Below are 57671 nucleotides of genomic sequence, written 5' to 3' on the forward strand. Positions count from 1 at the left end.
CAGTGATAATCACCTTACCGATAATTATGACATCACCTTCGTTGATTTTCAAGGTAATATCAACCACGCCATCTGCCTCATTGAAAAACGGTGTCGGTACAACTTCTGAGAGCAAGTAGCCTTTGTCGAGATATGCCTGCTGTAATTTGGAGATAGATTCATCGAAATTACCGCGGTTGAACACCTCGCCTTCAGCGGGGTCAAGCATCCCTCGTATCTTTTTTTCAGAAAAGAGGTTTTTAGCACCGGCTTGTACTTCAAGCGTATAGGTTCCGATGATAAATTCGGGACCTTCGTCAACAGTGATGTCAAGCATCATACCGGTTTTGTCTTCTGTGAAACGTTTTTCGTAGCCGAGTACTTTCACCTGTGCAAAGCCTCGGTCCTGATAGTAGTTGCGGAGGTTTAAGGACAGATCTTCTTCCTCAAACAAAATCTGGTCAAAAGGTTTCCCTGTGCGTGTTTTGATTTTCTTTCGTAGTGTATTCGCGGAAACGAGATGATTTCCGATAAAATTGATCTCCTCAATTCGGACTCTCGGTCCTTCATTTATCTCAAAGGTGACTTGAACAGTATTCGCCTCCGCCTCATCGTCATTACTGCTCTGATCAAGATGCGTCTGGATACCGACGAGATAATATCCTTTTTCATGGTACAGTTTTTGGAGTGCTCGCTCGCTCTCCCATCGGCGCCGGTCGCTGTAAATCTCATCAGAACGGAGGGTTATCTCGTTCTTTAACTTACCGGTGTCCAAATTCTCGTTTCCGATAAAGTTGATGCCAGAAATTTTAGGACTCTCAACGACCTTATATATGATTTCAAGCCCGCCCCCTTCAAAAGGTCGTGTATCTATTTGAACATCGGCAAAGAACCCTGTGTCTTTAAAAAGGCTTTTCAGGTCCTGCGTGAGAAACTCTGGTGAGACCTCATCTTCGACCTGTGTTTGAATGAGCGTACGCAGCATATCTTCAGAGACAGTCTCTACACCTTGAAAAGAAATTTTCCTGACAAGAAACATCGGGTCAACAACGGGTTTAGTGGTATCTGAGGTGTTTTCATCGTCAACCTCGGTAGTTGAGGCTGCCTCGGAATCATCACTGGTATCTATCTGTTTTTCTGCGGTTGGCACTTCAGGTCCAAACACTACGTCCGTCTGTTCTTCTGCGACAGCAGCGGTTACCGTAAGCCCGACGATTAGACTGATCAGAATCAGGATGTTTTTTATTGCATTCATAGTGAAATGTCCTCCTGTGTATCGCGGGTTTTCCCGCATCCTATAGGTGCGGTATCTACTCTGTGGTATAGATCGGAGTGCCGGAGCTATTCGCATACTGCCGGAATGCAGAGATCAGTCTCTGTGTTATCTTTCCGGGTTGTCCGTCCCCAACAGCGCGCTGGTCTATTTTCACAACGGGAATAACCTCGGCAGCGGTGCCGGTCAAAAAGCATTCATCAGCAATATAGAGGTCGTGTCGTGTGAAGACGCGCTCTTCGAGGCGTATCCCGGCTTCACGTGCGATGTCTATGACACTGTTGCGGGTAACGCCCTCCAAAATGCCCATATGTACTGGGGGCGTGACAAGCGTTCCGTTCTTTATCCAGAAGATGTTGTCCCCGCTGCATTCAACGACATAGCCTTCTGCGTTGAGCATCAAAACCTCTTCCGCTCCTGCCTGTTTTCCTTCAATCTTTGCTAAAATGTTATTTAGATAGTTCAAGGATTTAATGCGCGGATTAATGGCTTCCGCATAATTGCGTCGGACAGAGGCGGTTACGATCTCCAATCCATCTTCGTAGAATTTTTGTGGATATAAGGCGATTTTATCTGCAATAATTATTATACTTGGCTTCGGACATTTAGCTGGGTCCAGTCCGAGATCCCCGACACCGCGAGTTATAACCAATCGAATATAGGCTTCTCTGAGGTGATTTCGGCGGAGTGTCTCCAGAACGGTTTCCTTCATCGTTTCAATGGAGATCGGAATCTCTAACATAATGGACTTTGCAGAATCGTAAAGCCGTTCGAGGTGTTCGTCGAGTTTAAAGACCCGACCGTTATAGGAACGGATGCCTTCAAACACTCCATCTCCATAAAGCAAACCGTGGTCAAATACTGAGACTTTTGCCTCCGCTTTTGGTAAAAATTCTCCATCGATATAAATCAACATTTTTTAATTATGGCCTCCTGGTCTTAAGAAACACCCAAGCAATACGCAGAAATCCCCAAGCAAAAACACCCCTCCATTACATTTCGGGCAGGTTTCCGGTCATCCTCGGCTGATATTATAGCGTCAAGCAGTTTTAATAAGAAAGAAAAAACCGTTTAGATTCTTAATACGGTTGGGATTCACGGAAAATCAGCGCGAAGTGTAATGGCGCGGTATCCAGGATCCCTATAGTTAAGCAACCTTCCCGTCAACAAGTTGAACCACCCTATCCACTTTCTGAGCAAGTTCTTGATTGTGGGTTACGATAACAAAGGTTTGTCCAGATTTCGAGTTCAAATCCCATAGGAGTTCAAGTACGGCTTCGCTACTTCGCCGGTCAAGGTTCCCAGTTGGCTCATCAGCGAGCACCACTTTGGGTTTATTAATTAAGGCACGTGCGATAGCGACCCGCTGCCGCTCGCCCCCGGACAACTGGCTTGGGTAGTGCGAGAGCCTTTCTGAGAGTCCAACGTAGTCAAGCAGAGATGCTGCTTGCTCATAAACTGCTTTATCGTTTGGTGTTGTGATTAAAGCCCCCATTGCGACATTTTCAAGTGCTGTAAATTCCGGTAGCAGGTGATGAAATTGAAACACAAACCCGATTTCCTTGTTCCGAAACCGTGCGAGTTCGGTATCGTGCCAGGTAAAAATGTCCTGTTCATCGTATAAGACGCGCCCTGCAGTCGGGCGGTCGAGTGTTCCGATAATATGAAGCAGTGTGCTTTTCCCAACACCTGATGCCCCGACGACTGCAAGCAACTCTGACATATTTACTTCAAAATCAATACCTTGAAGTACTGGAAGTTCCACCTCGCCATCATAATAAGATTTGTGTAAATCTACAATACGGATGAGTGCTTCTGCAGTATTCGGCACAGACTTCCTCTTTTTGATTATTCATGTTGCAAAGCTTCAACCGGCTTCAGATTCGCCGCTTGCCACGCCGGATAGAGCGTTGCAAACCAGCAAATAATGAATGACAACACATTGATGAAAATAACAAATAGCCAATTTACCTTTATCGGCAGTTGATGCATCTGGTAGATTTGGCTAAGTCCAAGATCCACGAGCGAAATTGGTGTGACTGTACAATAGAGTGCGAAACCTATTCCGATCAACCATAAGACCCCGACTGCAAACTTCCATGCCCCCTTGTTTCGCAACACACGCTGTGAGGCTATGAAAACTTGTAAAAGAATTGGCACAGCAAGCACAAAGGCATACCAGTAAGCCGGTCTCGCGGTATTGGAACTGAGAAGCCAACAGAGCGAAAGTCCTAAAGCGGTGCCAAGCATTGTTCCGAGTATCCCAATAACGCTCCCCTGAATCATGAAGATTCGCATAATGTTGCCGCGTGAGGAGCCGAGTGTCCTGAGTGTTCCGACATCTTTTGTTTTTTCCATCACCGTCATGATGAGTGTGCTTGCGATATTAAAGGAGGCGACGATGATAATAAGAGCTTCAATGATGATAGTTGCTATTTTTTCTAATCGCAGTGCCGAGAAGAGCGGTGCTTGCCTCTCCATCCATGTGATTGCGTTGGGCATCCCCTCTAAGACAGTAAATCCAGCAACATCTTCGATGCGCGTCGCCATCCGGGGTGCCAATTCAGCATCGGCCAATCGGACGAAAATGGTATTCGCTCGGTTCTCTGCATCATACAATTTTTGGGCAGAATTGATGTGAATAAGCCCAAGATTGTTATCGTAAAACTCCATTTCGGATTCATAAAACCCGATGACAACAAAGTTCGCCAAGTCGGGGACAAGCATTGCCTCATTTACTGGATGCCGTTGCAGCGTAACGAGTAACCGCAGGACATCGCCTTTGATAATGCCGAGCCGGGCTGCCAAACGCCCCCCAAGAATGATGCCGCCGGTAATCGTTTCGCCTCTGATAAACCGAGCTTTTTCAATACGCTCCGAGTTTAGGAAGTCCGTTGAGCCATCAACATACGTTGAGAAACCAGTGACCTTGTCTTCCTGCGCTGGGTCAATGCCTTTGATGATAATTACATCTTGAATAGTATCCGTACGTTCTCGGAAAACGCCTGTTTGTGTCCAAATAGCAGGGGAGGCGGCGACCACATCATCAAGTCCCTCAATCCTTTCAATGCGTTTTTGATAGTCTGTGAAAAAACTCTGATCAATTAGACTCAAGACGACGTGTGCCTCGTTTGATAGAAACCTGTCCTTGAGTCCATGCTCAACACCATCTAATACAGCAATGACGAGGATTACTGTTGCGACACCAAGTGCGACCCCACCGATTGAAATAATACTAATAATAGAGATAAACGACTGTTTTCGCCGAGAACGCAAATAGCGTGAGGCGACAAACCATTCAAATTTCATGTTTTTAACTATGGGTCCCTGGGCATCGTTCCACGATGGTTTCTGATTAATTCCGACCTGGTTCGGGATACGTACGGCTTTATAGTAAAATTTGAAAATAAATGAACACTTGCAAGAAGATAACCCCCTAAATCCCCCTTATCAGGGGGACTTTAAGGCGGAATGCGTAAGTCCTATTGATTCTCTTTTCTTGTCAGACGAGATAGGTGTTAGTGAATCATAGTCCGTTTTTAGCATCCCGTATCCCCTTGAATCCTCAAAGTTATTCCATTTCTTTGTATGTTGTCGGCGGCACCCTTCATAGCGCATTCCGACTTTTTCCAGCACCCGTCCAGAGGCAGGATTTCGCGTGAAGTAATAAGCATAGATCCGATTCAACTTCAATACTTCAAAACTGTAAGCAACAACAGCGCGTGCTGCTTCAGTCGCATACCCATGACTCCAGTAAGGTTTCCCTATCCAATAACCGAGCTCAGCTCTCTCGTTTTCTTGCTCGAGTTCAAGTCCTATAGTCCCGATTAAGTGTCTGTCTGTTCTCAGCGTAATTGCGAAATTTATTGCTTCGTCTCTTTTGTACGCGTCAGCACAGGCGCGAATCCATTCTTCCGCCATACCCTCTTCATAAGGGTGTGGAATGCGGTAGACCATTAAAGCGATATCACGTTCACCTGCGAGGTGTTGTACATCTTGCGCGTCCTCAAGTGTGAATGAGCGAAGTAATAATCTTTCCGTAAGAAGGGGCGGCGCGGTTCTCATTTTTCTGTGAACTCATCTTTTAGAATTTCGTACCGGATTGTGTCCTCAAAATAGTGTCTTTTCGGATCTTTCGGAATATACTCAACATAATGCATTCCGATCTTTTGCATCACTCGTCCAGAAGCGGGATTTCGTTTAAAGTAGTTAGCGTAAATATATTCAATGTCGTGTTCGCGAAACCCATAAGCGAGGACTGCTTTTGCTGCCTCAGTGCAGTACCCACAGTTCCAATAGGATTTCCCTATCCAATAGCCAAGTTCTGCATCCTTGTAAGGTAAGTGAATCCGAAAGTTTAAACTAATTTTGCCAATCAAAGTGCCATCTGTCTTAAGTGTGACAGCAAAATTAGTGCGTCCGCCGTCTTCAAAGCATTCGTGGCACCACTGGACCCACTCCTCCGCCATACCTTCTTCATACGGATGTTCTATCTCATCAGTGGTCGATGCCATATCTGGGTCATCAATAAGGCGTTGTACATCGGCGGCATCTTCAAGCGTAAATGAACGGAGTATCAACCGTTCTGTGTGAAGTGTCGGCGCGGTTTTCATCTTAATTTTCCGGGCGCATCTGTGGAAACAGGATTACGTCCCGGATGGAGTACTGGTTCGTTAGCAGCATCGTCAAGCGGTCAATACCGATACCGAGTCCACCTGTTGGCGGCATCCCGTATTCCAAGGCGCGTAGATAATCTTCGTCTACCATGAATGCTTCATCATCGCCAGCCTCTAAACTGCTTGCCTGCTCCAGAAAACGTTGGCGTTGGTCAATCGGATCATTGAGTTCACTAAAAGCGTTTCCGACCTCCATGCCACAGATAAAGAATTCAAAACGTTCAACGAACTCTGGGTTGTCAGGCTTCTTCTTGGCGAAGGGTGAAACCTCAATCGGATGATCCGTTATAAATGTCGGCTGAATAAGTTTTGATTCCGCAAATTTATCAAAGAGTTCAGCGATAATTTGCCCCTTCGTCTCATCACCTGCTAAGTCAACGCCAGCGTCAACCGCTGCCTTGTACAACTGATCCGCTGACAATGGCAGCGGATCTATACCGCTGTGTTCTCTAACGGCATTGACCATGCTCATCCGCCGCCAAGGAGGCGTGAGATCGAGTTCATACTCCTGATAAGGGATTATCGTTGTCCCATGAATAGTTTTTGCGGTATCAGCGATGAGGGTTTCCGTGAGTTCCATTATCTGGATATAGTCAGCATAGGCCTGATAGAGTTCAAGCATTGTAAATTCAGGGTTATGGTCTCTATCCATGCCTTCGTTTCGGAAGTCGCGTGAGAATTCATAAACCCGTTCAAATCCACCGACGATCAGGCGTTTGAGGTAGAGTTCATTTGCGATTCGCAGATAAAGCGACTGTTCCAAAGTGTTGTGATATGTTGTGAACGGTCGAGCGTTTGCGCCGCCATAAATTGGTTGAAGGACGGGTGTCTCAACTTCAATAAAATCTTGAGCGTTGAGCATATCGCGAATCGCTTGAACAATTTGTGTTCTTTTAAGAAAAACGTCCTTGACCTCAGGATTCATGATGAGGTCGGCGTATCGTTGTCTATAGCGTGTCTGTTTATCTTGTAACCCGTGCCATTTTTCCGGGAGCGGTCGAATAGATTTGGAGAGGAGTTCTATGGAATCAACGAGAACAGTCAATTCACCGGTTCGTGTTCGGAAAACTGTTCCTGCAGCCCCGACAATATCACCGCTATCAAAGCGTCGATAGATTTTATAGGGTTCGGCACCGACTTTGTCGCGCCGGACGTAAATCTGAATTTTACCTTCGCCATCTTGTAGATGCGCGAAGCTGCTTTTGCCGTGATCGCGTTTGGTCATGATTCTACCTGCGACGCGAACGGTATGCGTTTGGTCGGGCGCCTCTTGGATTTCGGCAAAATCTCGGTGAATTGCGGATGTCGTATGTGTAGGTTCGTATTTGTGCGGATACGGTTCTACACCAAATCGGCGTATTTCGTCCAACTTGTCACGACGTTGCTGAATTAAATCCTTTGTCTCTTCCACGAATTGCTCCTCCTTTTCAAGGTCCTATTTTATTTTTTAATAATTATACTTTAGTTTTCTTCATAAAGCAACCCAAAATCAGGGGAATAGTTATCAGTTGTCAGTTATCAGTTGCCAGAGTATGAGTGATAGGTTTCCGTCAGCCGTCAGTAATTGGTTGGTTTTATTTTTCTTGTGCCTTCATCTTAAGATAACTCTCAATGAACACGTCCAACGCGCCATCCAACACAGCACTAACGTTCCCAGTTTCAACATTCGTCCGTACATCCTTGACGCGTTGGTAAGGGTGCATCACATACGACCGGATTTGACTACCGAAATCGATGTCCAAACGTTCACTCCGCTGTCTCGATAGTTCTGCTTCCCGTTCAGCCCGATATTTTTCATGAAGGCGTGAGCGGAGGAGTTTCATCGCGATTTCTCGGTTCTTGTGCTGCGAACGCTCGTTCTGACACTGAACAATAATCCCTGTCGGTTTATGTGTAATACGAATTGCTGAGTCTGTGACATTGACATGTTGTCCACCAGCCCCGCTGGCTCGATAGGTATCTATGCGTAGGTCTTCTGCTTGAATGTCTACTTCCACAGTATCGTCGATTTCAGGGGTAACGTCAACGGCGGCAAAAGAGGTATGCCGTCGCTTGTTAAAATCGTAAGGAGACAGACGGACGAGCCTATGCACCCCCGTTTCAGCTTGGAGGTACCCGTAAGCGGAAGGTCCTGTAACAAGAATCGTCGTTCCTTTGATACCGGCTTCATCTCCGACAGTGATGTCAACAATCTGCGTTTGATAGCCGCGTGTGTCGCACCAACGGAGGTACATGCGCATCAACATCCCTGCCCAATCTTGTGCGTCAACGCCCCCTGCGCCAGAATGGATACTGAGAATAGCGTTATTCTCATCAAATTCACCATTCAACATTAACTGGAGTTCCATCTGTTCAAGACGACTGGCGACACTCTCCAACCCATCTCCAACTTCCGTCTGTAAACTTTCATCGTTCTCTTCAATTGCGAGTTCAATGAGCGTCTGGATGTCTTGAATCTTGAGATTCAGTTCCTCGTATTTACTAATTTCATCTCGGAGGACTGCGATACGTTGATTGATTTTTTGAACGCGTTGTGTATTGCTCCAAAAGTCTGGAGCGATAGTTATCTCCTCAAGTTCTGCTAATTCTTTTCGTTTTGCAGATAGGTCAAAGATAACCTCTGAGTTCTAAGAGACGCGTCTGCATTTCTTCAGCCTGGTTTTTTAAATCTATAAGCATATATTACCTCATGAGTAGTTAAGAATGTTTACGCCATCGGCGTATTACGGGGCGACTGCCGAACCAGCCGACACAGATGAGTGTGCAAAGGATCGGAAACCAATCGCCGTAGCGGGTATAAAGTGTCTGCTCACGTTCCGTAGATGAAAGCAGCGGTACGGGTGCGATAAGGACTTCTTGCGTGGCGTTCGGTGCAACCAGAGGCATCCTGATCCTACCGAACTTGTCCACAATGCCCGAGAATCCGCCATTTGCGCAACGGAAGACCGCTATCCGGTTCTCAATCGCGCGGAAAGGTGCCATCGACAGATGCAGTTCGGGGAAAGCGGTACCCTTGAACCAAGCATCGTTGGTGAAGATTCCCATCACTCTGGCACCTTTTTGGACAGGTCTACGAAATTCGTCTGGAAACACCGATTCAAAGCAGATTGAAGCGCCGATCTCTATTTTCTCGGTGTCTGCCTTATCTTTAACGACAAACACTTTTGCGTCCCGAAACAGACCGTCTGTCCGTTTGACTGTTTCCGTTCTATCTTTAACGATAAACACGGGTAAAAGGTTTACTGTTTTTCCATGAGCAAAGGGTTCAAACTGAATAAAATCGGGGATAAAATCGGGGAGAAGGTTTTTCAGTGGTACGTACTCGCCAAACGGCACGAGGTGCATCTTCGCATAGTCTCCCTGTATTTTTCCATCTGAGGCTATCGAAAGGACGCGGTTATATATCGGTTCACTTCTTTTGTCAATGTCTTTGGAAAATTTGCCGATTGCTGCGTCTGTTTTTCCTCTGTTCGCTGTACCAACGATTATAGGCATAGATATTTCACGGAGCATTCGGGAAAACCTGCCGTAGGATCTCGGCCATTCACCAGTCAACGCTCGGCTTCGAATTGATGTTTCGGGCCATACAATTAAGTCGGGTGCAGCCCTGCTCGCTTTATATGTCAAGTTGATGTAACTCTGCAAAATCGCTGGGAATTGATTCACATCCCACTTCCGTAACTGCGAGATATTACCGGGGATGAGTGCGACGTTTAAGGTTTCGGTGTCTGCCGATACTGTGCTATTTGTCTCACGGTCTAAAGGTTCAGCGTCTTGAAGTTGGAAGGCCCCATAACCAAAGCAGAGAAACATCAGAACCACCGGTAGGACTACGGCACGAATTTCTTGTCGCCACTGCTGGCGGTTGCAAAGAAGGGTAGCGATGCCAGCATTAAAAAACACTATAACAAAACTAATGCCGTGTACACCGACAATAGAGGCAGCCTGTATGCTGAACAGGTTGTTCCATTGTGAGTAGCCAATACTCCCCCACGGGAATCCTGTTATCAGCCAACTTCGGACCCATTCCAATGCTGTCCAGATGCACGCAGCGGCAAGAGGGAATAGTATACCTGAACGCACCGGTACAAACTTCATGAGGGCAGCGAAAACAGCAAAATAGAGGCCCGTATAGCCGACGAGGAGCAGATAACCAGCGATCGTAGCGAAGATGTTTGCGTATGGATAGAGCAGGGCAATAGCAAGGAGCAAACCTGCGAAGAACAGGAAGCCCGTTAAGTAGCCGACCCAGAAAGCGGATTTCCAGTTGGTTGTCTGCGCGAGTGCAATGAAAAACGGCACCATCGCGATCCAAGCGAACGGATAGAGGTTTACATTCGGGAAACTAAGAAACAGCAGGAGTGCTGAAAGTATCGCAAGTAGCCAATGTTGATGGCGTTTCAAAAGGTTTTCCGTGGGAATATCCTCCATTTCTTTATATCAAGTCACTTTAATTTTACACCACGGCATTGGCATCTGTCAAGGAACTGATGACTGACAACTAAAAAAGATCGGTTTTCAATAGGTGGGCGATTTTGATAAATACTATCCGCTCGGTGTCTCCTTCTACATCTCGGTTGTCGTTATAGACAATAAAGAAATTGCTTTCGGGACGATACTCATACGCGAAAAGAGCGAAGACTCTACGTTCTCTCTCTAACGTGAATTCTGCACTCGCCCGGGCATACATCCGCTGCGCAAATTGATAGTTCACAATGAAACGGCGGGTCCATTCCGAAAGATGCCACTGCGTCGCCTCTGGCTCTCTTTCGTGGAGTCTTTGTAGAATAAACTCAAAACTAAGTTTGGCGGTCGGACGAATCGTGATTTCTGGGCGGATAAAGAAAGTGTCTTTATTATCGCGGATGCCAAAGCTACCAGTATTTCGGATCTGGACATATTTGGGTGGAAACCATCCGGCGAAGAATCGAACTGTTCTGTCTGTGAAGGGTTGATTGTCATCGTTAACGTGATAGTACCACTCTGGTCCAAGGAGAACGAAAAAATTACTCACACCGAGGAGTCCACTAAAACGTGCCCTGTGGTTTGTGAGTTCACCTGCATGGTTCGCAAGCCGTTCGTATTCAGCCTCACCACGGAGCCTTTCGAGTGCACCTTTGTATTGCTTGTTATAGCGACTCCTAATAACAAGACCGCGTCTGTCTACGCGCGGCACGAAACCCGTTTCGGGATTAAAGTGTTCCCCAATGTCTGCATAAACCGCATCTAACGAGAATACATTTGTCCGACGCGCGAGTTGGAGAAAAATTAGATCGTCCACAGTACGCTCTGCCATTTTGAGACCGCCTGCTTTCCATTCCGTTGCGTATTCGAGATTGAGATTCAGGTCTGCTGGCAGTTGGACGCGCGCATCTACGCCACCGGCGCGGTCATAAGTGCTGCCGCGTTGTTTATTCACGCCTAAAAATCCAACAGATGACGTTTTCCCGATCTCTCGTTGCAATCGCAAAACAGAGTAGTTGTAGTTAGCAAGCGGTAACTCGCCTTCTTTTATCTCTTTATCTGGGTTCTCTGGGCCCGCGACGGCACCCATAAAGGCGAGGTTGTACTTACTGAACTTTCCGATGATCTTCCCGCCACCGATTAAATCTTCAACCCGTCGGCTATAGAACAGATCCATCGGCATTTGAAAAAGTTCGTTTCCTTCAAGGAAAAACGGACGCTTCTCAGGAAAACGGAGCGGGATGTCGCTGAGATTCACAAGGTCGGGGTCCGCCTCGATTTGTGCGAAATCTGGGTTTAACGTCAGATCGATTGTGAAATCTTTGATCGGATACCGGAGATCAAGTCCCGCGTCGGGTTTCAGAGCGGTTGTCGTTTCGCCATCTCTTGATTGCAGTATTTGTGGCTTTAGTGTGCCATACGGTTTGAATTTCACCGGTCGTTTGGTAACCAAGTCTGCGATTTGAAGGTTCGTTAGATGCCCGAATTTTGAGACAGCGTACTGTCGCTCTCCCAAATCCGCCCATGTCTGTTCCTCGGCAGGCGCTTCATCATTTCGCCAAAAGTTAATGCCCCAAGTTGCAGTTTCGCTGGCTTTTGAGAATCGGAGTTCCGCAAATGGAATAGCGAATTCGGCTGTCCATCTGTCTGTCCCTTTTGCTGCCTGACCTTGCCAATCGCAATCCCATGAGATGGCGGTGCCAATCATCGACGAACCGGTCCGCCTATTCGCGCCTTCGTTAATCAAGCGTCGATCAGTTTGTGTGCCAAGCGCGTTTAAAGCGAACGCATAGCAATTCCTACCGTCAAGAAAAGTATCGATTAAAACTTCAACATGGTCATCAGAGAAGAAGAAGGAATCTCGGCGCGTCTGATTTGCTGCGAGGTTGTGCATATCGGTCTTGAAACATTCAAACGCCACATAGAGTTTATTCGCGTCGTAAGCGAGGTAGATAGTCGTTGGCTGAGTCGCTGGCTCGCCGCGCTGTGGTTCAAATTGAATGAGTCCACCGGTTTTCGCGCTATTTTGCCAGCATGCGTCATCTAATTTTCCATCAATTTTCGGTGGGGTTTCCGTGCGGATCGCTTTAATCTCTCGGTGTGTAGAAGTTTCAGCGGGTTCGTGATCTGTGTCTGCAGGAAAAACTTTACCCGCCAACACATAGATCGTGAAATAAGTGAGCAACGTAAAAAGATATAAGTTTCCAAGCCGTGCTTTAATTGTTCGCATCGGTTTATGTATGCAGAGCCTCCTATTGCCTTTTGTAGAGTCTGCTTGCGATTTTAGCGTAGATTTGTTTTTCTGTCAATAGAAAAGGAAGGGCAACGGAAGTATTTAGTTGTTAGTTGCCAGTAGTTAGCAATCAGTTATTAAGTCGGTAGGTGCGGTTTGCTACTAATAATTGAATATCTTTGGCATAGAATATTGACAGTCTCCGCGATATGTGATAAACTTCGGCTTATGTGAACGACTATCACAGTAATTTTTACAGCGAAGGAGACTATCAATGGCTAAAATCAAGGTGCTGATTGCGAGTGGGATCAGCCAAGAAGTTGCGGATATGCTGCAAGATGCCCCACCGGAGATGGAAATAAATTTTTTGCCGGAAGGTGAATCTCTCAGCGATCACCTTTCAGATGTCGAAATTCTTTACGGAACGGTGCCAGAGGCGGCACTTCCTTCTGCGAAATCCCTTCAGTGGGTGATGCAACCTTTCGTAGGTGTGGAAGGCTCAATGTATCCTGCCTTTAAGGAAAGTCCTATCACTTTGGTGAACAGTAGAAGATTGTACGGACCGCAACTTGCTGAACACGCGTTCGCGCTGCTGCTTGCACTGACACGAGGCATCAACACGCAACTCGATTTGATGCGAGAGAAGGAATGGAAGTGGCTGCCGTGCGTCGAAGTATCAGGAATGACGATGGGGGTGCTCGGACTCGGCGGTATCGGTAGGGCAGTCGCCCAACGCGCTAAAGCGTTTGATTTCAACGTGATTGCCGTTGATCCAGAACCGATGGAAAAGCCGGAGACCGTAGATGAATTGGGACAGTTGGACTGGCTGCCGGAGTTTTTGTCCCGCTGCGATGTCTTAACGGTCTGCTGCCCAATCACACCAGAGACTCACAAGTTGTTATCCCATCCAGAATTCGATGCCTTGCCAGAGGGATGTTACTTCATCAATGTCAGTCGCGGTAAGGTGGTTGACGAAGAGGCATTGATTGCCGCGCTGGAAAGCGGAAGAGTAGCGGGTGCGGGATTGGATGTTACTTACACGGAGCCGTGTCCACCCGATAATCCGCTATGGACGCTCCCGAATGTGATCTTAACGTCCCATACTGCGGGTGCCTCACAGAATATCGCGAAACGCGCCATGGAGATGTTTATTGAGAATATGCACAAATATGTGAACGGTGAACCTTTGACCAACGTCGTAGACAAGGAAAAAGGGTATTAATAGTTATCAGTTGTCGGTTTTCAGTTGTCAGTAGGCGCGGTTTCCTAACCTCGCCAGTGGAGTAGGAAAAGGTAATGCGATCGTAGGTCCCCCGGCGCGGTTACAAACCGAACCTGATTACCGAATATCAAGTGTCTATTTCAAGAGCCTCCAACGCTTCAGTATCAATGGTAACGCCGATGCCGGGGGTATCGTCAAGGATGAATGCCCCGTCTTGGACTGCCGGTTTTCGCGTGGTGATCTGCCCCTTCATCTCATACGCGCCGGGGGAATGCTCCATGATGAGGAAGTTAGGTATTGTTGCGGAAAATTGGATTGTTGCGGCAATTGATAAGATACCACCGCCACCGATGTGGGGTGTTACAGGAATGTTATAGGTATCGGCAAGGCTAGCAATGCGTTTGCCTTCTGTAAGTCCTGTGCGTGCAATATCGGGCATGGTGATGTCGCAGGCGCGGCGTTCAAATACTTCCCGCAATTCAAAACGGGTGCGCGTCCACTCCCCGATAGCGACTGACATATCCAATGCTTGTGCCAATGCTGCTTGTCCGGGGATATCCTCCGGTACTGTGGGCGACTCTAACCACATCACGTCCAGTTTTTCAAGTCCGCGTCCGAGCAGTACCGCATCTGGGATGCTGTATTGGGTATGGACATCTACCATCAACTTGATTTGTGGTCCCACCCGTTCACGCACGGCGGCGACGATCTCCAATATTTCTGCCCGGTCCTGGGTTGCGTGAATTTTCAAACCACTGTACCCTTGTGAAACATATTCCGCCGCCTGCGCTGCAGCCGATTCAGGCGCGCTTCCGCCGATCCCAGCATACAAAGGAATCCGGTCCCGATATCTGCCGCCAAGCACTTTGTGGACCGGTTTCCGTGTCGCTTGCCCGATGATGTCCCATAACGCAATATCACAGCCAGCGAGTGCATCAATAAAAAAACCTGTGTAGTGTCCACGCTCGCGCATCGCTGTGAACATGCGTTGCCAAAGATATTCCACGTCAAACGGGTCTTTCCCCATCAATATCGGACGACACAAATCTTCGACGATTGTTTTCGATGTCCGCGGCGAGACCGGACTTTGCCCTTCGCCGTAGCCGACGATGCCATCTGATGTGGTGATTTTTACGACCATTGTTTCGTGGTGACGTGCGTAGATACAACGCCACCCTTCGTCAGGCAAGTAATAATTGTCGGTCTGTTGTTCTGATGACTTCCCGGTTTGGAATCGGAGCGCGAAGGCTTCAATTTGTGTGATTTCCATGATCAAGTGTCCTTTCCGACCTCAGCATTCAGAATAGATTTTCTTGAACTTTTAGATAAATAAACGTAAAATATAAAGAGATGGTTCACTTTTCTGCGACAACACACCAAGACCTTTTATCGACTGCCCAGTCCCTCAAATCCGCATTATGTCTCTATCACATTCGCCTATGGATCCGCCAAATCATGAAAAGATTACCGTGCGTACCATCCTCATATCGTTGCTGCTCTTGCCGTTCATCTACAAGTGGCATATTGAATGTGAAGCCCTGCGATATACCTTCCCAACGTTGATGGCACCGTTCTATAGTGTTGTATTCACACTGCTGGTCATCGCGGTGTTTAATACCGGTCTAAAAAAATACGCAGCGAAGCACGCGCTGACAGGTGGTGAACTGATTAGTCTCTATGTGCTAATGTCAATCACATTGCTATTCATGTCCTACGACATGTTCCTTCCGCTCGTCTCAATTATCGTTCACGCCTTCTATTTCGGCACGCCTGAAAACGAGTGGCGCGAACTCTTCTGGAGTTATCTACCAGACTGGTTGACGATCAATGATCCGAGCGTGCTTCGGGCGTTCTATCTCGGCGACGAGCCGTTTTTTGAGACCTATTATGTGATGAAGTGGTTGATCCCGACGTTCTGGTGGTGTGCATTCACTTTTGCGCTGATTTTCGTGATGCAGTGTATCAATGTGATTATCCGAAAACAGTGGACAGAACAAGAACGCCTCGTGTACCCGATTGTCGAGCTGCCGTATCAACTTGCCTACAACACAAACCGATTTCTTCGGAGTCGGGCGATGTGGTGCGGATTCAGCATCGCGGCTATCATCAGTCTTGTGAATGGCGTTAACATCTTTTTTCCATCAATCCCGGCTTTTCCGAATAAGCACATCCCGCTCAACGCGCTATTTACGGAAAGACCGTGGACGGCTCTTCTTCGCGGTGGGGACGCGATCATTGTCTATCCTTTCGCCGTTGGACTCGGTTTCCTGATGCCGCTTGAGCTGCTCACATCGTGTCTGCTTTTCTTTTTTCTTTATAAAATACAATATTTCGTTGCGATCCTAACCGGATTGGAGAACATCCCCGGCTTTCCGTATCCGTACGAGCAAAATATCGGCGCGTACATCGGTATTTGCGCAGTTGCATTGTGGGGTACACGCCGACAAGTTTGGCGAGCATTCCGCACAGCGTTTGTGCGAAAGCAAATAGCAGACGAAAGCGAGCCGATGCGGTATCGAACCGCATTTTTGGGGATTGTTTTCGGTGGGATGTTCATCATCGGATTCGCGATGCGCGGTGGCATGGCGATGTGGGTGGCGTTGCTGTTTTTTGCTGCACATTTTGCGACGATTGCGATCCCGTTGACGCGTATCCGTGCACAAATCGGTTTTCCTATCCATTCAACGACCTTTATTGGACCCCACCATAGCCTCGTTAGCATACTTGGCACACGGCGGATCGGTGCACGCAACCTGACATGGTTTTCGCTCTTTTTCTGGTTCAACAGAGACAATCGGAGCCACCCGATGCCGCACCAACTTGAGGCGTTTAAGCTCGCCGAGCGCGGCAACCTTGATGTGAAAGGTCTGTCTCGTCTAATGCTCATACTAACAATCATCGCGATGCCGTTGTGTATCTTTATGTTGGTAGATACGTTTTTTGAGCTCGGTGTTAATTCTGGCAAGGTAGGTGGTCAGATTAATAGCTTCGGTGGACGTGCGTATCGTTTCCTTGAAGGTTGGCTCACTTCGCCACAAGATGCGAACCGAGGGCACATCGCCGCGATAGGGATCGGTTTCTCTGTTACAATCCTACTGTCAGCGGTACGGAGCCGACTTTTTTGGTGGCCGATCCATCCGCTCGGCTATGGTGTATCTTTTCATCTCCATCTCTTTTGGGCGGCGTTTATTATTAGTGCCGTTGCCAAATGGAGTGTGCTAAAATACGGAGGACTCGGTCTCTACCGGAAGACAGTGCCGCTCTTTCTCGGATTGGCACTCGGCGATTTTGTCATGGGGAGTTTCTGGAATATCTTGAGTATCATCCTTGATAGACCGACGTATACGTTTTATTATTAATAGTTTTCAGTTATCAGTTGTCAGTTGTCAGTCTTCGGAGATCCCTCCTACAGGGAACTAAATGTAGATCAATTCTTCACTATTTCCGCTGAACGTGTTATGATTTCACTCATCGTGGAAACACGCAGCCAAGAAAGATTTTAAGGTTTACCACCATACGCCTCACCAGGAGGAAAACTATGAAACGATTTGCTTGCTTCGTCCTCATTGCTCTGTTCATATTTTCACCCGCCTTCGCAGCGGACGACAAACTCGCCTCTGGTGCTACCAATCTCTATCACTTCGCCAACCTCTTGGGTCTTGAGGTACCACTTGAGCAGGTCGAAAACATCGTCGTGGAAAGAGCTCAGGGACCTTACGTCGTCAAGTTTGTCATCATTGACGCTGCAAGTAGAATCGGGATTGAATTGCAGGAACGCGACCTCAACTATGAGCAGTTACAGGCACTTGAAACACCCGTTATCGCTTGTCTCAAAACCGCATTTGATGACGAAGACCCTTCGGAAGTGGATGCTATTGCTGTAGACGATTTTGTTGTCGTTGAATCCGCAACTGAAGAATCAGTGCGTGTGTTTGACATGCCCGGTAAATCTTCACAGGCGACACCCATTGCTCGCGACCGCTTTTTGAAGTACTGGACGGGACAAGTACTAACGTTAAGACCACCCCTCTCCGCAGAATCGACACAACTGCTTGAAGATATCATAAGTGGAACAACTGCCTATAACGCACAATTTAAAAGCGGCGAGGTCGAATTCTCAATTACGCTGGATGAACGGATTCGACAAGAAAAGAAGAATTTCTTTGAACGTTTTTTCGGATCAGAAGAGAAGGAGGCGGTCGAGTATGAAGAGCAGGGGTATTGGTACATCACCTACCGATTTGATGGCGATCGCCACTTTTACGATGTCAAGATACGCAAAAAGATGGAATTGAATGGAAAATCCCTGGAGAACTGGCACGGAATGCACTTTCAATATCGGATAGACGGTAGAACGCAGTATTTCAGGGAGAAGCCCGATACTGAATGGCAACAACAATTCCCGCATAAGGCGGGACCGCCTTGGGGGGAAGACATACCATCAGACGCTTTCGAGGCAGCGTTTAACCCTCGCTGGTGGAGCTGGCCACCGTGGGGATTTAAACTCACAGACTTAATTCGCGTCTTTAAACCTATCAGTGTTCAACAAGTTAACGTTGAAGGGACACCACATTACTTCCTGACGCTGCAACGCACGGATTTCGACTCAATGCGTACCGATGAAATTTGGCTGGATCCACAAAAAGCGTACCGACCGACCCGAATTTTAGCACACCGTAAATCCCTTACCTCCGTGTTCATAGAGGGGCGTGATGGCAAAGTCAGACCCCTACCGCGTGAAAAAGTGCATGCCCTTACCTCTTATACACACCAGTTCGCACAATTTAAACCCGATATCTGGTTTCCGAAAACTGTCACTATGGAACAATCGTCTGTCGTAGGTGATGAAGATAAACAACCTCCACGGGTATACCGCAAGACAACCATGCAAGTGCATCGCGCTGTTTTTAACATCCCAATTTCAGAAAAAGACCTGGGCATAACCTCAGACAGATAGCACTACAAAACGAATCGCTGGATAAATGTATTTGAAACATATTTGACTTTACCAAGGGTATATGTTAATCTATTCTTTGGAAACCAATATTCTATATTTTAGCGAAAGGTGAAGTTAATGGAACAATGGATTGAACATCTTATTATTGGGTTACCCAGTCTGGCACTTTTTTTGATAATTGCGGTGACGCTTTACACGCTCGGTAAAGGCGCGGATTGGCTTGTTGATGAAGCCGTAGCCTTGTCAACACGGTGGGGCTTAGGCAAAGCGGTCATCGGTGCGACAATTGTGAGCGTCGGCACAACGACACCAGAGGCAGCTGTCTCTGTCCTCTCGGCACTACAAGGCAAACCGGGGCTTGCACTCGGTAACGCCGTCGGCTCAATTATTTGTGATACGGGACTTATCATCGGCTTGGCATCTCTAATAGCACCGTTACCGCTTAACCGTCAGTTGGCATCACGATTGTCAAATGTGCAAGTAGGTGCTGGCATCCTTCTTGTGGCGGCCTGCTTTCCGTGGGCATCTCCGGCGAAAGTCTTTACGCAAGGTGGCGTTTTGGCACAATTCGTAGGTGTCGTCTTTGTTGTACTGCTGGCATTGTATATTTGGCAGTCCATCCGATGGGCAGGTTCAACACCATCAGATGCTGAAAGCACAGAAGAAGGAAATGGAGAAGCAGGAGGTGCATTCGGAACACTGATTAAACTTATCGGGTCAATCGCTATCATTGTGGTCTCGGCACAAATCCTGATTCCAGCCGTGAGTATCATGGCGGAACGGATTGGCGTGCCGAAACATATTATTTCGGCGACGCTCGTTGCATTTGGCACATCGCTCCCGGAACTGGTGACAGCGATAACAGCAGTCAGACGTGGACACGGTGAGTTGGCAGTCGGAAATATTATCGGTGCAGATATCCTGAATGTGCTCTTTGTTGCCGGTGTCTCGGCTGCTGCGACGCAAGGTGGACTACAGGCAGATGGGCAGTTCTTCCAGTTCTTATTCCCAGCGATGCTGTTTATTCTGATCGTCTTCCGGTGCGGTATCTTCGTGTCGGGTGACCAGTTGAAACGCCCGTTTGGCATCGTGTTAGTCGCTACATGGCTGTTGGTGACGATCCTGAGCTACGTCCTTTCAATTGAGATGCATTAATTAAATAGTTATCGGTTGTCAGTTGTCAGTTATCAGTTACAAGAGGGTTGGGATAATCATAGGGTCTCCTCTTTCTGAAAACTGAAAGGTTTTTCGTATGAAGAATAAGAATTTAATCGGGTAATTTTTCCCGATGCCCGGTGCGGTTAGGAGGGAAACACCCAAGCAAAAACACCGCACCTACCGGGCCTGGGAAAACGCAGAATTACCCAAATATTTTATTAAACTTCATTAGAAAAACCGAACCGATAACTGATAACTAAAGTATGTGATAGTATAATTCCAAGTTTTGAAAAGTATTCAATAAGTTCCTTCAAAGGAGGTACGATAATGAGTAACGATCAATCACCTGAGAAAGAAGTCTATCGCGCCCCGGCGTTTGCGGATTTCAAACAGGAACTTTCGGCACCCGGAGCTACACCTGAAAGATTGGAACACTTGAGAGAACACGGCTTCGTCATCATCAACGATTTTGTTGACAATCCGTGGATTCCGATCCTCCGAGAGGCGGGCCGTCGCGTTACGCAAGCGTGCGCGCCAGAAAACGGCTACGATGTCATCGACTGCTCAAAGGGATACGTTCACCGCGCAGGTGAGAATGAACCTTGGGCAATCCGAGGCATCCTCCATCCTGCTTTTAAAGAACCCGATTTCGCTCAATTTTACGGATCACCCGATTTCACCGGCTTCGTCAACGCATGGTGCGGCGTGGAGCCTGAAGACCTTGTGATGACGAATATACTTCTCTGGTGCAACCCCCGTAAAAAAGAGAATAGGCTCGGATGGCACCGAGACGTGACATGGTGGGGTACTGGAAAAAGTTACTTCTCACAAGAAGATGACCGAGGAGACGGAACTGAGGCTTATTCCGAAGAGGTTGAGCGGATCCGCTGGAAAGAGATTCAAGAAGACAACGAGAAACGCATCACCGAACGGAACGGCGTCGGTATGTTTTTGGCACTTGCAGATGATGAATGCCATGAACTCGTTGTCGGGAGCCACAGCCGCTGGCGAACTCCGCTTGAGCATGACGTGCTGCTCCCAAAATCCATGAAGGATCAAGGTGTACCCTACACACCGAGTTGGAACGGCACGGATTCACTCCCCGGACAGGTCGCGATTCGGCTTAAGGCAGGCCAAGCCCTCATCCGTAACGGCGCGACGATCCATACGGGGCATACCGTGCCTGAGCGTGAACGCAACACGCTGTCAATTGGTTGGTCGAAGTGGGGCGGTCCCTCTGAGGAGGAGCCAAAGGTTGTCGATGCACGATTCGCGTGGCAGCTCGACCCCGCTGTTCGTGAGGCACTTCCGCATGAATGGATGAAGACCGCCTGGGATCGCTGGGCAGCAAACCACAAGCTCGGCGATAGACTTGAAGATCGCTATGCTGGCTTTGACATCCAACGTATCAAGGCGGGTGAAGTCGTCGGGTGGCGAACGGAATTGGAACGTCAAGCTGCCGCTGCAGGCGACGAGTGGGAACGCTATCAAACTGTGTCGGAATCGTAGAGGCACAAAATGTGAAGGCGGATCTTCGGATCCGCCTTTTTTGTTTTTTGAGCCAACCACCGCCCCCCTCCGTAGAAGCGATGCTCACCGACTGCTAACCGCCGATGACTGATAGCCATTAAGCCGGTGGTGCGATGAGACGGACAAATGAACGGGAAACCTCATCCAGTTCATCCCGTACCGCTGCATCGAGTTCCCAACCGACACCGCCGAGTGTATCGTCGAGTTGTTCAATCGTATCGCTGCCACTGATTGCGACTGTGACTTCCGGATGCGACAACACCCACGCGACAGCGAGTTGGGCAGGCGTTTTGCCCAACTCCGCTGCGAGCCGCTTAAGCGTCAATATCACCTGACCAGTTGCGCCGCTCATTCGTTGCAAAAATTCATCACGGAGGCGTGTTCCCCATAAAGTGCCTTCGGGAGGCGGTTCATCTGGAGAATAGACCCCGCTTAACAGACCAACGGCTAATGGACTATAAGCCATAACCCCTAACCCTTCCTCACGCACCAAGCCGAACAATTCGGTTTCCATATCCCGATTTAAGAGGTTATACATGTTCTGAATACACATATAGGGCGTTGCGTTAATCCTATCAGCAATCCAGAGTGCCTTACACGCCTGCCATGCTTGATGATTACAGCAACCGATATAGCGTACCTTACCCGAACGTACCAGATCGTCCATTGCGCGAACGGTTTCTTCTTGCGGTGTCGTTTCATCGGGCGCGTGGATAAGATAGACATCAATATGATCGGTGTTCAGACGCGTTAGGGAACGTTCTACCTCCCGCATGATATGGTAGCGCGACAAACCGGCATCATTTGGACCTGGACCGATCTGACTGAAGACCTTTGAGGTAATCACAACGTCATCTCGTTTACCCTGAATTGCTTTACCGAGAACCTCCTCGGAGCGACCGATATTGGCGCGATCGTCCATAAGTCCATAGATATTGGCGCAATCAATAAGGTTGATACCAGAATCGATGGCGTGTTCAATGAGTCTTTGGGCATCATCTGCATCACCTTGTCCTCTGAGTCCTAAGCCTAACGCCAACGGACTCACTTTAACCCCTGCTTTTCCAAAATTAACATATTCCATAGACAGAGTTCCTTAATCTCCTGTTAGTTGACTATACTATTCAAACGTGTTTACAAATTACCGAATTGTTCATTTTCATTCAATATGATTTCAGACAGATGCCGCCCCTACGGGGCTTGAAAATTTAGGGAAACCGCTGATTCTACACAGATGCCGCCCCTACGGGGCTGCTGAACTTTTTCCGAATCTCTATTCAACTCAACCGATACGTTAAGTTGAAACCATATTAATTTGATACATCCGTAAGGCATTTACGACCCGCTGCATATCTTTTGGCATCGGTGCTGAAAAAGTCAAGTTTTCGCTTGTAGCCGGATGTTCAAAGCCGAGCAGTCGGGCATGTAATGCCTGACGCTTGAGCTGCGCAAGTGTCTGTTTCAACGCCGCTGTATCGGCATCGTTTCGCGCGCGTTGTTCACCGCCATAAACAGCGTCTCCAGCGACTGGGTGTCCGATGTGTTGAAGATGGACGCGAATCTGATGGAGTCGTCCGGTTTCGAGCGTAAGTTGAACAAGTGCGAACTTGGGATACCTTTCCAAAACTTCATAGTGCGTAACGGCATGCCGTCCACCGGTTTCAACGACTGTCATTCGCCGTCGATCTCGCCGACTTCTTGCAATTCGGGCATCAATCGTCCCAGTGGTTTTCGCCGGTATGCCACACACGACAGCAACATATTGCTTTGTAATGCTATGTTGCTCAAATTGTACGGATAGACCTCGATGCACAACATCTGTTTTCGCAACAACGAGGATCCCAGACGTGTCCTTGTCCAATCTGTGAACAATCCCCGGTCGTTCTATACCACCGATGCCGGATAGATCGGTGCAGTGCGCCAGCAGTGCATTGACAAGCGTCCCGACGTTCACGCCGTTCGCGGGATGAACGAGCATTCCAGCAGGTTTGTTTAGAACGATTAAGTGGCTATCCTCGTGAAGAATGTCAAGCGGAATGCTCTCAGGTGCTACGGTGTCTAAAGGGCGAGGTGGTGGTAGTGTTAAACATACGCGGTCGCCATCTCGGAGCAAATAACTCGGTTGTTTCGCTACTTTATCATTGACGGTAACATCGCCATCGCGAATCAGCCGCTGCAGATAGGTTCGAGACATCGCTTCAGTTGCGTGGAGCAAAAACCGATCCAAACGGGTGCCGCTATGCTCCTTTTTGATGTGGTAGACCGTCGTTTCATACTTCATCCAAGTTATTATATATCTTAGTCTTGCATTTGTCAATTGCTTGATTAGTTTTCAGTTGTCAGTACTCAGTTATCAGTTAAGACGCAGTTGTAAATCTCATTAGCAAGGCGGAAAGCTGATAACCAGTCCTCTGACAACTGAAAGGCGATGCAGTCGCCATACTGATAACTGAAAACTGAATTGATTTGACACTTAATATGGAATGTGATACGCTTTATGTATGAGGCTTTCAGATGCCGACGACAGGGTGATACAATGCGAAATATCAAACTCGTGCTTGAATATGACGGCACGAACTACAACGGTTGGCAGACACAGCCAAATGTACCAACAGTCCAAGCCACAATCGAAAACGCCTTGACGAAACTAACGAAAACTCCGATCCAGATCACAGGAGCCGGGAGGACAGATAGCGGTGTCCACGCGGAAGGACAGGTAGCGAATTTTCGGACGGCTGCGCAGATGCCACTCATCGCTTTTCAGAAAGGACTCAACGCCACACTACCACGGGATATTATTGTCTGCTCTGCATCAGAGGTGCCCGCCGATTTTCATGCACGTTTCAGTGCGACAAGTCGGCGATATCGGTATACGATTTTGAATAGAGAATACCCGAGTGCGCTTTCACGACAGACAAGTTATTTTTTCCCCGAAGAAATCAACGTGTCAAAAATAAGTGACCTTTGCCAAACTCTGATTGGAAAATCGGACTTCTCCTCTTTTCAAAAGACAGGAAGTGATCGTATCAATCCTGTCTGTGAGATTTACGAGACACACTGGTGGCAGAAAGAACCATACATCCATTTTGAAATCGAAGCCGATTCGTTTCTGCGTGGTATGGTCCGCGCGATCGTCGGCACCGTGCTAACTTTTAATCGCAAATTTTTGCTTGCAAGCGGCGCGAAAAATATGAAATATGAGGATGCTAAAACCGAGCTTTTCCGCATTTTAGGAGCCAAAGATAGGTCTGCAGCAGGGATGTCAGTCCCAGCACACGGATTGTCGCTCATTAGTGTCAAATATAAGCCTCACCACTTTTAAGGTGAATAGGTATCGTCTATCGACAATCAGTCAAAAGGAACTTTAGCAAATCAGGAGTATTGAGTACCCCCCAATGGGCATTATTGGTTACAAAACCCCTCTTAACTCTCACTGCAAGGCAAACTGAAGACCGACAACTACTCAAAAGGAGTTTTTATGAACTATAGCCAAGTCTTGAATGAATTGGAAACTTTAGTCAACGAAACCTTCACGCTTTGGGAACACAACCGTGTTGGTTTTCAATGGCGACACTATACATGGAACCACACGATGCGTGTGCGTGCGACGAGTATGGAACTCGGTAGACGGGAAGGCGGCGACGTGAAACTGCTTGAAGTTGCTGGCACGCTGCACGACATCACTAAACGATATGACGGTGATTTTAAGACCGACGATGAAGGAAAACGTGTCTTCACCCCTGATGGTTTTTGGTTAAACGAGCCGCTTACGCCTGCCGGTCAGAACATCGTTACGGAACTTTACAACAAGCATAACCTCCACGGTAAGGTCCATCACGAATCCGGGGCAGTTATTACTGAGAATATCTTAGCGATGTACGACTTTGAACCGGCTTTCGTGGAAGCTGCGACAGCTGTTGTTTTCGCACATCTCAAGCCTACGAACCTCACAGAGGAGAATTTTAAACTGCTCTACAACAGGATTGAAAACCAGATCCTCTATGATGCAGACACTATGGATCCGAACGTCGGCTATACCGGTTTTTTCCGAAACATTCACATTCACGCCTATTTCGCACTCCAACGCGGAAACTTCGATTTAGAGGATTATGTGCGGAACCTGCCGCGCTGGATTAACTCGAAGCAGGAATTCGTTGACAAACTTCTAACCGAATCCTCTCGTGAACTTGCCCAAGGGCGACAGGACAGGAATCAGCGGCTTTTCTTGCAAATGGTAGATGAATTAGAGGATATGGAGATCAATCGGAAATACGGGCTGCTCGGTATCATCGAATATTTCGTGAGTGAGAATGAGGACCCGCACTTCTTGAACCAACTTGACCACCTGACAAGCGAGTGGCTCCCACAAAGGAAACAGTGGTTGGCAGAAGAGGAAAAAGACGCATCAGCACGTGACCGCGCTCAATCGGCTATTGATCGCGTTGACGATTTTCTGACGTTAATGATCCGTGAAAGCAAAGGAGAAATTTAAGGCGTGGCTTGCCAGAAGGAGTTGCTATGAACAATCCAGCGACAAGTGAACGGACAGACATCATCCAGATTCCGTATCCATCCGATCTTTACCGTTTTGACACCGCTGCCGAAGGGATTTCTGGTGGATTTTCAGCCGTAACCGAGACAGATATTGAATACTTTCATCAATACGGTTATCTCGTCATCAACGATGCCTTCAGTCCTACGGAAGTTAAGGATGCCCTGGCGGGCATGGTTCATCTCATGGATGGAAACGATCCCGACTTCCGGGCAATTCAATTTGAACCGAAACTCGCCAAAGAGAAAGACGAGATGGAAGACCAAGAGCGCCGTGATGCTATCAGAAAAATCTTCCGTTTTGTGGACCACGAACCGCGCCTGAACGCGCTGGCAGCGCATTCAGGATTGCTTGGTGTCCTCGAACAGATTATGGGAGATACGCCCGAACTGTTTCAAGATATGGCACTCGTTAAACCGCCGCGCCACGGGTCGGAAAAGCCGTGGCATCAGGATTGTGCGTATTTTAACTTGCCGGAGGGAACAACGGTCGTCGGTGTATGGATCGCGTTAGATGAAGCAACACCGGAAAATGGATGCTTGCACATTATTCCGGGTTCAAATAACGAGGGGCCAATGATCCATTTCAAACGCCGCGATTGGCAGATCTGCGATACCGATGTCCCTGTTGGGCGTGATACGATGGTGCCGCTGAAGCCGGGTGGTTGTCTCTTCTGGCATGGATTGACGCATCACGGCAGCCCTGTTAATCAGTCTGAGCAGCGGCGGCGTGCGCTACAGTTCCATTACAAACCGGCAAGTGCTGGCGAAGTTACAACACAGGAACGTTTAGCGGTTTATGGCAGTGATGGGAAAGATGTAGATTGCTGAGTATTAGTTATCAGTTATCAGTTGTCAGTTAAAGAGCGATTCTGTAACAATTTACTGTTTCCTATGAGTAGTCCAAGTTTGGGTAGATTGTTACAGAGACACCTCTTAACTGACAACTGATGGCTATTGCGGCAGTTGCGAATTCTGCAAACGCTACATAGTGTTCTTATCCAAAAACCGATAGCCGAAGCGCAACACCTATTAGGCTACTTCTTTTCTTCTGGGAACGGGGCACGGATGTCATAACGTCCTTCAACAAACACAGGCAGCTTACCGCCTTCAACCAATAGGTCAAGCGGGTTCGGGCGCGTTGTTAAGGGGAAAGTTACGACGTCCTGAATGCGCAAAGATTCGTAAATCGCCATCAGGATTTCTATCGTGCAAAGCCCGTGTCTGCCAGCGTTGCGGTGTTCATCAACATCGCCTTCAATCCATGCTAACATTTCGTTAAATTGATTCGGTTCACTTTGTCGGGGTTCGATGGTCTGCCACCCAGCGGCTTTGCTGTTCAAGAGTTCAATTGTGCCATCGCCACCACGGCGCAGCTGTCCATCATCCCCATAAACTGCATCGCCTCGCAGTCCCGGTTCTGGCAAATCGCTTTCGTAGATACCGCGGATCCCGCCTTCAAAGCAGATTTCTGCCATACAGAGGTCTTCGGTCCTGACCCGGCGTTCCCAACGGTCGGTTTTCCGTGCTGCCTGACCAATGAGCCATAACGGATCTGGATCTCCAAGAATAAAACGCATTTCGTCAACTTCGTGCGTTCCACGGTTCAGCAATCCGTGTCCGTCGCGACGGAGCATGGCTTGTGGTTGGCCGATTGCGCCTTCTTGGATGAGTCGGCGTGCCTCGCAATTTTGTGGACTGAACCGGCGTTGGTGCCCGACAACCAATTTCACGTTGTGCTTCTCACAAGCATCCATCATGTCCTGGGCATCGCCGACGGAAGCCGCCATCGGTTTCTCGGTAATAACACCTAAGACTCCGCTTTCAGCAGCGGCGATTGTTGGTTCGGCGCGAACGCTCTGCCACGTGGTGATACTGACGATGTCCAAATTTTCTTTCTCGCACATTTCACCGAAATCGGTATAGTGGGTTGGAAGTCCGAATTCTTCAGCGAATTTCGCGGCGGATGCTTCGCTGATATCCGAAGCGGTGACCACCTCGGCACGACCGGTATTGGTCCAATTATTTGCATGGGAACGTCCCATACCACCACATCCAATAATTCCGACACGATATGTTTTGTCTGCCATCTGTTTTACCTTTTTATAGTTTTCAGTTATCGGTTATCAGTTTTCAGTTAAGAGGGAGCTTTGTTACAATTCACCGCTTCCTGGAGCCCACAAGTTTCGGCAGCTTGTTACATAAGCATTTCTTAACCGACGACTTCTGTCTTACAAGAATCATATACTATCAAAGATTGCCTGTCAATACAAGCAAATTCTGCGAAAGATAGATAACATGTGTCTATTTTGACACAATTTTTTAAACCAAAAAACCTTGTAACGTCTAAGTTTGTAACAGGTACCCAATTGGCATCGTTTATGCTATAGAGAAAATAAAAATCCACCTATCCCGCGATGAAGATCTCTGAAGGAGACGGAAAATGGAAAAATTAATAATCAAAGGCGGTACCAGACTCGAAGGGACAATCCCGGTCAGTGGTTGCAAAAACGCTGTGCTGCCGATTGCAGTTGCTGCTGCGATTCTCGGTGACGGTGTTAGTGTACTCCATAACGTGCCGAACTTAACAGATGTGGCAACCCTCCGCGCAGTATTGGAAGGGTTGGGTGCTACAATAAAATTTAAAAATTCATCACTCTATATTGAACCAATAAACCACTTGGAGTACGAAGCACCTTACGAACTCGTGCGAAAAATGCGGGCATCCATCTATGTGTTGGGTCCGCTTGTTGCCAAGCTTGGCAAAGCCAAAGTATCGTTTCCGGGCGGATGCGCAATCGGTCCGCGCCCGATTGACTTACACATTCGTGGCTTGGAGCATCTGGGTGCGGAAGTGAGGGTAGAAAAGGGGTATATATACGCGCAAGCAAAACGCTTAACCGGCACAGAGATGTATCTTACAGGTCAACACGGACCGAGTGTCGGTGCGACAGCCAACGTTCTGATGGCCGCGACGTTAGCACAAGGGAGGACTGTCATCCGTGGCGCAGCATGTGAACCCCATATCTCCGATCTCGCCTGTTTCCTCAAGGCAATGGGGGCAGATATTGAAGGTATCGGTACATCTGTTCTAACGATTCGTGGGGTCAAACAGCTCCGTGGGACTGAACACACCGTCATCTCTGACGACATTGAGGCGGGCACTTTTATTGTCGCAGGTGCGATTACGAGAGGCGATGTTTATGTTGAGGGGATTACTCAGCAGCAAATTCCGGCTATTTCAGAGACAATCGTTGAGGCAGGCGTTGAATTAGATTGGGATACTAACGGCGTGCGCGTCACAACCCCTCGCGAGATAAGGGGCATTGATGTTTCTACGGCTCCATTTCCGGGTTTTCCGACGGATATGCAAGCGCAAATCATGGGCATGCTCTGCCTGGCATCAGGCACCAGTATTATCAACGAAAATGTCCACACAGACCGGTTTATCCATGCAGCGGAGCTCAATCGGATGGGTGCGGATATCATGCTTGATGGTGGCAAAGCGATAATCAATGGTGTTCCGAACTTCAGTGGTGCGCCTGTCATGGCTTCCGATTTACGTGCTGGTGCGGTATTGGTTGCGGCAGGGATGGCAGCCTCAGGTGAAACCGTCGTCTCGCGGGTGTATCATATTGACCGTGGGTATGAGTCTATAGAGAAAAAACTGAATAACGTCGGTGCGAATATTAAGCGGGTTGACGCGTAAGATCGCGCGTATAAGCCCCGGCGTAAATAGAAAGGAACAGGTTATTTAGGGATGTTGCGAATCGTTCAGGTGCGTACGGCAGAGGCAGCCGATCTGCTCTCTAAGCTGAAGGCGCGGGGTAAACTCACAGACGAAAGTATCTTAAAAGTCGTCCGTCGGACTTTGAGTGATGTCCAAGCGGAAGGCGATAAGGCGGTTGTTAGATATGTCCGCAAACTTGATGCTCCCCGTATCTCAGTAAAAGAATTAAGTGTGTCGCGAGAAGAGATCGGGGAAGCCTATTTAGAGGTTCCGACTGAATTTATAGATGCGATTACACAAGCGAGAACAAATATTGAAAAGTTCCACGAGAAGCAGTTACGGACTTCATGGATGTCAACGGAAGCCAATGGTGTGCTGCTCGGGCATTTGATTCGTCCGTTAAGGCGTGTCGGTGTGTGCGTGCCAGCGATTAGCCAGCTTCTCGTCTCTTCGTTGCTGATGAATGTCATCCCTGCTACCGTTGCGGGTGTCGAAGAAATTGCTGTCTGTATTCCGCCGATGCGAAATCGGGACATCAACCCCTATATGCTGGTTACCGCCTCGGAATGTGGTATCCAAGAAATCTACAAATGTGGTGGTGCCCCAGCCGTCGCAGCGATGGCTTATGGTACCGATACCATTCCATCTGTTGATAAAATTGTCGGCCCTGGGAATCTCTATGTCCAATTTGCGAAGAAAGAGGTTTATGGACATGTGGATATAGATAAATTGGCAGGACCGAGCGAGATTCTTGTCATTGGTGATGGTACGGCTGATCCAGATTACGTCGCTGCAGACTTAATTTCCCAAGCAGAACATAGAGGCGATAGTGCCGCGATTCTCGTTACGCCATCCGTTGGGTTCGCCGAACAGGTCAAAGCAGCGATTGAGGTTCAAGGGGAATTGCTACCTCGGCGCGAGGAGCTGACCGAGGCTTTTGAAAACTACGGTGCAGCGTTTATTGTTGATGATATAGCAGAGGCGGTCGCTTTAGCAAATGAAATCGCGCCAGAACACCTTGAACTCCACGTCGAAAACCCGTTTGAATGGGTCGGAGACGTTGAAAATGCGGGGGCTATCCTGATAGGTCCCTATTCGCCAGAAGCCGTTGGTGATTATATTGCGGGCCCGAACCATGTCTTGCCAACAGGTACCGCTGCACGCTATGCCTCCCCGTTAAGCGTTGATGATTTCCTGAAGAAGACGAGTCTTATCTCATACACAAAATCGGCTTTAAAAGCAGTCACACCGGCGGTTGTTAAATTGGCGGAGGTAGAAGGACTTGAAGGACACGCTGCCGCCATGAAAATCCGATTCGAGGAAGATTAGGAATATAGGAAACATAGAAGATGCTTTTAATACCACTGAGTCTTTTGTTCCACCTTTCCGAACCCGATCTATCTAACGAAAAACCTGTTCTGTCTCCTGTTGCGACGTTTTCAATTGTCGGATATGATGCGGAAACGGGTGATCTTGGGATCGCCGTACAATCCAAATTTTTCGCTGTTGGCTCGGTTGTACCGTGGGCTGAAGCCGGTGTTGGCGCGATTGCGACCCAATCTTGGGCAAATACGACTTATGGACCTAACGGTTTGAAACTGCTCAAAAGTGGTCTTTCGGCGGAACAGAGTTTGGAACGTCTCATCGCAGATGACCCTGGACGTGCAACGCGGCAGGTAGGTATCGTTGATGCAGAAGGAAACGTTGCTAACTATACAGGCGATGAATGTAACGCATGGGCAGGTGCTGTTTCAAGTAAACATTACACAGCTCAAGGCAACATCCTCGCGGGTGAAGATGTTGTTAAGGCGATGGGTAAAGCCTTTGAGGAAACGGAAGGTGAACTCGCAGATAAATTAATGGCTGCACTCTTTGCTGGACAAGAAAAAGGTGGGGATACACGCGGTCAGCAGTCCGCGGCTATACTCGTCGTTCGAAAACAGAGCGGTTACGGCGGTTTCAATGACCGGTATATCGACCTACGCGTGGATGATTCCGAGAGACCGATTGAAGCACTTCAGCGGTTATTGGAGATTCACAAAAAATTGATGCCTCGATAAATGCTATTGCTCGCGACCGATTATACGGCATCAGGTTGTGCTGTTCGGCAAGTCAGATTATTCCGTTGTTGGTTCATCTAATACGAGCATCGGACGATTGAAACGGGAACGGATATGGTTCAGTGCTGATAGGACGGCAGGTGAACCTATGATTCGACGTTCTAATTTACGTTTGCCCGGAATATCGCTGATGACAAGACCGATCAATACCGTCAAAATGCCTTGCCCGGGTAAAGGTATCAGGATAAGCCCGACAATAATAAGAATAACAGCAAGTACATTTTTTAGGAAAATCAGAATAGGTTGTCTGATACGATTCGCCCGTCTTTTGGACATGAAATAGTCAAAGGGTAGGTAGGCGATGACCAGTGCACAAAGGAAGATACTCCCCACTAAACTTGCCCCCGAAATAATACCGACTACCAATCCATGCGCTTTAAGCCATCCAAAGACAGCCAGACAGAAAGCTTTGAAAATATCAACAAACGACAAGAAGATCCCCCCTCCTCTAAGAACTCATCGGCGCGAAACAGCTCCACCGTCAATCGTCATAATATCACCACTAATATAGGCGGCTTCATCGGAGGCGAGAAATAATACCGCTCCGATATAGTCCCATACTGTTGCCCCTCGTTCGAGAGGTGGTGCGTCCACAGCGGCAGATGGTAACTCAGGTAGTGTATCGTCTTCAGGAATATTTTGTGACGCGTTCATACCGGTCGGTGCTCCGCCACCCGGTGCTACAGCGTTTACCGTAATCCCGTATGGACGTAGTTCCAATGCAAGGCTCCGTGTAAGTCTATTCAGAGCGGCTTTGCTGACACAATAACTGAGCGTCCCAACGTGTGATTCCTCGGCATAGATAGAGGAATTGTTAATGATACGTCCGCGTATCTCCTGCTCTACCATTACTTTAGCGACCGCTTGTGCGCATAGCAGACACCCTTTCACATTAACCGCCATGACTCTGTCAAATTGCTCCGGCGTAAGTTCAAACAACTTCTGAGGACCGAGGATACCTGCATTATTGAATAGAATATCAATCCGTTTAAATGTATCCACAGCCATATCTACAGCCGATTGAACTTGCTCAGGCACCGTAACATCCAAATGAACAGCAATCGCTTTTCCGCCTTTGGCACGTACTTCTTCAGCAACAGCATCTGCGCTCCTACCACCGGCGACAACAACAGACGCTCCCTCACGAGCGAATGCCAAACACGCGGCTCTTCCGATACCTAACGGTCCACCGCCACCTGTTACAAATGCAACTCGGTTTTCAAAACGCATTCTGTCCTCTCTATCACGCGATTTTCTCTGTTCCTCTATATGTCACTATTTTATCATAACGCCCAATATTTTTCAAGGTTTCACATGATTTTTTTTAAAGGCTGTTGGCTGTCAGCGATCAGCCACCAGTAAACCATGAACCACACACAGCACTGATTTCCATACCTCGCTTATAGGGTTTATAGTAGATTCTGTAATTATTTATACACTCAGCACCGGTGGGGTTAGGAAACCGTGAAAAAACACCCAAGCAAAAACCCTACCGGTGATTGTAAAATGTGTATTTATTTTTAGAATTTACTATAAAACCTGATTGCTAACAACTGATGGCGAAACCCTTCTATGATTTATTAGATACATTTAGACGTGAAAATCTTCACTGAAACCTCCGATAAGTTTAGATGTAATTCAGATATCACCGTTATGGGATTCAAGAGTTAAAGCAACGTTTTCTACACAGAAACTTCATCAAACCATGCCTATTAGGTCTGAAGATTAGCGATTATACATTTTTAACTTGACAAACTCTTGTTAAAAACCTTACTATAGTTAATGAAGTAGCATAAAATGCTAAAATTTATGCTTTATTTTACATATAATAAAAAAAGGAATTTTCATAGTGGCGCAGACGCAAAAACCGATTCGCTGGTGGCCTCTCTTTGTTATCCTCTGTCTTGCCATTTTAGGCATCATAGCCATCTGGATAGTAGAAGCAGGTCATCGCCAAGACAAGGTCTTTTGGATAATCATGGTTATTATCCTTACAACCTTCTTGGGAGTCTTGTGGCTACTATGTTTTTCCCGCTTGCGTTGGCGGATTAAGTTAATTACCCTTGCCATAGTTGCCTTGTGTGTCTTTCTCAGCACCAGCCTATTCCAATTCAAAGGATTCAGCGGCGATCTTATCCCTATATTTGAATGGCGATGGCAGGAGAACCCCACAGTTTTTCGTCAGGATCCAGGCAGCACGCCCAATACCGAAAAGTCCGCGATGGACTACCCACAATACCTCGGGCAGCATCGGAACGGTGTCGTGTCGGGTATCCAGTTAAATCTTGATTGGGGTACGCATCCACCAAAACTTGTTTGGCGACACCCCGTTGGTGCAGGCTGGTCAGGCTTTGCAGTCGTTGGTGATTCAGCAATCACACAAGAACAGGAAGACGACTGGGAAAAAGTGGTCTGCTATGAATTATACACCGGCAGAATAAAATGGAGTCATCAAGACCGGGCGCGCTACAATACTCCGCCTGCAGGACTCGGACCACGAGCGACACCAACGATCTCAGAAAATCGAGTTTATACTGTCGGTTCAACAGGAATCCTTAACTGTCTGGACTTTGAAACAGGTGCCCAGCTCTGGACAACAAATATCTTTGAAGAGAACCAAGCGAAACCACCACCTTGGGGTGTCAGCATTTCGCCGCTCGTTTTCAATGAGCTTGTTATCGTGAGTGCCGGTGGTGCGGTCGCATACCACAAAGAGACAGGCGAAATCGCATGGACGGGTTACCGAACACAAAGCGGTTATAGTTCACCCTTCGTGACAAGGCTATTAGACACGGAACAGGTTGTGCTTTTCAACCAAGGTTTAATTACCGCCCATGAACCACTCACTGGCGAACTTTTGTGGAAACAGCCGTGGGTAGAAGCCTATGCAGAATGTGTTGCGCAGCCAGTCCCGATTTCTGATGACACACTTCTCGCCTCAACCGGTTATGGTGGCGGTGCTAAGCTTTATCAGCTCTCGCGTAACCCGACCGGTGAATTTGACGTTTCCATTATATGGGAAACGATAAATCTTAAAGCAAAATTCACCAATATCATCTACTACGATGGCTATCTGTACGGACTTGATGACGGTATCTTCGCTTGTATAAACCCAACCGACGGCACACGTCAATGGAAACGTGGTAGGTACGGGCACGGTCAGACATTGCTAATTTCGGATGTCCTGCTGGTAACAACCGAATCGGGTGACGTGGTCCTCATTGAACCTAACCCAGAACGCCATATTGAACACGCACGTTTTGCAGCATTAACAGGTAAGACATGGAACACGCCTGCACTTGCGGGTCGCTACCTTCTTGTACGGAATGACGGCGAGGCAGCATGCTACGAATTACCAATCATAAACACGAAATAATTTGCAACCCTGACATATTCTCGCATTCATAATATATTATCTCGATCCATTAAGGATGAAAAAGAGAAAGGAACAGGTCAGCAGCATGTTTAGACACATACGGAAGTTAGTAATACTTTTGATCTGTTGGAGCATCGCGCTATTGCTCCCGATATTTACCGAGGCATCGGGTACATACCGGAACATCCCGAGTAAATACCGAAGTACGATTGATTCGCCTTTGGAGGCTGACTTTGAACGTTATATCAAAAGCCGCCGTAGCCGAAAAATCTTGGCATCAACCGACCGGACTAGCTTCGTGGTCTACGATATATCAAAAAACAGAAAATTAGTGTCGATCAACGAAGATCGGCAGATGATGGCAGCCTCACTCATTAAGAATTTTGTGATGCTCGCCTATTTCCACGAAGTCAAATACGGGCGGAAAAAACATACGACTGTAAACAAACGTAATCTGACGAATATGATCCAGTGGAGTTCAAATTCGTCAACTAACTACTTCATTCGATTGCTCGGTGGGCCGGCGCGAGTAAATAAAATACTGCGCAGCAATTATCCGTACTTTAAGCAGACTCAGATTGTGGAATATATCCCGTATGGCGGACGGACTTATAGAAACATGACATCCGCCCGCGACCTAAGCACATTTTTCTTGCGGCTGTGGCAAGGGAAACTCCCCTTTCCTGAAAAAATGAAGTGGTACTTCAAGCTCAAAAATGGGGATTATATCTATAAACAGACCTATATCCCTACTTCAGTGGAAGTTTATAACAAAACTGGAACCGTCTACGGATTGGTAGGTGACGGTGGCGTATTGGTTCTTCGGGACCCGCAAGGTAGGGCAAGACCTTACATCTTCATCGGATTGATGGAGGACCGGACGAAGACAAACCGCAGAAATCGGTGGCAATCCTTTTATGATTGGAAGAACCGTCGCGCTTATATCTTACGTAGACTCTCTGAACAGGCTTATAAGTACATCTATGAAAAGCACTACGGCGGCCGATTAGTGCGCCGCTAACGGGGCAAAGGGACACTTATGCGACGCGTTGTTGATATCGGCAGACGTATTGAACTCATACCCATTGATCCACATTTCCACGACATCACTATAGGTCTCTATCGCCAGCAGACAGTTGACGCAACGACAGGTAAAGATTTCCCTGTTTTCTTAGTGCATACCTACAGTCAGATTTCAGGTGCTGCCGAGAGAATCGAAAGCGTGATAAAGGCGATGCAAACACTCGGTGGAATGCTGAGAACTCCTGACGGTTTGCTCTATTTCGCCTGTAATAGTGCCCACGAAGCCGCGTGTCGCCGCGTCTTTTTGGAAGCCTGTAAACTCACATCAGCCACCTTTGTTGAACCACGTCCACTCAACATACTCGATAAGAAATCGAAACTCACTATTATAGTGGATTCAAGCGGAAAAGGCATCTACCGGGTTACAGCAGAAAGCGAAGGGAGAGGTGCGGCTCGACGGGTCTCAGCGATTGCGGGTGGGTTGATGAAATTGGGTGAAATGGAAAGCATTGAAACGGATAATAAAGACACTGTCGCTTTTGCTTGTGCGCAGTCGCACGATGCCCTCATCGGACTCCTGCTGATGCGTGCCCCAAATGTTAGAGTCGTCTTGCGTGAAGAAGAAATGGAAGCTGGACGCGGTGTACTCGCCGCACCGAGCCAACAGACATAAAGGAAACCGAAGATGCAAAAGGCAATGACCGGTCGCGAACGTGTACTCGCCGCGCTTCGCAACGAACCGACCGACCGAACCCCTGTCTGTAATCCGACCTCCGTCGCAACCGTCGAACTTATGGATCTCGTGAGGGCCCCCTTCCCCGAAGCAAATCGAGAGCCGGAACTGATGGCACGTCTCGCCGCTACCGGATACACGGAACTCGGCTTTGACACTATCATGCCCGTCTTCACGATTATCCAAGAATCCAGTGCCCTCGGGTGTAAGATTCAGTGGGAACAGAAAGATAACTGGCCCACCGTTAGAATGCGGGAGCCGATTTGGGAAGATGTCGATGACATCGTTATTCCAGACGATTTTTTAACACATCCAGACACCCGATGTGTGCTGGAGGCGATTAAAATCTTAAAGAAAGAATACGGGGATGAAGTTGCCGTTATCGGAAAAACGATGGGCCCGTGGTCGCTCGGTTATCACTGTTTCGGCGTTGAACCTTTCCTATTGTTGTCGCTTGATGATCCAGGGAAAACGAAACTCGCACTTGATCGGATGAAGGAAGCCACGGTGCAATTCGGTGTTGCACAAATTGAGGCGGGTGCCGATGCGCTCACGCTTCCAGACCACGCCACAGGGGACCTGGTCAGCGGCGAATACTACCAACGCTATCTCCGTGATCTTCACATCGAATTCGTTGAGCGTATTCCAATCCCTCTAATATTGCACATCTGCGGACGCACGGTTGACAGAATGGAGTACATCGCACAAACCGGTATGGCAGCTTTCCATTATGATTCCAAAAACGAACCCCAAGAATCCATGGACATCGTGAAAGAACGGATTGCGCTTATCGGGAACATTAACAATCCTGAAACACTGTTTGCTAAAGAACCGGAAGACGTTAAAGCAGAAGTGATAAAAAACCTTGATGCTGGTGTCCCACTTATTGGACCGGAGTGTGCGATTCCACTTCAGACTACTATTGAAAACCTTCAGGCGATCCCGGAAGCGGTACAGGAATGGCATCGTTCATAAACAGGAATCCCTTCGGAAAAAACAAACCATGAAAAAAATTGCTGTTTTGCTACTAACAGTAAGTTTGACACTGATCGGTTTGACCAACGGTTATACAGAAGATGAGGATTTCGATGCTCGGAGTGCCTCTGATGTCAACGCCGATGGCTTCGTGAACATCCTTGATTTGACGTTCATTGCCTCACACTTGGGTAAGATGCCCACTGCGGATCAGGTTCCTAATCCGGACATCAATCGCGATGGCACGGTGAACATCCTTGATTTGGTACTTGCTGCAAGTTTCCTCGGCAAAACATCCGGTATCCCATTTGAAGTTACCGATGCGACTTTTGACGACATTATCCTGGGTTCCGAACTCCCTATCGTTGTAGAATTCAAATCTGAGTTCTGAATATACTGTATACTGATGAAGCCTGTGGTCCCAGCGGTAGCATTAGAATATCGAGATACCTTCACGTTCGCCAAGTTGGACGTGAATACCCAAGAAGAAAAAACAGTCGAATATCGAATTCGCGGAACACCTACCTATATCGTATTCAGAGATGGAGAGATTGTAGGTAGATTTATTGGCGCGATGCCGAGTGCTAAACTGGTGCAGCAAATTCTCAGCATCTTAGAGATTGAAGAAACTGAATAGGAATTTTAAGGATAAGGAAGGAAATCCATGAAAAAATTGATTTGTTCATTGCTAACACTGAGTTTAGCACTGTTCGTTTTAACAGCAAGTTACGCCGAAGAAGATACCGATATTGAGATTTTGAGGGCAGCTGATGTCAATGCTGATGGAATGATAGACATCCTCGATCTGGTGCTGGTCGCTTCGGACTTCGGCGAGACATCCACTGCAGATCAGCCTCTGAACTCAGATGTCAACGGTGATGATAATGTCAATATCCTTGATTTGGTCCTTGTCGCGAACCATCTTGGCAAAACTGTCAGACCTCCTGTGGCGTTCGTGAGTGTGGACCCCGCGATTGACTCCGAGATTACTGTGGACGACACCATCACCCTGACTTTTGACAATCCACCAGAGGCAGTTACTGTTAGTGAAGGTACGGCTACAGTCACTGATAATACCGTCACAATCGCGGGACCTTTCACACCCGGCACCCTGGCGTTGACGATCACTTGGGCAGATGGTTCTGAAACGCTCAACTATACCGTCCGTCAGCCAGCGGAGTTTGTCAGTGCTGATCCAGAAAGCGAAACAGAAATCACCACAAACGATACCATCACACTGATTTTTGATCATTCACCAAAGAACTTTACTGTCAGTGAAGGCATCTCTATTATCACTGGTAATACTGTCACAATCATAGGTCCCTTTACACCGGGTGTTCTTGAGTTGACGATTATTTGGGCAGATGGTTCCGAAACGCTCAACTATACCGTCCGTCAGCCAGCGGAGTTTGTCAGTGCTGATCCAGAAAGCGAAACAGAAATTACCACAAACGATACCATCACACTGATTTTTGATCATTCACCGAAGGACGTTACCGTCAGTGAAGGTGTCGCTACAACTGATGGAAATACTGTGACTATCACGGGACCTTTCACACCCGGTACCCTTGAGTTAACTATCACTTGGGCAGATGGTTCCAAAACTTTCAACTATACCATACGTCAGTCTTCGGACTTTGTGAGTGCAGACCCAGAAAGCGGGACAGAAATTACTACGAACGAAACCATCACACTGACCTTTGACAATCCACCAGAGGACGTTACTGTCAGTGATGGCGTTGCTACAATCACTGATAATACTGTCACAATCACGGGGCCTTTCACACCCGGTACACTGGCGTTGACGATCACTTGGGCAGATGGTTCCAAAACTCTTGACTATACCATACATCAGCCTGTGGCGTTCGTGAGTATAGATCCTACAATCGAGTCGCAGCTGACCGTGGACAGTACCATCACCCTGACTTTTGACAATCCACCAGAGGACGTTACCGTCAGTGAAGGCACCGCTACAACCGCCGATAATACTGTCACAATCAGGGGGCCTTTCACACCCGGTACACTGGTGTTGACGATCACATGGGCAGATGGAAGTTTAGAGTTTACTTACACAGTCGCCGAACCGGATACCGAGGTACCTTCAATCACTGGTGGAACTATCAACGATGGCGATACAGACGTTGATGCCGAAGCGATTAACAGTAGCGCATTGATTGAAGTCGAGTTCAGCGAAGCGGTAAGTGGTACCATCGCACTGCAAACCGAAAACGACGATGATGTCGGTTGGCTTGGTAAAGTCGAAGGTAATAAAGCGACTCTTGAACTCGTCAAAGGCAAAGAGCTTGACCCGGAAACTACATACGTTATTGCGGGGAAAGTTGAAGACGCTGCTGGCAACGAAACGGATATCAATATTACTTTTACGACCGCCAGTGCATACGATGGCATCCCCTTTGAAGTCACCGATGAAACATTTGACACTCTTGTACTTGAATCTACGCTTCCTGTTGTGGTTGAGTCCTATAAAGATGGATGACCGTTCTGTCAAAGAATGGCGCCAGTTGTCGCCGAAATTGCCTTAGAATACAAGGACACATTTGTCGTCGCGAAATTGAATTCAGGCAACAATCCGAAAACAATTCAAAAATACCGGTTTATAGGACATCCTACTTATCTTGTCTTCCAAGATGGAAAGAACGTTGGACGTTTCGGAGGCGTGATACCGAAAGCCGAGTTTATCCAGGAGGTATTTGATCTGATAGATGTTGAAGAAAATTAATCGTAGCGCAAGTCCTACCTGTTTCTTCAGTGCTATAGGGTATTTCGGTGGTAGAACCACCACTCCAGTAGGAGGAGCAGGAACGCCATAAGCGCGAACCAACGCCACACTTCCTGCGTCAGGGGCTGCAATCCGCCTTCCATCATGGGGACTGTTCCATTTGTATCCTGTTCTATAACAGGATGCGAAAGTGCCGACACGCTCGCGTCCAGCAGATTAATCGTAAACCGTTCAAGGTGCCTGTCATCAGCATAGAGGGTATAGACCCCAACCTGATCTGTATCGGTAAATATGGAATCGCGCACTGGAACCATCCGTTTATCAGGTTTCTGCACCTGAAGGGTAGTGTCCTCCGCGATAGAGGCAATGCGCACGTGTTCTCCTGTCCGGAAGGCATGTCGGGTCTGTCCCTCTTGAAATACCACGGGTTGGAGCGTGGTACTTCTCGCCTCTAACCATGCTAAACAGTGATAGAAAAATAACGGACCATCCGGGATAGTCAGAGCGAGGGTATGGCTTTCCGGTCTTGATACATCAAAGTTGAATGCATCAAACTCAAAAACAACAAAGTGACTGCCTGATTTCTCACCGATCCATATCAATGATCCCTTTTCTGTATCTACAAGCGAATGTCCTAAGAGCGGCAACGCCCGGTGGGTAGATTTAATCACCTGTAACTCTTGCAGTGACACATCTACCATGAGCGGATGGGTTTCATCTGTTTTGATAACGCGCACAGGTGCCGTAACCTCCTCAACACCACGAGCATCCTCTGGTACAAATGGTAGATTGCTGCCGGGATTGACAAAGATCAAGTGTGTTCCAGAGGCAACTTCAGTAGGACCACTAAAAGCTTCGCGTCCAGCAGGTGTGCCACCATCAAAGATTGCGATATGTGCGTTCCCGGTGCCGTGATAATCCGCAGGGATAACCTGAAGGACTTCTACGTGTTTTCCGTAGGTCGTTAATAATGCAGGCAACAAAGACTTTTGATTGTCACTAACAAGCAGGATCCGCAATGGCGAAACACCGGATAGGAGTGCAGAGGCACTATTATCAACTACAAAGTCGTCCTCTAACTGAAGGTGTGCACTCATAACCCGCCCCTCTAAACCGATCGGATCGCCCGAAAACAGGATAGATTTAGTTTTGTCCGGAGGGATAGACACTGTTTTCTCATCAAAGGGTTCGCCTTCTACCGCCAATTGAACGTCCAATTCTCTGGGAGCATCCGTAAAATTTCGGACACCGATCAGGACCTTGTACTTGTCCGCTACGACTTCAACGTTGAAATGAACAATCCCGACATTCTCCGCTGCACCGCCGACTCCGATTTTATGAACTGGCAGCGATATATCTGGCAAGTTTTGAAAATTATCACTAATAAAGAAGACTTCGTCTTGTGGTGACTCTGCATAGTGCATTGCAGCATCAAAGACGGGTCGGAGATTGCGTGGTGCCTCGCTTTGCGGGATATTTTCTATTGCGCGCTGGAGTTTGGCTGTATCCGTTGTGAAGGCTTCTTGGATAGCTGCGGCATTTGTCAGCATAAGCATCATTCCGCCCTCTGCTGAGACCTGTTCTATATGGTCCAGTGCCGCCTGTTTTGCCAAGGCGAGACGGGTTTGTCCGCCCTCTGTTGCCAACATACTCGCGGAGTTGTCAATGATGAGAATTGCCCGTCCCGGCATAAGACCGGGTCTACGCAATGCTGGACGCGCTACGCTGAAGGTGACAAGCAACAAAAACAGGACTTGCAGAAGAGGAAGCAGCAGGTTCCGGAGTCGTTGGAAAGGGATATTCGCTCTCCGGTCTTCATCAGTGGAGAGCCAAAGCATAATGCTCGGGACACGGTGGGTGTAGCGGCGCAATTTTAGGAAGTGAAGCACCACGACAATCGGGACGAATCCCAATAGATAAAACGCGGCAGGGTTCAGGAACTGCATTTTTATAGTTTTCAGTCGTCAGTTACAAGAGGTTATCGGTTAATCAAACCTACTTTTAACTGATAACTGATGGCTTTTCCAAAATTTGCTTTAAGAAGTGCTTTTGCCTTCCTCCTTTCTTGTTTTTTTCCAAAGTGCGTAGCCTGAAACGTAGTGGAAGGGTTTTTGCAATGTAATACAAGGAACGGATTTAGTCTAACCCCAGACTAAATCCAGTCTATTTCCAGACTAAATCCGGTGTTTCTTCAGGTCTACGTAAAGGAATGTGAAGTCTCCAGCCTCCCTTACCGAACCGCAAGGAATATTAAGAATCCTCTTTTTCTTTGAGGCTTTGCATAACCTCTTCGGCATCCAGTTTGCCGACTTCACCATAGTCTTGTAAGCGTTCACACGCCGCCCGAACTTTATCGTGTTCGTCAAGCTCCAAATAGAGGCTTGCGAGATTCTTATGCATCTCCCGAAATACGCCTGGCCAGTTCCGCTCACCTTCTTTATCAACGATACGGGTTGCATTCTCAAGCGCAGTGTTGACAATAGCGTCTAAATCGGCCTTCTCTTCATTTGAAATACGAAAATCTGGCTGTTTGCGCTTTTCGTTGTAGGCTTTCAGTTGTCCAATTGCCTTATCACATTCGTTGTATGTTTTTTCGATGCTCAACGCGCCTTCAAAAATTTTTGATAAAAATCCAAGTTTCATAGCGTCTCCGAATCAGTATAGGTGTGGGTGAGACGAATGTGTCTCACCCAAAAAATAATAGTGTTAGAAATCGGTTTTCAGTTCTCCCCATGTCACTGCCAACTTGTCATGTACCTCAACTGCAAGCACACCGGGTACGCTCATTTCCATTGATGCTTGAATTTCCTCTTCGGTCAACGCCGCGGCGTATATGACGACTTCATCAATAATAGCGTCCTCGACTTTGTGGAGGTTCGGGTTTTCGCCTGCACCAATGTAAATCGCTGCCTCTTTATGCTCAGGCAAATCAAAATTCTCTGGCTGCTCACCGATAAACTCGCCGTTGATATAGATTTTACCATCTTTACCATCGGCAACCATCACGTAATGGTACCACTCATCTAATTCAAATTGGAAGTTTCCGAGACTTTTGTCAGCATGATGACCGGCATCCCAGAACGGGTTGAAATTGGGGTTGACCATAATTCGGTATTCGCAACATCCAGCTGCTGCGGCTTCAATCGAGATAATCCCATCGTATGCGTTGTGTGCATTAAGGTAAAACCACGCTTCCATCGTGATGACTCCCTTTTCGCCGATCGGAACGATAAAATCATTCGCAGCCATCTGAACGACACCACCATTGAGACGTATCCCTTTCTTGAATGCCCCATCAACGAGCGAGCCTTTGCCAACGAGTTCAGCTTCGTTCAAGTTGCCGGAATCGTCAGTAACCTTGTTGCCATTCAGTTTGTCAAAAGAGTAATAGACAAGGATGTCCTCTTCCTCAACAGCATAAGAGAGCGTAACAGCAAATACACAGATTGCTGAGAGCCCTAATACGATCATACTTCTAAGCATCTCCATACCCTCCTTCAGTGTTTTAACTAAAGTAATTCTAACATAAGTGGGTAACAGTGTCAACGCATATTTGGTTTTTAGCTGCTGGTCATCAGTTGTCAGTGGTTGGCTTTTAGCGGAGTTCGTAGATATGTTTTGTAACCACCGAATCCTTCTGTTATGAGCAGAATAAGGGAATTTCGACTTGCGGGTTAGCGCGTAAAGTGCTACAATAACGGCATGACACTTCTTGAAGCGATTCTTCTCGGTATTTTACAAGGCTTAACCGAATTCCTACCCATTAGCAGCTCAGGACACCTCGTTTTGGCACAACAGTTCCTCGGATTGAAGGAACCACTCGTCTTTTTCGATGTGATGCTCCATGTCGGGACGTTAGCGGCTGTGCTTGTCGTCTATCGTGAAGCGATAGGCAAGTTAGCGATAGGCGGCGTTTCTACACTCGTGGACACTGAATTTTGGCGAAAGCCGAGTTCAAGGTTCAATACATCCCCTGAACTCAAGTTTATATGGCTGATACTGCTCGGCTCTATTCCGACCGGTGTCATCGCAGTGCTGTTCAAGAGTGAATTGGAGTCTTTTTTCGATGAAGTTCGACTTGTGAGCATCATGTTAATTCTCACGGGTGTTATTTTGCAATTGCCTCGACTTCGCAGACAGGGCGTAGATAGTTCTGATACTTCAACTCAGAAATTGAAGACGTGGCACGCACCGCTCATCGGGATCGCACAAGGATTCGCAATTACCCCCGGTATCTCTCGCTCCGGCACGACCATCTCGCTGGCTCTGTTTTTGGGAATTCCAGCCAAAGCGGCTGCGGAATACTCCTTTCTTCTCTCAATTCCGGCGATACTCGGTGCCGTCGTGCTGAAAATCCGAGATGTCGGAGACACTACTATACCCCTATACATTATGGGAGCGGGGATGCTCGCCTCGTTTATAGTCGGTTATATCGCGTTGCGGTTTCTATTGGTCGTGCTAAACCGAGGAAAATTTTCTCTGTTTTCCTACTACTGCGTGGCTTTAGGGTTGGTATCGCTTTTAATTGCCTTAATCCAATAAGTTGCGACACATCCAAGAATTTTTTGATTGTAGTGGCGCATCTCTGGTACGACACCGATACTGTCCAAGAGGGCACAAATTTTCTGATCGTTCTGGAGTGTGTTTCGTATCCATTTTTTTCCAGTCCATCTATAAATGAGACTGGCGAGATACATCTGCAACGGTTTTAGCCTGAAGCGTTTGAGGTAACGGAGTGGAAACCCTAAGCCGTGTCCGGAAATAGCGAGCGTGCCGCCCGGTTTCAGGACGCGTGTAAGTTCAGTCAAAGCAACACGATCATCAGGGACGTGTGGCATGACGAGGAGACAGGTTACGAGATCAAAAGTTTGGTCTGCGAACGGCAAAGTTGGAAGCGAGGCACGGAGCAAGGTCGGAACAACAGAAGATGGATCTATTGAATTTTGGATTTGAGAACGTCCAAACACCAAGAAGGTCTCGTCTACATCAACCCCAATGAGGAGTTCCGGTGCATCGGAGGAAAGTGCGACAAGGAGATTCCCCGGTCCGCATCCGACATCCAAGACTCTCTTACCGGTCGCATCAATATTCAGTGTATCCAGTAGTTTTCGTGTCGCGCCGTGTTTTAGTTCACGGTAAGCGTTCTGAATGTAATCGGAATGCCATTTTGTCATTTTTTTAGCTATTGGGTTTCTGCTCCGTTTTTTCCGTTGTCAAAACGGGTTTCCGATCAAGCCGATCACCATCGTATAGCAACCTATAAACATCTTCCAATTTCTGCATAGATTCGGTAGTGTCGAATTTCCGCTGGATCGTTGTGCGCGCGTTTTTGCCCAATTTCTCAGCAAAGTCAGGTTCGGTCAATACCTGTTGCAGTGCCGCTGCTAACGCAGGTGGATCCTTCGGAGGAACCCGAACGCCGTTTGCCTCGTTTTCAACAAGGTCTACGATGCCCCCGACATCCGATGCGATACACGGCATCCCGATTCCCATCGCTTCAATCAGGGCATTCGGTGAACTCTCGTGGAGTGACGGAAGGACAAAGACATCAGCCGTTAGCAGTACAGAAAAGACCTCCTCACAAAAACCGGAGAACGTCACCTGTGCTGAGAGTCCATATTCTTCCACAAGTGCGCGGAGTTCTGCCGCCAGTTCACCTTCACCGAGAAACATGCATCGCCATGCAATATTTTGTTCCTTCAGTAGGTTTAACGCCTCTATTAGATAACTATGCCCTTTTTCGGGTGCGAAGCGTCCGACACTGACGATTAGCTTTTCCTCGGTTTCAGGTGTTGGTTTCCGCCGCGCCCATACCTCGGTCGGCAATTCTAATAGATTAGGAATGCTATGAATCTTCTTGGCTGGATACCGCTGGCAGAGAAAGCGTTGAATCGGTTCGGAATTCGTCAGTAGGACATCGGCGGTGTTATAGATAACCTTTTCGGTGAGCCAGAGCCGGAATTTGCCATATCGGGCGTGATAATCGCCACGTTGTGAGGCGACAAACGGGACACGCCGCCAAAAGCCACACTTACGAGAAAGTCCACAGAGGAAATTGGAATACCAGAGCCAACTGTGTACGATGTCGGGTTTAAGTGCGCTGACAATACCAGCTATGGTGAACGCTTTTTCCAGTAGGTGCCGACGTTTGTCTCTCGCCGTGAGTGTGGTAACCTCTCGGACGCAAGGCAGAGCAGAGAGCTCCGCCACGCGTTCCCCCTCAGCACGGCTCAGCACTACAGATACTTCATACTGTTCTGGCGGTAACCGCGCTAATGTCTTGAGGAGCTGGGATTCGGCACCGTCTTTTGTCATGGAATCAATGATGTAAAGAATCCGCATTATTAATTTTTAGTTTTAAGAGTTATCAGTTGTCAGAGGGAATAGTTATCAGTTATTGGTTTTCAGTTTTCAGTTAAGAGTCACCTTGTGACAGTCCCGTTTGCTGTATCCGTCACAGAAACCCTCTTTAACTCTCACTGCGAGGCAAACTGATGACTGACAACTGATAACTCTTAAAACTGAAAGGTTTTTCATGCCTCGCAGTGAGAGAAAACCGAACTGAAAACTGACAACTACTGACCCCTGATGGCTCCTCTGCTACCAATATGTGTAAAGCAGGACTTCTCCAATGATGAGTTGCGCGACGAGTATCCCCGCAACCCAATAGGAATCTGCCATCGGACGCGCTGTGAGGTGCTTGGCAACCGGAATGACAAAAAACGGTACCATGAAAATCCAGATACGCTCCACTTCCATCGTAAACAGGGTCGAGAATGTGAAAAAGAGGAGTGTAATGAGGAACCCGATGACAAAAGTGTCCACGGTTTCGTGCCGGAAGATCCAAAGTGTCCGAGGTTCACCGATGTCCTGTTCGGATGCAAGGGCATCTTGCCGCCATTCTCTTATCACCGAGACAAGCTGCCGCAGATAGACAGCTGTTATTGGAAATCCGACACCGATAAGGAAGGCAAAAAGGTTGGCAAAACTCAGATGGAAATAGCGTCCGACGCTTTCGTACCCGGTGCCCATCCCTATCTCGTCTTTTTTGATCGCTGCCCAGAGTGCTTCAATCGGACGGAATCCAGTCAGGACGAAGAGGAAGAGGTAAAATCCGATGAATCCTGAACTCGCGAAGAGCAGTACCTTCAGATACTGCCCGAACCGTTTCCGTTCCAATAAGGCGATAACGCAGAAAAACACACCGACAACGACCGTAGAATACGTCATAAACATCCCAAGCGCGAGTGAGAGGCCTGTGAATAAACTATAGGGACGGAATTCATTCCATTTCTGATCGGGTAGGGTCTCTCGCTCTCGTGCGAGATAAAAGAGGTAAACGCTCAAGATCGGGAAAACGCTGAAGGGACCGTCCATTGACGTGCCAGTGAACATCACAAAATTGGGGGTGATGAGAAAAAGGAGGAGTGCGTAATGTGCGACCTTTTTGCCGTAAAGCATATCCGCGAGTCGGTAGATCGGTATCACCGTAAGTGCGGTAAAGAGGATAGTGATTAAAGATGCGGATATGAGATTGTAACCGAAGAGCCCACTGACATGCCATAAGAAAAGCACACCGCCCGGCGGATGGGTGCGCGTGTGTCCAGAGAGTTCATCCCACAATTCCGGTTTAGTATAATCTTTTAGGAACCTGCGGGGGCCAAGTTCGTCTACCCGGGGCACGTCCCCGTAATATTCTAATGAAGTCCGCGTATACGGTTCCAAAAGCGTTAAGACTCGCTTTTTCGCGTCTTCTGTCCCAATCTCTCGGTATCCGTCAATTTGGGCAACACTAATGTTAATTGCGATGAAACAGACGATCGCTATGCTGATTAAGCGTCGATCCGATATATCCGACAAGAGGTATCTGTGACAGAGATAGAGGAAACCAACACACACAACCAAAGCAGGCAATATCCACAAACTCAAGTCAAAACTCGGTTGGGCGTAAAGGGGTACAACATGCGTGTTATACCCGACTGCCCCCAAGTCAAGGCCAGTCTCGCGCATAATATATTTCAAAAGCAGATGGTAAACAGAGAAAAATAACGCGAGCAATCCAATTTGAACGGGAATCAATCGAACCGCTTTTTGGATGTGCTGCTGAAAATCCTTCATCTTTATCCTTCTGAAGTTTTATCAATCTGAGATGCCTGTAGTTGCTGTGCTGCCTCTAATAGTGCGTTCGCCAAAAACTCTGGATTGACCTCGTCTCTCCCGCGGAAGGTGCGGACGCGTTCACCACGGACTTTTAGGACTGCGAGTTCCTTACCGCCCAAGTGGATGCCGACTTCAGCGTTGCGCGTTTCACCCGGTCCGTTGACTTCACAACCCATCACCGCCACCGGAATGTTGATGCCGTGTTTTTCCAGCAGTTCCTCGGCAACAGCGACGATGTTCTCATAACCTGCATTCGGATCGCCACGCCCACAGAACGGACAGGAGACAACGTCGAGCATGTCATCCGCCATACCGAGTGCGCGTAGGAGTTCTTTCGCCGTCAAGACTTCCTCAACAGGGTCACCGGTAATTGAGATACGGATGGTATCACCGATACCTTCGAGCAGCAGTGTACCGATGCCGAGTGTTGATTTGACATGCGAACGCCGCGGTGTTCCGGCTTCCGTCACACCGAGATGTAACGGGTACGGCACTTTCGCTGAAAGTTGGCGATTCGCCGCAATCATCCGAATCGGATCACTCGATTTAACAGAGATAGCGATGTCTCTGAAGTCGTGTTCCTCACAGATACTGACGTGCCGCATCGCACTCTCCACCAACGCCTCGGCTGTCGGTGACGGATATTTATCTAACAAATCTTTTTCAAGCGATCCTTCGTTAACGCCGATACGGATTGGGATATTCGCTGCTTTCGCTGCAGACAAGACCTCCGCGATCCGTTCCTCGTTACCGATATTGCCCGGATTGATGCGCACTTTTGCCACGCCTGCGTCCACGGCAGCAAGCGCATAGCGGTAGTTAAAATGGATATCCGATACGATGGGAACGGGTGCACGTTTCACCAGTGTGCCCAGTGCCTTCGCGTCGGGTTCTTCAGGGACAGCGACACGGACAATCTGCGCGCCTGCCTCTGTACACCGTTCTATCTGTGCCAACGTGGCATCGACATCGTGGGTCAGTGTCGTTGTCATCGTCTGGATAGAGATAGGACTGCCGCCGCCGATCGGGATGTCTCCTACCATGATTTGCCGTGTAGGGCGTTTGTTGCTGATCTGTACAAGTTCTTTCATATCTTTTATAGTTATCAGTTGTCAGTCGTCAGTCGTCAGTTAAGAGGTTTGTAAAGTCCATGAAGTGTTCCTAAAGTCTGTAAAGTGAGCTAAAGTTGAAAGAACCTCTTGCTTGGCGTTTCATAACTTTAGAACACTTTGAAACTTTCGCACACTTTCTAACATTGATAACTAACAACTGACAACTTTTAATGCCTTGATAAATTTTTCGTTTTCTTGTTGTGTGCCAATCGTTACACGGACTGCATTTGGATAACCATAACCTGCTATGGAACGCACAATGACCCCTTGTTTCAGGAGTGCATTAGCGATGTCTGCTCCCGACTGTGCCACGTGCAACATGATGAAATTGCCTTCCGTTTCGACATAACGAAGCCCCATGTCGTTAAACGCTTTATAGAGGAACATTTTTCCGGCTGCGTTGCTTTTCTGGCTTTTCGTAACGTGATCCGCATCTTTCAGTGCAGCGCGCGCCGCTGCTTGTCCGATCAAATTGCAATTAAACGGCTGCCGTACCCGATTGAGCGTCTCAATTAACGGCGGGGGCGCGATGCCATAGCCGATACGCAGCCCTGCAAGCCCATAAATTTTAGAAAATGTTCGGGTGATGATGAAGTTGCGTCCCTCCAGAACATAGGGTAACGTCTGCGGGTAGTCCGAACGGGCAACATATTCATAATAGGCTTCGTCAAAAACGACAAGCACGTCTGAAGGCACCTGTTCCATAAACGCCGCGGTCTCGTCCGCCGTGACCATCGTCCCAGTTGGGTTATTCGGATTCGCGATGAAGACGACCTTTGTTTTATCGGTGATCGCTGCTGCCATAGCGGTGAGGTCGTGTGTATCATCTACCATCTGCACAACGACAGCCGTTGCACTGCATAACTTCGTCACAAGGCTATAGACGACGAATGCGCCCACCGCATAGATAACTTCATCATCCGGAGCGATGTATGCCTCAGCGATTAACTGTAGCACATCATTTGAGCCGTTCCCCAAAATCAGGTGTTCAGCGGAAACCCCGATATGTGCTGCGAGTTCCTTTTTAAGGTAGTAGGCGTTCCCGTCGGGATAGAGGTGGACCTGTGCGGCACGCTCCGCAATCGCTTGCACCGCCAACGGTGACGGACCGAGCGGGTTCTCATTCGATGCCAGTTTGATAATATCGGTGATGCCCAACTCGCGTTGGACCTCTTCAATCGGTTTACCACCCTGATACGGTTGAATCGTGTCAATACCGGGTTTCGGTTTTAGCATAATGTTTTTTGGGTCTCAATTTTTCTGTACTGCCTCAGGCAAGCGCGTCCACGGACGCACTTGAACACAATTTTATTATACCACACACCTTCTTTTTTGAAAAGGAATTTTCCGTACAGAAGCAGGGTCATTCAATTGTCCGTTTTTGGTGTTGTCCTTTTCGCATTCGCAGGTGATAATACTTAATTTATGTTATGTATTATGACAAAACGCTGAAATTTTCGCAGCCTGTCGCAGCATTTCGCACCGGATCCTGGAAAAAAAGACATAAAACCCAATAATTTCTTAAAATCGAATGGCCCTGTGGTATCACATAGTTACTATTGACATTCAAATAGGGCTTGTGTAAAATAAAGTGCCTGCGGCAATTGCAGAGGCACAAGGAGACGAAATAGTGGAAGATTACACACAATGGGAACTACCAAAAGCCGCGAAAGCGCGTTTAGGAAAGGGTGGAATTAATGATATACAGTTTTCACCGGATGGCACCCAACTATCTGTGGGTAACGATATGGGGATATGGCTTTATGACGCGAAAACAGGTAAAGAGATTGCACTATTCCCGGGGATATGTGAATCCCTTGCATTTTCACCCGATGGTCGTTTTCTGGCAAATGGCGGGTTTGGTAAACTTTGGGGAAGGGAACTTCACCTGTGGGAAATAACCACCCGCAGGAAAATCTCATCCACCAGTGAATCTCGTCCTGCTACAGCGTTGCGTTTCTCCGAGGATGGCAAAAAGCTTGTCAGTGTGGACAGCTGGGGTGCCACAATTAGCAGGTTAGATATCGAAACAGGCGAGCGGGATGTGACGAATCTTGATGGACAACCCGACTCTTTGGGACATATTATTGAAGTTTATGCATTTACGCATGATAGAGTGGCAGGCGGAAAGATAGACGGTAAGATCCGCTTGTGGGACACAACGACTGGTAAAAAACTAACCACTCTCAGTGGACATGCCGTAGAGAACCAGGATCCGCCGCCCGACAGACCTGTTTTGGCTTTGGCTTTTCCGCCCGATGGCACACGACTCGCGAGTGGAAGTCCGGATACAACGGTACGATTATGGGATACCGCAACCAACAACGACGAGCCGACCATCCTACGAAAACACACTGGTTGGATAAACGTGTTAGCCTTTTCTCCAGATGGAAAGATGCTCGCCAGTGGAAGTACTGATAAGACAGTGAATTTATGGGATACCGCCACTGGAGAACCGCTCACAGCGCTTACTGGACATCTAAGTAGTATTGCTGCACTAACATTTTCCCCTGATGGCAGCACGCTTGCAAGTGGTAGTACAGATGGCACAATCCTTTTTTGGGATACCGCAACTGGGGCCCCACTATTAACGCCTATCACTGGACATACACAATGGGTGAAAGCAGGGACTTTCCTTAAAGATAGTTCTACGTTTGCCAGCGTCGCATTTAACGGCGCACTTACCTTTTGGGATCTGAAGACATCAGAAAAAACCTCTCTCCAGATGGCAGGAGATCGGGATTTGTTACTGGGTTTAGCATTTTCGTAGGATGGCACAAAACTCGCCAGTACCGGCACAAAAGGTGATATATTCTTTGCAGCAGGTTTCGGTCACTCGATTTCTACACCGAGGTCAGATGAGGTCATTCGCATAACAGAGGTCAGAACCGGACGTGAGTTGACAGAGACGAATGGGAGTGGTAGAATTTTGGCGTTTTCACCTGATGGAAAAACGGTAGTCTTTGAAAATGGGGTTAGTATTCACTTATGGGATACAGAGACTGGTAAAACGCTTGATGTTTCCCATGTAGATCCGACCAATGAGACTGATGCAACATTGGAGAATGTAATTAATGCTTTAGAGTTCTCACCCGACGGGAAAAGGCTTGCCAGTGGAACTTTCAGCGGAGATGTACAGATATGGAATGCGGAAACCGGAGATGCGTTAACTTTCTTCCGAAAGATAGAGCCGCTGAAAGGAGATCACAATCGGGATCCTATCAGCACTTTGGCATTCTCTTTAGATGGCGCAATGCTTGCTGTTGGAAGCAACTTTATACGGATTCATTCATTAGATGGCGAGAAAAAGATCGGTTTTCAGAAAATGCGCGCGCAAGCCGAAGCGTTAATCTTCTCACCAGATACCAACGTTCTTGCTATTGGACATAGAAACGGTGAAATTGGGTTATGGGATATTACAACCGGGAATAAACTCGCCACACTTGACGGACACACGGGGCCGGTGGAGGCGTTGGTATTCTCACCCGATAGTAAAACGTTGATCAGTACCGGGCAAGATGGGACAATTCTTGTGTGGGATTGGGACGAAGCCCTTAAAGGCTTACCTTGATATGAAATGCGTCAATACAATTCCAACGCGGTCTGAGTTGTTATCTGAATTTTTAGCGTTACGCGAGTTTCAACCTGTAAATTCGAGTGCATAACAAATAATGCACCTTTTTCGCACCGATTACGCGTCACTAACTATAAGTGAAATTACAAACTGTTAGCGGATAATGTGATACCATTTCTAATTGGATACCTTTCAATGTGCTTGTAGCACCTTTCAGGCAAGTTGGACATGTGGTATGGACTTTCAGAAATGGTATTATTAAGGAGTTTCACCAATGCCCAAAAAACAGATTGCAGCGAGTTACGAAAACTTTCACGTCCTTGCGCACGATTTGGACGAAACAGGTGACCTCAAAGCGGCGTGTAAGGAAACGTTAGGCGTAGGGGTCCGGCTCGCAGATTGGAACGACATCCTCGCCTATTACCAAGAAGGTGGCTCGTTGGAGGATTTCATTGAGGCACTTAAGATACCGCTTGAGTATGTCAATCCCAACGATACGGATCCTATTCCGAACACCGCCTATCGCATTTCAATGAACGGTGAACTGCGCTGGCGTGGCCGCCACTATTTTGTTGCGCGGCACGATCACACCAAGCGGACAGGTTTTTTGTCCCACAACGACATTGATAATTTCCGCTTGACGCTGGGTTCATGGTTCGGTAAGGGAGGGTTCGCGCTCTGCTATGGAGACCTTGATAGTACAGTAGCACCGCCAGAGCCAGATACCACCGAACCTGTACAGACATCGGGCGGCTGAGGCTGAGGATGCTAACGCAATGGCGGTGCCATTGCTCGTTCTCCTGCCCGGTAAGCACGTTCAGAAGAAGTTACCAGTCACCAGTAACCAGTGGCCAGTTAGAGAGGGGTTCTGCGGATCCTCTGGAAACTGATATAAGGAAAATCTCACATGTTCGGACGAGAAAAACAGATAATCGCTGCGTGCACTCTCTATCTTATAGCCTGCCTACTACTGTTTGCTGGTGCACAAACCGACAAAATTGTTGACACTTATCCGCAGTGGGAATTGCCGAACGCAGCGAAAGCACGTCTGGGAAAAGGAGATATTAACGCTATCCAGTTTTCACCAGACGGTGCCCAACTCGCCGTCGGAACGGACATCGGTGTGTGGCTGTACGATACCAAAACAGGCGAAGAAATATCTCTATTTCTGGGGATATGTGGGTCGCTCGCCTTTTCGCCCGATGGTCGTTTCCTTATCAATAGTGGTGGCGATTACTTCTCGAATCTTGGTGGGAGTCGTTGGGAGAACCGAATCGAGTTATGGGAGATAGCCACCGGTCGGGAAGTCCTATTTCCCAATATGCCGCCTGCTGCTGCGGTGCTGCATTTTTCCGGAGATGGTAAGACACTCATCAGTTTGCGTAAATCAAGAGACACGATAAATCGGTTAGATATTGAGACAGGCAAGCAGACTGTCCACCAATTAGGAGAACGACCGGGTTACGGGCATCTTGAAGTCTACGCGCTCACAGAAGATAAAATCGCGATCGGCATGTATAACGGAGCCCTTGAGTTATGGGACACAAGGACGGGCAAAAAGTTATCCACGCTCAGAGAAAATGTAAAAAAACTTGAGGTACCAGATGAACTGGTCGGACTGATTGATGATGAGAATAGTGTTTTCGCCTTGGCGTTTTCGCCCGATGGTACGCGACTCGCCAGTGGAAACAGAGATACAACGGTACAACTATGGGACATTACCAACAAGACTGAACCAATCACGCTCCGAAGACATACAAATGAACCGACTGTGTTGGCATTTTCACCCGATGGAAAAGTGCTTGCCAGCGGTGGTGTTGACAAAAGGGTCCAATTGTGGGATACCACGACCGGTAAACCGATCGGTGCTTGTACGGGGCACGTGAGCGATATCAGGGCATTAGCGTTTTCACCCGACGGAAAAATGCTTGCCAGTGGGAGTTCGGATGGTACGATCCGATTCTGGAACACACAGACAGCGGAACCGCTATCCACCCATACCACTGGACACATAGCATCCTTGGAAGCAGCGACGTTCCTTAAAGACGGTGCCACGATTGCGAGTGTCGGGTATAACGGGATACTCACGCTCTGGAATCTGAAAACTTTCCAAAAGACGACGCTTCAGACGAACAGGACACTTGAGATAATAGGGTTTCGGGGTTGGTATCTGGATTTAGCACTTTCGCCGGATGGCACGAAACTCGTCAGCTTCGGCACAGAGAGTCCTTCGCCTGAACCGTGGTCGGATTCTGTGCTGCGTTTGACGGATGTCAGCACGGGTCGCGAATTGATGTCTGTTCCTGGTAGTGCTTCAGACCTGACGTTTTCGCCTGACGCGAAGACTGTAGCAGGTACACGTTCGGGTACAATTCGCCTGTGGAATACAGAGACAGGTGAAACACTTGATATATCTCTTTCGGATCCGAACGCTGCCCCTGAAGAGCAACACCGACCTATCATCAAGACCTTGGAATTCTCACCAGACAGTAGAAGACTTGCCGGTGGCACCATGGGTGGAGATGTTCAGATGTGGGATACGGAAACTGGGGAAGCACTCACGTCCTTCTTTGCAGAAGAACCCCCGACAGGCAATCGTTATCGGGATCCTATTATGGATGTGGCATTCTCATCAGACGGTTCGCTGCTTGCTGTCGGAAGTATGAAAAAGCTGCGCCTGTTGGGAAATCGGAGACAACTCGGCTTTAAGGAAATATCCTATGATGCCGATGTCTGGGGCAATACATTACTATTTTCACCAGATGATACCGTCCTTGTTATCGGACTTATACAAAGCGGCGGCATCGAACTATGGGACCTGACATTGGGGAAAAAACTCACGACGCTTGATGGACATACAAATGCGGTCGAGACGCTTGTATTTTCGCCGGATGGCAAAACGCTTGTGAGCGCGGGCGGAGATGGAACAGTGCTCTTGTGGGACTGGGATGAAGTCCTCACAACTGCGCGGAATCCTGAATCTGGTGAAGTACTTCAAAACAAAGAAGCGCGTTCTGAAACAGTGTTGAAATTTGTTGAACGCATCGCAGACAATGAGGCAAACGCACGTTACATCGCGACATTAGAACAGACTTATCTCGAGAACAGATGGAAAAACATTGTTGAAGCGTTCACAAACAACCCAAATACCATGATGTTAGGATATGTTGAACGTAGGTTATTCTCGCAAATCGCGCAAATCGGCAGAACTGCCAAGGACCAAGAAAGTTACATGGATAGGCTGCATAAACTGATGGATGCCGTCCCTGACAACCTGAGTGTCCGCCTAAACATCCACCTTGCACTGGCGGCGTTCTACCGCGACAACGATATGCCCGAGAAAGCAACAGCGCATATTCAAAAAACCGGCTTCATCACCGAAGAGGCATGGCTGATCCTGGGTCCATTTGATAACGCCGGGGGTATCGGTTACAATACGGTTTACATCCCCGAAGACGCAGCGCAGATTGACACAACCAAAACGTACGAAGGTATAAACGGACAGGTCGGTTGGCAAAAAAGCACCGACGATATACGCAACGCCCATATCAGTCTCGGAGAGGATGTCAATTGGGGTGTTGCTTATGCGTTCGCAACTGTTATTTCGCCTGATGAACGAAAAGTCCAATTCCGATTCGATAGCGACGACCAAGGGAAAATCTGGCTTAATGGCAAACAGGTATTCACGCATACGAAAGCATTCACAGCAGAAATTGATAAATACACCATCCCAGTTACGTTCAAATCGGGTCAAAACAGTATCCTCGTCAAAGTATGTGAAGAGGTCGGCGGATGGGGATTCTACTTACGGATTACTGATACGGATGGAAACCCATTTGATGATTTGAAAATCAATCAGATAGAAGAAATAGGACTTGCGCAATAATTTAAATTCTGTTACACTGTAGTATTATGGATACACTGATATCCCCTACCAAAAGCGAAATTTGTTAATATAACTCACGCAAGTTCCCTTCTCACCACTACAAGTTGTTGTGCGGGAGTAGATAGTTCCGCGTACTGAGATTTAAGTTTGCCGAGTAATACTGCGCGTTTTTCAAGGAGGTATCCTTTATGCTTGGACG

Annotated in this window: 49 protein-coding genes (1 of these 49 running past the window's edge); 25 read left to right on the forward strand and 24 right to left on the reverse strand. The window is 47.8% G+C overall.

Translation table 11 applies throughout. The annotated features are described in order from the left end of the window. The 10 genes from OXH00_13725 to OXH00_13770 form a co-directional block, all read right to left on the reverse strand. Positions 1-1234: hypothetical protein (locus OXH00_13725; GenBank protein MCY3742069.1), on the reverse strand; the 1234-nt coding region annotated here is incomplete at its 3' end. Positions 1235-1289: 55 nt separating this feature from the next. Further along, the gene (ilvE, locus tag OXH00_13730) at positions 1290-2168 is read right to left on the reverse strand and encodes a branched-chain-amino-acid transaminase (GenBank protein ID MCY3742070.1); all 879 of its coding nucleotides are present in this window, start codon (positions 2166-2168) and stop codon (positions 1290-1292) included. A gap of 231 nt (positions 2169-2399) precedes the next feature. Next, complete coding sequence (locus OXH00_13735) at positions 2400-3083, reverse strand: ABC transporter ATP-binding protein (protein MCY3742071.1); 684 nt, start codon at positions 3081-3083, stop codon at positions 2400-2402. A gap of 17 nt (positions 3084-3100) precedes the next feature. Beyond that, entirely contained in the window at positions 3101-4561 is a 1461-nt protein-coding gene (locus OXH00_13740; protein MCY3742072.1) for an ABC transporter permease, read from the reverse strand. A gap of 141 nt (positions 4562-4702) precedes the next feature. Then, complete coding sequence (locus OXH00_13745; protein ID MCY3742073.1) at positions 4703-5317, reverse strand: GNAT family N-acetyltransferase; 615 nt, start codon at positions 5315-5317, stop codon at positions 4703-4705. Then, positions 5314-5865, reverse strand: coding sequence for a GNAT family N-acetyltransferase (locus OXH00_13750; GenBank protein ID MCY3742074.1), 552 nt, complete (start codon positions 5863-5865; stop codon positions 5314-5316). Before OXH00_13750 ends, OXH00_13745 begins: the two co-directional genes overlap by 4 nt. A gap of 1 nt (position 5866) precedes the next feature. After that, positions 5867-7339 (reverse strand): lysine--tRNA ligase, encoded by a 1473-nt coding sequence (gene lysS, locus OXH00_13755; protein MCY3742075.1) that lies wholly within the window; start codon positions 7337-7339, stop codon positions 5867-5869. 163 nt (positions 7340-7502) lie between these two features. Beyond that, positions 7503-8607 (reverse strand): peptide chain release factor 2 gene (prfB, locus tag OXH00_13760; GenBank protein ID MCY3742076.1). Its coding sequence is split into 2 segments (ribosomal slippage): positions 7503-8546 and positions 8548-8607, totalling 1104 coding nucleotides; the frame shifts between segments, so codons are not numbered across the junction. 18 nt (positions 8608-8625) lie between these two features. Beyond that, positions 8626-10332, reverse strand: a complete 1707-nt coding sequence (gene lnt / locus OXH00_13765; GenBank protein MCY3742077.1) for an apolipoprotein N-acyltransferase — start codon at positions 10330-10332, stop codon at positions 8626-8628. 97 nt (positions 10333-10429) lie between these two features. Beyond that, positions 10430-12622, reverse strand: coding sequence for a DUF5916 domain-containing protein (locus OXH00_13770; GenBank protein ID MCY3742078.1), 2193 nt, complete (start codon positions 12620-12622; stop codon positions 10430-10432). Positions 12623-12899: 277 nt separating this feature from the next. Here OXH00_13770 and OXH00_13775 point away from each other — a divergent pair, with 277 nt between their 5' ends. Then, a complete protein-coding gene (locus tag OXH00_13775; GenBank protein ID MCY3742079.1) occupies positions 12900-13847 on the forward strand; it encodes a D-2-hydroxyacid dehydrogenase in 948 nt (315 codons plus the stop codon). Positions 13848-13974: 127 nt separating this feature from the next. On the opposite strand, the gene OXH00_13780 is transcribed toward OXH00_13775, so the two are convergent. Beyond that, positions 13975-15117, reverse strand: a complete 1143-nt coding sequence (locus tag OXH00_13780) for a mandelate racemase/muconate lactonizing enzyme family protein (GenBank protein MCY3742080.1) — start codon at positions 15115-15117, stop codon at positions 13975-13977. A gap of 199 nt (positions 15118-15316) precedes the next feature. Between OXH00_13780 and OXH00_13785 the strand changes: the two genes are divergently transcribed. The 4 genes from OXH00_13785 (at position 15317) to OXH00_13800 (ending at position 21471) form a co-directional block, all read left to right on the forward strand. Beyond that, a complete protein-coding gene (locus tag OXH00_13785; protein ID MCY3742081.1) occupies positions 15317-17206 on the forward strand; it encodes a hypothetical protein in 1890 nt (629 codons plus the stop codon). A 179-nt stretch (positions 17207-17385) separates the two neighbouring features. Further along, positions 17386-18804 carry a hypothetical protein gene (locus tag OXH00_13790; GenBank protein MCY3742082.1) on the forward strand — a complete coding sequence of 473 codons (1419 nt, stop codon included), beginning with the start codon at positions 17386-17388 and terminating at the stop codon, positions 18802-18804. A 117-nt stretch (positions 18805-18921) separates the two neighbouring features. Further along, positions 18922-19959, forward strand: a complete 1038-nt coding sequence (locus tag OXH00_13795; GenBank protein MCY3742083.1) for a sodium:calcium antiporter — start codon at positions 18922-18924, stop codon at positions 19957-19959. Positions 19960-20289: 330 nt separating this feature from the next. Further along, positions 20290-21471, forward strand: coding sequence for a hypothetical protein (locus OXH00_13800; protein ID MCY3742084.1), 1182 nt, complete (start codon positions 20290-20292; stop codon positions 21469-21471). 118 nt (positions 21472-21589) lie between these two features. On the opposite strand, the gene OXH00_13805 is transcribed toward OXH00_13800, so the two are convergent. Both OXH00_13805 and OXH00_13810 read right to left on the reverse strand, forming a co-directional pair. After that, a complete protein-coding gene (locus tag OXH00_13805) occupies positions 21590-22576 on the reverse strand; it encodes an aldo/keto reductase (protein ID MCY3742085.1) in 987 nt (328 codons plus the stop codon). Between the two features lie 210 nt (positions 22577-22786). Next, a complete protein-coding gene (locus OXH00_13810) occupies positions 22787-23773 on the reverse strand; it encodes an RluA family pseudouridine synthase (GenBank protein MCY3742086.1) in 987 nt (328 codons plus the stop codon). A 255-nt stretch (positions 23774-24028) separates the two neighbouring features. On the opposite strand from OXH00_13810, the gene truA reads away from it, so the two are divergent. The 3 genes from truA to OXH00_13825 all read left to right on the forward strand — a co-directional run bounded on the left by truA (position 24029) and on the right by OXH00_13825 (position 26874). Beyond that, on the forward strand, positions 24029-24814 hold the full coding sequence (truA, locus tag OXH00_13815) for a tRNA pseudouridine(38-40) synthase TruA (GenBank protein ID MCY3742087.1): 786 nt from the start codon (positions 24029-24031) through the stop codon (positions 24812-24814). Between the two features lie 156 nt (positions 24815-24970). Then, on the forward strand, positions 24971-25984 hold the full coding sequence (locus tag OXH00_13820) for an HD domain-containing protein (GenBank protein MCY3742088.1): 1014 nt from the start codon (positions 24971-24973) through the stop codon (positions 25982-25984). A gap of 26 nt (positions 25985-26010) precedes the next feature. Continuing rightward, the gene (locus OXH00_13825; GenBank protein MCY3742089.1) at positions 26011-26874 is read left to right on the forward strand and encodes a phytanoyl-CoA dioxygenase family protein; all 864 of its coding nucleotides are present in this window, start codon (positions 26011-26013) and stop codon (positions 26872-26874) included. 206 nt (positions 26875-27080) lie between these two features. Here the strand turns inward: OXH00_13825 and OXH00_13830 are convergent, their stop codons facing one another. Beyond that, positions 27081-28133 (reverse strand): Gfo/Idh/MocA family oxidoreductase, encoded by a 1053-nt coding sequence (locus OXH00_13830; protein MCY3742090.1) that lies wholly within the window; start codon positions 28131-28133, stop codon positions 27081-27083. A gap of 353 nt (positions 28134-28486) precedes the next feature. Here OXH00_13830 and murA point away from each other — a divergent pair, with 353 nt between their 5' ends. The 3 genes from murA to OXH00_13845 are packed head-to-tail and all read left to right on the forward strand — an operon-like array spanning position 28487 to position 31833. After that, the gene (murA, locus tag OXH00_13835) at positions 28487-29752 is read left to right on the forward strand and encodes a UDP-N-acetylglucosamine 1-carboxyvinyltransferase (protein ID MCY3742091.1); all 1266 of its coding nucleotides are present in this window, start codon (positions 28487-28489) and stop codon (positions 29750-29752) included. Between the two features lie 51 nt (positions 29753-29803). Continuing rightward, positions 29804-31102 carry a histidinol dehydrogenase gene (hisD, locus tag OXH00_13840; GenBank protein MCY3742092.1) on the forward strand — a complete coding sequence of 433 codons (1299 nt, stop codon included), beginning with the start codon at positions 29804-29806 and terminating at the stop codon, positions 31100-31102. Between the two features lie 20 nt (positions 31103-31122). Next, a complete protein-coding gene (locus OXH00_13845) occupies positions 31123-31833 on the forward strand; it encodes a DUF1028 domain-containing protein (protein MCY3742093.1) in 711 nt (236 codons plus the stop codon). A 57-nt stretch (positions 31834-31890) separates the two neighbouring features. Here the strand turns inward: OXH00_13845 and OXH00_13850 are convergent, their stop codons facing one another. Further along, the gene (locus OXH00_13850) at positions 31891-32325 is read right to left on the reverse strand and encodes a hypothetical protein (GenBank protein MCY3742094.1); all 435 of its coding nucleotides are present in this window, start codon (positions 32323-32325) and stop codon (positions 31891-31893) included. Between the two features lie 24 nt (positions 32326-32349). After that, the gene (locus OXH00_13855; protein MCY3742095.1) at positions 32350-33123 is read right to left on the reverse strand and encodes an SDR family oxidoreductase; all 774 of its coding nucleotides are present in this window, start codon (positions 33121-33123) and stop codon (positions 32350-32352) included. Positions 33124-33742: 619 nt separating this feature from the next. Here OXH00_13855 and OXH00_13860 point away from each other — a divergent pair. The 8 genes from OXH00_13860 (at position 33743) to OXH00_13895 (ending at position 40740) form a co-directional block, all read left to right on the forward strand. Then, positions 33743-35269, forward strand: coding sequence for a PQQ-like beta-propeller repeat protein (locus tag OXH00_13860; protein ID MCY3742096.1), 1527 nt, complete (start codon positions 33743-33745; stop codon positions 35267-35269). Positions 35270-35354: 85 nt separating this feature from the next. Then, positions 35355-36290: a class A beta-lactamase-related serine hydrolase gene (locus OXH00_13865; GenBank protein MCY3742097.1), complete on the forward strand. Its 936-nt coding sequence runs from the start codon at positions 35355-35357 to the stop codon at positions 36288-36290. 18 nt (positions 36291-36308) lie between these two features. Beyond that, the gene (locus OXH00_13870) at positions 36309-36965 is read left to right on the forward strand and encodes a hypothetical protein (protein MCY3742098.1); all 657 of its coding nucleotides are present in this window, start codon (positions 36309-36311) and stop codon (positions 36963-36965) included. A gap of 12 nt (positions 36966-36977) precedes the next feature. Then, the gene (locus tag OXH00_13875; GenBank protein ID MCY3742099.1) at positions 36978-38000 is read left to right on the forward strand and encodes an MtaA/CmuA family methyltransferase; all 1023 of its coding nucleotides are present in this window, start codon (positions 36978-36980) and stop codon (positions 37998-38000) included. A gap of 28 nt (positions 38001-38028) precedes the next feature. After that, positions 38029-38391, forward strand: a complete 363-nt coding sequence (locus OXH00_13880; GenBank protein MCY3742100.1) for a dockerin type I domain-containing protein — start codon at positions 38029-38031, stop codon at positions 38389-38391. Positions 38392-38406: 15 nt separating this feature from the next. Then, positions 38407-38637, forward strand: coding sequence for a thioredoxin domain-containing protein (locus OXH00_13885; protein MCY3742101.1), 231 nt, complete (start codon positions 38407-38409; stop codon positions 38635-38637). Between the two features lie 27 nt (positions 38638-38664). Next, the gene (locus tag OXH00_13890) at positions 38665-40497 is read left to right on the forward strand and encodes an Ig-like domain-containing protein (GenBank protein ID MCY3742102.1); all 1833 of its coding nucleotides are present in this window, start codon (positions 38665-38667) and stop codon (positions 40495-40497) included. A gap of 15 nt (positions 40498-40512) precedes the next feature. Next, entirely contained in the window at positions 40513-40740 is a 228-nt protein-coding gene (locus tag OXH00_13895) for a thioredoxin domain-containing protein (GenBank protein ID MCY3742103.1), read from the forward strand. A 32-nt stretch (positions 40741-40772) separates the two neighbouring features. Here the strand turns inward: OXH00_13895 and OXH00_13900 are convergent, their stop codons facing one another. From OXH00_13900 to OXH00_13910, 3 genes are all read right to left on the reverse strand, one after another. Further along, entirely contained in the window at positions 40773-42686 is a 1914-nt protein-coding gene (locus OXH00_13900; GenBank protein ID MCY3742104.1) for a BatA and WFA domain-containing protein, read from the reverse strand. Positions 42687-42990: 304 nt separating this feature from the next. Beyond that, positions 42991-43383, reverse strand: a complete 393-nt coding sequence (locus OXH00_13905; GenBank protein MCY3742105.1) for a hypothetical protein — start codon at positions 43381-43383, stop codon at positions 42991-42993. A gap of 63 nt (positions 43384-43446) precedes the next feature. Next, on the reverse strand, positions 43447-44223 hold the full coding sequence (locus tag OXH00_13910) for a LamG domain-containing protein (GenBank protein MCY3742106.1): 777 nt from the start codon (positions 44221-44223) through the stop codon (positions 43447-43449). Positions 44224-44442: 219 nt separating this feature from the next. Between OXH00_13910 and OXH00_13915 the strand changes: the two genes are divergently transcribed. After that, complete coding sequence (locus tag OXH00_13915; GenBank protein MCY3742107.1) at positions 44443-45282, forward strand: undecaprenyl-diphosphate phosphatase; 840 nt, start codon at positions 44443-44445, stop codon at positions 45280-45282. Here OXH00_13915 and OXH00_13920 read toward each other — a convergent pair. The 5 genes from OXH00_13920 to hisC form a co-directional block, all read right to left on the reverse strand. Next, positions 45231-45914 carry a methyltransferase domain-containing protein gene (locus OXH00_13920; protein MCY3742108.1) on the reverse strand — a complete coding sequence of 228 codons (684 nt, stop codon included), beginning with the start codon at positions 45912-45914 and terminating at the stop codon, positions 45231-45233. The two genes, OXH00_13915 and OXH00_13920, sit on opposite strands and share 52 nt — an antisense overlap. A gap of 4 nt (positions 45915-45918) precedes the next feature. Continuing rightward, the gene (locus tag OXH00_13925; GenBank protein MCY3742109.1) at positions 45919-47082 is read right to left on the reverse strand and encodes a glycosyltransferase family 4 protein; all 1164 of its coding nucleotides are present in this window, start codon (positions 47080-47082) and stop codon (positions 45919-45921) included. Between the two features lie 258 nt (positions 47083-47340). Next, positions 47341-48858, reverse strand: coding sequence for a glycosyltransferase family 39 protein (locus OXH00_13930; GenBank protein MCY3742110.1), 1518 nt, complete (start codon positions 48856-48858; stop codon positions 47341-47343). A gap of 2 nt (positions 48859-48860) precedes the next feature. Then, positions 48861-49991, reverse strand: coding sequence for a flavodoxin-dependent (E)-4-hydroxy-3-methylbut-2-enyl-diphosphate synthase (gene ispG, locus OXH00_13935; protein MCY3742111.1), 1131 nt, complete (start codon positions 49989-49991; stop codon positions 48861-48863). Positions 49992-50162: 171 nt separating this feature from the next. Further along, positions 50163-51248, reverse strand: coding sequence for a histidinol-phosphate transaminase (gene hisC, locus OXH00_13940; protein ID MCY3742112.1), 1086 nt, complete (start codon positions 51246-51248; stop codon positions 50163-50165). 394 nt (positions 51249-51642) lie between these two features. Between hisC and OXH00_13945 the strand changes: the two genes are divergently transcribed. The 5 genes from OXH00_13945 to OXH00_13965 all read left to right on the forward strand — a co-directional run. Beyond that, positions 51643-52782, forward strand: coding sequence for a hypothetical protein (locus OXH00_13945; protein ID MCY3742113.1), 1140 nt, complete (start codon positions 51643-51645; stop codon positions 52780-52782). Between the two features lie 129 nt (positions 52783-52911). Further along, on the forward strand, positions 52912-53583 hold the full coding sequence (locus tag OXH00_13950) for a hypothetical protein (GenBank protein ID MCY3742114.1): 672 nt from the start codon (positions 52912-52914) through the stop codon (positions 53581-53583). A 277-nt stretch (positions 53584-53860) separates the two neighbouring features. Beyond that, on the forward strand, positions 53861-54343 hold the full coding sequence (locus OXH00_13955) for a hypothetical protein (protein ID MCY3742115.1): 483 nt from the start codon (positions 53861-53863) through the stop codon (positions 54341-54343). Between the two features lie 150 nt (positions 54344-54493). Then, positions 54494-57472 (forward strand): WD40 repeat domain-containing protein, encoded by a 2979-nt coding sequence (locus OXH00_13960; GenBank protein MCY3742116.1) that lies wholly within the window; start codon positions 54494-54496, stop codon positions 57470-57472. Between the two features lie 188 nt (positions 57473-57660). Next, positions 57661-57671, forward strand: the 5' end (the start) of a protein-coding gene (locus OXH00_13965) for a tetratricopeptide repeat protein (GenBank protein MCY3742117.1). It continues 9385 nt past the right edge of the window; the window shows 11 of its 9396 coding nt (coding positions 1-11); its start codon is at positions 57661-57663; its stop codon lies beyond the right edge, outside the window.

It is taken from the genome of Candidatus Poribacteria bacterium (genome assembly GCA_026706025.1).
GTDB lineage: Bacteria > Poribacteria > WGA-4E > WGA-4E > WGA-3G > WGA-3G.

Coding starts and splice junctions, on each gene's coding strand:
- ilvE (MCY3742070.1), bottom strand. CDS start 2,168: ATGTTGATTTATATCGATGGAGAATTTTTACCAAAAGCGGAGGCAAAA.
- OXH00_13740 (MCY3742072.1), bottom strand. CDS start 4,561: ATGAAATTTGAATGGTTTGTCGCCTCACGCTATTTGCGTTCTCGGCGA.
- OXH00_13745 (MCY3742073.1), bottom strand. CDS start 5,317: ATGAGAACCGCGCCGCCCCTTCTTACGGAAAGATTATTACTTCGCTCA.
- OXH00_13750 (MCY3742074.1), bottom strand. CDS start 5,865: ATGAAAACCGCGCCGACACTTCACACAGAACGGTTGATACTCCGTTCA.
- OXH00_13770 (MCY3742078.1), bottom strand. CDS start 12,622: ATGCGAACAATTAAAGCACGGCTTGGAAACTTATATCTTTTTACGTTG.
- OXH00_13775 (MCY3742079.1), top strand. CDS start 12,900: ATGGCTAAAATCAAGGTGCTGATTGCGAGTGGGATCAGCCAAGAAGTT.
- OXH00_13780 (MCY3742080.1), bottom strand. CDS start 15,117: ATGGAAATCACACAAATTGAAGCCTTCGCGCTCCGATTCCAAACCGGG.
- OXH00_13790 (MCY3742082.1), top strand. CDS start 17,386: ATGAAACGATTTGCTTGCTTCGTCCTCATTGCTCTGTTCATATTTTCA.
- OXH00_13795 (MCY3742083.1), top strand. CDS start 18,922: ATGGAACAATGGATTGAACATCTTATTATTGGGTTACCCAGTCTGGCA.
- OXH00_13800 (MCY3742084.1), top strand. CDS start 20,290: ATGAGTAACGATCAATCACCTGAGAAAGAAGTCTATCGCGCCCCGGCG.
- OXH00_13805 (MCY3742085.1), bottom strand. CDS start 22,576: ATGGAATATGTTAATTTTGGAAAAGCAGGGGTTAAAGTGAGTCCGTTG.
- OXH00_13810 (MCY3742086.1), bottom strand. CDS start 23,773: ATGAAGTATGAAACGACGGTCTACCACATCAAAAAGGAGCATAGCGGC.
- truA (MCY3742087.1), top strand. CDS start 24,029: ATGCGAAATATCAAACTCGTGCTTGAATATGACGGCACGAACTACAAC.
- OXH00_13820 (MCY3742088.1), top strand. CDS start 24,971: ATGAACTATAGCCAAGTCTTGAATGAATTGGAAACTTTAGTCAACGAA.
- OXH00_13825 (MCY3742089.1), top strand. CDS start 26,011: ATGAACAATCCAGCGACAAGTGAACGGACAGACATCATCCAGATTCCG.
- OXH00_13830 (MCY3742090.1), bottom strand. CDS start 28,133: ATGGCAGACAAAACATATCGTGTCGGAATTATTGGATGTGGTGGTATG.
- murA (MCY3742091.1), top strand. CDS start 28,487: ATGGAAAAATTAATAATCAAAGGCGGTACCAGACTCGAAGGGACAATC.
- hisD (MCY3742092.1), top strand. CDS start 29,804: ATGTTGCGAATCGTTCAGGTGCGTACGGCAGAGGCAGCCGATCTGCTC.
- OXH00_13845 (MCY3742093.1), top strand. CDS start 31,123: ATGCTTTTAATACCACTGAGTCTTTTGTTCCACCTTTCCGAACCCGAT.
- OXH00_13855 (MCY3742095.1), bottom strand. CDS start 33,123: ATGCGTTTTGAAAACCGAGTTGCATTTGTAACAGGTGGCGGTGGACCG.
- OXH00_13865 (MCY3742097.1), top strand. CDS start 35,355: ATGTTTAGACACATACGGAAGTTAGTAATACTTTTGATCTGTTGGAGC.
- OXH00_13870 (MCY3742098.1), top strand. CDS start 36,309: ATGCGACGCGTTGTTGATATCGGCAGACGTATTGAACTCATACCCATT.
- OXH00_13875 (MCY3742099.1), top strand. CDS start 36,978: ATGCAAAAGGCAATGACCGGTCGCGAACGTGTACTCGCCGCGCTTCGC.
- OXH00_13880 (MCY3742100.1), top strand. CDS start 38,029: ATGAAAAAAATTGCTGTTTTGCTACTAACAGTAAGTTTGACACTGATC.
- OXH00_13885 (MCY3742101.1), top strand. CDS start 38,407: ATGAAGCCTGTGGTCCCAGCGGTAGCATTAGAATATCGAGATACCTTC.
- OXH00_13890 (MCY3742102.1), top strand. CDS start 38,665: ATGAAAAAATTGATTTGTTCATTGCTAACACTGAGTTTAGCACTGTTC.
- OXH00_13895 (MCY3742103.1), top strand. CDS start 40,513: ATGGCGCCAGTTGTCGCCGAAATTGCCTTAGAATACAAGGACACATTT.
- OXH00_13900 (MCY3742104.1), bottom strand. CDS start 42,686: ATGCAGTTCCTGAACCCTGCCGCGTTTTATCTATTGGGATTCGTCCCG.
- OXH00_13905 (MCY3742105.1), bottom strand. CDS start 43,383: ATGAAACTTGGATTTTTATCAAAAATTTTTGAAGGCGCGTTGAGCATC.
- OXH00_13910 (MCY3742106.1), bottom strand. CDS start 44,223: ATGCTTAGAAGTATGATCGTATTAGGGCTCTCAGCAATCTGTGTATTT.
- OXH00_13915 (MCY3742107.1), top strand. CDS start 44,443: ATGACACTTCTTGAAGCGATTCTTCTCGGTATTTTACAAGGCTTAACC.
- OXH00_13920 (MCY3742108.1), bottom strand. CDS start 45,914: ATGACAAAATGGCATTCCGATTACATTCAGAACGCTTACCGTGAACTA.
- OXH00_13925 (MCY3742109.1), bottom strand. CDS start 47,082: ATGCGGATTCTTTACATCATTGATTCCATGACAAAAGACGGTGCCGAA.
- OXH00_13930 (MCY3742110.1), bottom strand. CDS start 48,858: ATGAAGGATTTTCAGCAGCACATCCAAAAAGCGGTTCGATTGATTCCC.
- ispG (MCY3742111.1), bottom strand. CDS start 49,991: ATGAAAGAACTTGTACAGATCAGCAACAAACGCCCTACACGGCAAATC.
- hisC (MCY3742112.1), bottom strand. CDS start 51,248: ATGCTAAAACCGAAACCCGGTATTGACACGATTCAACCGTATCAGGGT.
- OXH00_13955 (MCY3742115.1), top strand. CDS start 53,861: ATGCCCAAAAAACAGATTGCAGCGAGTTACGAAAACTTTCACGTCCTT.
- OXH00_13960 (MCY3742116.1), top strand. CDS start 54,494: ATGTTCGGACGAGAAAAACAGATAATCGCTGCGTGCACTCTCTATCTT.